We start from the raw sequence: 54350 nt of genomic DNA, 5'->3' as shown, positions 1-54350 counted from the left end.
ACGCCCCCCAAGCGCGCCCTTCACACCCGCGAGGTGAAGGCGCTGGAGTGGTTCGGCCAACCCGAGCGGATCGTCTGGCGCATGCCGCGCGGCAACGTGATCGACCTGATCAAGGCGGCACGGGCCGCAGGCAGCCGTCCGGTGGTGCGCACACTGTGCGGGCCGTATCGCGTGATGGTGCGCGCCCGACATCACGAGCGACATGACTTCATCGGCGAGGTGGAGGTACTCATGCTGCCGGGGGCGGATCGCTCCCTGCGCGACAACAACGAGGCCGACGTGTTGCTGTGCGGAACGTTCGCGGTGGTGCTTGCGTTGAATGGTTCGTGGCGGATCGACCAGGCGCCATCGCTGTTGCGATGACGCGCGTGCGCATCGCGTTGTCGTTCAATCAGTAGCGCGGCTTGATCGGCTCACTGGAATCCAGGTACCCGGCAGCGAGAGCCTTCTCGCAGGCGATATAGCCTGCGTTGACCACGCGCCCCTGCGCGTTGAAGGCCACATAGTAGGGCGAGCTGTTGCCGCGGTTGCGCAGGAGATAGTTGTAACAGACGCCGTTGATGCCGGGGAGCACCATTGCGTCCAGCGGCCGTCCCGCGGCGCTCAGGACCGACTCGCGGCTCGCCCCCTGCTGCAGCGAACTCATCACGACCGGATTGCCGCGGTCATATTGAAGGATGCTCGACATGCAGCCGGATAGACCGGCGGAGAGAGCGCACGCAAGCAGGATTGAATTTGTGATTGGCGCGAAGCTCATCGCTTTCGTGCAAGTGCTGCCGCCGGTCTGTCGACATAGATCCTTCACCTCAAACCCGACATTGCTCTACTTGGGGACCGTGGTGATCTGCGTCTCGATGAATTTTGATGTGCGCATGCAACCTCCTGGCTGGATAAAGATGCCTGAGAGCTCTAGTTATCGGGAGTCTGGCTGGCGGGGAAGCCTACAATGAGGCCGACCAGCGCGACCTGCGTATCAGCGTCTATGACGGCGCAGTAGACCTCCGAAAGCGTGGCGTCACCCCCACCCTGGCCATGGCCTAGCGGGACAACGGAATGATCCATAATGGAAACTTCGTGGTGGACGGCGTGGGACACAGCGGGGCACCGGATGTCGTCACTGTAAGCGCGCGCAGCGCGGACCTGACCGGTGCCATTTGCTCCCGTCGTGAAAGAAGCTGGCACGTCACAACCCTAAGCGTGTGCTTTCCATCATCGCCGGTGACCACTCGCCAAAGGCGACTATCGCTCCCGATCTGGCGGGCATGGCGGTGCCGCACTCGGACCGGGCCAACGAGAGCAACATCAGCATACTGACGCGGCTGGCCAAGCGCTTGGACGCCGTGGCCACCGTCAAAGCCAGCACCCTGATCTTCGCGCCCATTGGCAGCGGTCCCACGCCTAGCAGTATCGAGCTGCCGGGCGTGCAGATCACCCGGCAGTCCGGTGACCAGCACCGCTGCGCAGTCTCTGAACGCGAGAGGCTCACCGGCGCACGGTCGTGCTTGTGGGCACGTCCGACAACGAGAGGAAGCTCCAACCCACCTACGCAACCGAGACCGAGCCCCGGCACCACGCACACGCCGAGCTCCAGCGCCTAGACCGTGACGCCGACTCGCTGTCCTACACTCCGGCACTGGGCCGAGCAGATCTTTACCCACGGCGATCCATCACCGTGAGCGGATTCAAACCGCAAATCGACGGCACGGATTGGCTAATCAGCAAGGCAACCCAGACCATCTCAGGACCCGCTGTCTTTACAACGTGAGTTGATTTGGAACGGAGCGGCTAGTACCGCTTCACTTCAACGACTTTGTACTTCCCAAATAGGGAAGGGAAGTAGAAGAATATTGTTAGTCCCGGCTCAATTTCCATGTCGTCCGTATCAGAGATGAACCCCTTGAATGAAGAACGATCAAACTCCGTTGGCGGCTTGGGAGTAGAACAATAGAAGTGGATCTTCTCTCCGCCTTGGGAATGAATCTTTCGCGCCAACTCACGAAGCACCATCCCAGTGTGCATCACTCCAAGATTCTTGATGCTTGTGACAGCACCCCAGCTTCCGGGGGTTGACGTGGTCTCACCAGCCGAGTAATACGAAGAGAAAATGCTCGGCTCGACACCTAGCGCTCTTAGTCTCTCTGAATGATCGGATGAAGGCCCGGGCAACGTCATTTCACGAACATTCAACCTAATCTCCTCAGCAGCCTTCTTCCAGTATTCCGAGATCTCCGCATTCGCATACGCGACGTCACTCAGAGTGGTCTCTGACACCTTGGCACTCAGACGATCCCCGGCAGCACTTAGGAATTCCTCGAGGTCGTACATCCAGAAGCGCTCTAGCTTTCCCTCAGAGAGCATCTCCGTGCACATCTCCGGGTGAGGCCCAACCAGCCGTTCATTGTGCTTCTGCCACCAATCAGACTTTCGGTCCTGGGTCAGGATAACCAGATCAACCACCTGATCTTGATCTGCCAGATGGTCTATCACCTGCTTCCACAGCACGTAGTCGCCGTAGAGGCGATTGTAGACAATGCCCCCATGCCGAAAAGTTGGGTCCTTCTTATTAGCATCTTCGAACCCCGGACCCATTCTGTCCTTGTAGCGCTTCTCAGCCTCTGCGTACATTTCGTTCAAATGCTGCTGCGTCGGAGGCGCACCAATCCTGTCTTCATAGAGTGCAGATATCTCTTCACGCACAGAATCTGCACCGACCAAGTCAACTTGCCCGTTGAGCGCGCCCTTTGCCTCTTTGATGACAGAGCTTCCGAGCGACAGAAGTTTCTTCATGTCTCTTGACGCGCGGTCAAGGCCCCGTTTTTCAAGCTGCACGGCAGCGACGGCCTCCTCAAACTGCGCCAAGGCACCGTCGAGTGGCTCAGTTACCTTGTTCACTCGGTCTCGAGCCTGCCCGATAGCGCGCGGCCGATTTCTCTGAAACTCGACTGCAACTTGATATGGCATCCACAGTCGCTCCTTTAGCTTCCCTAACGCGCCAAGAGTTTCGGATCTTGTCCTCTCAGGCAGTCCGTACAGCTGCAGGAGCAAGTTTGCGTCAACAACGAATGTTGCCTGGCTCCAAAGCAGCTCTAGGTCGCGCTCACTGGGTGCGTAATAACCGGGAAACAGACCTTCAAGCACCCCGTTCTTGACGGTTGATTTTTTTCCGCTCATACATTGCCATCCATAGATATCGAGAATTTGCGGAGATTCCGCCCAGCCAGAACACACCAGCTTGAGCGATTGAGCTTCCATCCAAAGCCGCGCTTACTAGTAGCTTCCCTGCCCCCCCATACTGCATCGCAAACAGGGCGCTAGACAGCGGCCGGCCGGCCGAACGATGAAACCTTTTCCTACAACCAACTCGCGCTTCGCTAGGAGCTAGCGGACAGTTGATCTGTACCTTGAAAGTGAATACTTGGCCGATCGCCGCCCCCTTCGAACACGGTTTGACCGCTACATACGCACACACGTACACACGTACACACGTACAACTAACCCTGCCGCCAGCGGGGAAGTGCTGCCCATGTTCAGACGCAAGATTCATCACGACAGCCGTGCCTCTGCAATGGCTCCCACCTTCGTCACTACTTCCACCCGGGAGCTACACGTTTCCGTTGGGACGGCACCAGCCTTGGCGACGTGCAGGTGGCTCGCGTCACGATGCCCTTTGTCCAGCGTCTTGTCGAGGTATTTGCGTTGGGCCGGGCGGCCTCGGTAATCCCCCCGCAGGTTAGCCGCAGCCAGAAGTTGAATTTTCTCGTAACCTAACCCAAGGAGATCCCATGAAGAAATCACGATTCACCGACAGCCAGATCATCGCCGTACTCAAGTAGGTCGAGGCCGGCACGCCTGTCCCTGACCTTTGCCGACAGCATGACATCAGCTCAGCGACGTTCTACAAGTGGCGCAGCAAGTTCGGCGGCATGGATGCGTCCATGGTGTCCCAGCTAAAAGAACTGCAGGACGAGAACCGGCGGCTGAAGAAGATGTACGCCGATGCGCAGCTCAGTGCCGAGCTGCTGAAGGAAGCGCTCTCAAAAAAATGGTGAGGCCATCTCAGCGTCGCGAGATGGCCAGACGGGCGGTCCAGGCAGGCATCACCAGCATCGTTCATGCGTGCAGGACGTTCGAGGTGAGTCAGACCTGCTACCGCTATCAGGCAAAGGCCTGCCAAGAAAATGCGATCATCGCCGACTGGTTGCTCAGGCTGACCAGCGCCTACCGCGATTGGGGCTTTGGGCTGTGCTTCCTGCACCTGCGCAACGTGAAGGGCTTTGCTTGGAACCACAAGCGCGTGTATCGGATCTATCGCGATTTGGAGCTGAATCTGCGCGTCAAGCCGCGCAAGCGCATCGTCCGGGAAGTGCCGGAGCCTTTGGCAGTGCCTGAGGCGGTCAACCAGACATGGTCGATGGATTTCATGCACGACCAGTTGGCTGATGGACGCAGCTTCCGGATGCTCAACGTACTGGATGACTTCAACCGTCAGGGACTGGCGATTGAGGTCGACATCTCCTTGCCTGCGGCGCGCGTCATCCGCAGCTTGGAACAGGTCATTCAATGGCGCGGAAAGCCCCGCGCCATACGCTGCGACAACGGGCCCGAGTACATCAGCGGAGCGCTGCAAGCATGGGCCGAGCGGCACGACATTGCACTGCTCTACATCCAGCCAGGCAATCCTCAGCAGAACGCCTACATCGAGCGCTACAACCGGACCGTGCGTTACGCTTGGCTTGCCAGCAATCTGTTCAATGACATCGAACAGGTCCAGGACATCGCCACTCGTTGGCTATGGACTTACAACCACGAGCGCCCAAACATGGCGCCCGGCGGCATCACGCCAATGCAGAAGCTTGCACTGGCAGCGTAGTTCCACTTTTGGCGACCGCTAAAAGCGGGGGGATTACCACGAGTTGCGGGCGTGCTTTTGCTCGCGGTAGGCGGTCTGGCAGTGTGGGCCATGGCAAATGCGGGAGCACGATATGGCCGGGTAGCATGCGACGCATGCCAATTTGGCATGCCACATCCGGACCCAACGATCCAAATTTTTCTAAACACATGCGGATACAAGATGTCGATGTCGATGTCGAATTTGGGCTATGGTAGCCGCCCGCTTACTGGCGACACAGTCGTAGTCTGCACAAGTAGCGGATGTGTCGATTACACGGTGACAGACACAGACCAGTACGAGGGAACCAACTATCGTACGCAGAGCAACAATAGTCCAGGAAATGGCGGCGGCGGCACCGGAGGCACGACCAACCCTGGTGGCGGCGTAGGCAACAACGGCGGCTTAGGAGTGGGTGGGGATACCGGCGGCGGTTCCGGTTCCGGGTCTGGCACGGTTACCGTCGGGCCGCCTAAGAACGAGCAGGCTCGCTAAATTGGAGTTTTTGGCGTGGCATAGCCTTGTCTGCAGGTGCGCCGGATAGGAGCGTGCACGGGCTCTTATCCGGCGCCCACAACGCGGCAAAGGAACCGAACGACACTAGCAGCGTCATCGTTCGTACTTGCTGCTTGGGACATTTGTACCGGCCACAGCGAATAGCCCGCGTCCGAACCTACCTCCTCCCTAGGAGGTTAGACATCCGTCGCTAGTCAGTGGGTTGAACAATCCCAGCCCAAATCGCTTGACGGACGTGCCTGTACCGCCCTCTCGGCAAATGAGGGCAATTCGGTTACCAAGTGTGCTTTTTAGCACACGGGTCCGGCCGTATCCGTCGCCATTCGTATGCGCTATCGACTTAAGAAGTTCCTGACGGCGGTGACGTGGGCACAAGCACATCAGATGTAGGCTGATTCTTTCGCGTCAGCTTGAACGTGATGCTTGCCTCCGCGCCCGCCTCGGCGATGAATAGCAGCTCCCCCTTGGCGCTCATGGTCAAGCCGACCTCGATCTCATCAACAGACCAATCCTTAGAACAGGCTGCAGCGGCGGAACTCAGTTGCATCAGCTTATCAATCGTACGCGTCCACTGCTCTTGGAGCTGTCCGGTGCCAACCTTAGCTACTCGGCGAAAGCTTGGTACCCAGCCGGGAACCGAATGATGTACTACTGACGGATCGGGCGTGTGCGTAGCGACAGCTTGGCCGGGTACGAGTATGGAGATCTCGAAATCATCGTGCGCAGGATCAATCATCGAATTATTCTCTACAGATAGGGAACAACATTCAGGGCAAGAATCGCCTGCTCGAAGTTCTGAGCGAAGCCACGACTTCCAGAAGGTGCACCAGGCACCAGCAGCGCGCCGCGATAGATACCGAGGGCCTCGCCGCGATTGGTGCGGATGAGTGCACCGGAATCGCCAGGCGACTCGGGTTCATCTAGGCAAAACGTGACCCCAATCTGCCGCGTGTTCACCACGCCACAATTGAAACTTACATCTACTACAGTACGTGCGGTCGGCCCGGTTTGAACGTCAACGAAAACCTTCTGACCCACCGCAGCGAAGCTAGCAACGGGAAGCTGCGCAGGAATGTGGGCCGGCGCCGGTGCGAGTACAAAGGCGGCATCGATCGGCTGAAAGTAAGAACGAAGAAATGACCCAATGCTGCCGGACGCCAAGTTCACTACCTGCCCGGGATGAAAATTTTCGAACGCGTGACCTGCGGTGAGAACTCCCCAGCACGACGTTGTCTTACATTGAGCCCAACATGCGCTCGTGGCGCCTTTGGGATGATCCACGTGATGCTCGATCTGCGTCTGTCGAATAGCGAAAGGAAAGCTAACCTTGCCGAGACGAGGAAAGCTGAGGCTATCAACGATCGCGAACTCCGGTCCATCCCACCCCGGAACATCTAGGATGAACCCAATCCCGGGAGCTTCTAGGCGGCTGTCAAAGAGCCCAAAGGAGAGCTGAGTTGTGCCAAATCCTGGCCAGATCGGCATGTGCCACGGCGGATTCCGCCACAGGTATCCCAGGAGGCCGGATCTATACTGACGCAGACTAATCTCAGAGAAGAGCGCGTAGGTCCAGAAAGCGGACCGCGCAATCAGATCGGGGCTGTCGGTCACGTAGTCGTTACGCCGCTCGATTTCGCGCACAACAGCTCTTGGAACTCGCTCAATTGCCGGACTGAATCGCGGCAGGTACTCACGCAGATAGTCATCTGAGTATTCCATCTCCCTTCTCCTCCATCGTATCGATCAGGCATGACAGGCTTTGCGCTGACAATACACCACAACTCTCGAGGTTGGGCAGCGTCCGGGCAGGTTGCTGCGGGCGTGCTTCTTGATTGCGGCGGTCGATTTCTCTAGCAAGTGGGGTTCAACAATGCCTTCTGCCGCTAGCCACGAACAAGAGACAGCTCGCGAGAACTTTTTACCCTACCGCTATGTGCTAGCTGTTCGCGACAACACCGTTGATTTGGTCTCTAGTTCTGAGGCACGACTCTCAGTCGTGCGCCTCGATCCCCTCGCGCTTCCCGTGGCGCCCTATGGCTTGGGACTGGACGGCGACCAGCATGGCCTCTGCGCCGAGGGCTTCGCCGTGGCCGAATTGCGACTCAAGGGCTTCTTTCCATTTTACATCCCTCTACCGGAATTCCTCTACGCCCCGTGGCAGCAGCAATAGCTAAATGGTGTTGGCCGTAGGCGCCCCTTTCCTACGCCCCTAGGGCCGACAGCGCAGCGGCGTCGAACTCCACTCCCAAGCTCCCCCTCCAGCGAAAGACTAGAGCTTCAATCCCCAACCGCTCTCGCATGCTATTTCGCAACCGGATGCTCGGAGCCACGGGGAGCACCAGCACCTTCCGGACATTGACGCGTGGAAACTCGTCCTGCACAGCGAGCGAATGCAACGAGAGTTGTCCGACGGCAGTGTAGAGATCAGTTGGCGACGCCGAGGTCTTGACTTCGAAGAGCAACAGGGTCGATTGTCGCAGCACTTCGAGATCGACTTGCTGAGACTTAAGGGGATTTCCGTTGTCCTCAAAATGCGCCCTCAGTTGCTGGACAACGCGGCCGTGCCTGACCTCTACGACCACATCGTCCCTGCGTGGCAGCTCTCGCTTGCCAGAGAACTCGGCGAAGTATTCTTTTAGACGTCTGTCCATCGAGTCGGCTGAACTGAGCGCACCAGCGTTCACGCCGCCCGATCGGTCGACCGGCTGTTCCCTCACGACAGCATCAGCGGCTCTCCGTATCTCTTCTGCAAAGCCGGTGACGTCCCCCACCAACTGCGGAGAATCCAGGCTTGCTACCAACAAGAGAGACTTGCGTCCTTGAGATGTCTCGATCATCGTCGTTGTCGCGTTTGTCTCTCGCGACAGCGCCTCCTTCCTCACTCGCGCCATTCCGCGAGTCACTATGCCGCGATGCGCAGGAACAATCGCGCCTGACTCGAGATCCTGCACGAAGGATCCTCCGTGCCTTCTCCCTGAATCGCCCAGGGTTGTGTAGACAATGGGCACCCGCCCTTGGGTGACCGCTTCCGGCCAGAAGCGGACATAGAAGCGCCTGAGTCAACCCGACCCGCGAAGCGGGTTCGGCTAAATTGAATTTCTATCCCCGTACCGATACAAGACATGAAAGGTTCGATCTCCGGTACCTTCGACGTACCCCCGACCTGAGTAGTGGGTGGGTTTAGAATCCAGTGCTGATGGTATCTTTCTTCGCCGCCAACTGCGCGGCGTGCTGGGCGGGTGTTAGTCCGCCAAGCGCTCTTTTGGGCCTTTCTTCGTTGTAGTCGCGCCGCCAGCTTTCGATGCTGGTACGGGCATGAAGCAATGTCGGGAACCAGTGCTCGTTGAGGCATTCATCGCGTAAACGCCCGTTGAAAGACTCCACGTAAGCATTCTGGTTCGGTTTGCCCGGCTCGATCAGACGCAGGGCAACTCCCTTGTCGTGAGCCCAGGCCACCATCGCCTTACCGCAAAACTCCTTGCCGTTGTCTGTCCTGATCACTCGTGGCAAGCCGCGCTGCATGGCCAGTCTGTCCAGCACCCTGGACACACCTTGCCCGGAAATTGCCCGCTCCACTTCGATGGCAACAGCCTCGTGGGTGGCGTCGTCGACGATGGTCAGGCACTTGATCACCCGGCCTTCCGCGGTGCGGTCGAACACGAAGTCCATCGACCACACCTCATTGGCAGCGGACGGCCGCAGGAGGGGCTGGCGCTCGCCTACCGGCACCTTCTTACGCTTTCTGCGACGCATCTGCAGGCCCGCTTCCTGATACAAGCGCTCCACTCGCTTGTAGTTCACGACCAGCCCTTTCTGTCGCAGTTTCAAATGGATCATGCCCACCCCGTAGCGTCTGTGCCGATGCGCCAGCGCGGCGATCTGCTCGCGCAGCTCAACGTTGTGGTCGGCCCGAGGCTCATAGCGCAGCGCGCTAGCGCTCATCCGCACCACCTTCAGCGCCCGCCGCTCGCTCAACCCCTTCTCGACCATGCTCCGCACCAGCAGCCTGCGCGCCGGTGCGGTCACCACTTTTTTCGCAACGCATCCTTGATGACGTCGTTCTCGAAGACCTGTTCTGCCAGTAGCTTCTTCAGGCGTGTGTTCTCCGCCTCCAGGTCCTTGAGCCGCTTGGCGTCGGGCACGCTCATGCCGCCGAACTTGCTGCGCCACAGGTAGTACGAGGCCTCGCTGAAGCCGTGCTGGCGGCAGAGGTCCTTAATGGGCATGCCGGCCTCAGCTTCGCGTAGGAAGCCGATGATCTGCTCTTCGGAAAAGCGCTTCTTCACGTCCAATCTCCTTGTCATTGAGGATTGGACTCCAAACCGCTTCGCTACTCAATCTCGGGGGGACGTCGCTCCCGCAACCGGAACCCTATTGAATTCGTCCCAAGGCAAACGAACGCGATCTTGGATGAAATCTTTCAATTCTCTCCATGCTCCTGCTCGACCGTGCCCGATGAACACATTGGTGCCGACTCTAGAATCGCGCCCGCTTCTCCTAGACTTGCGCTCAAGATGCGAAGCGCCCTTGCGCGCTATATCCGCAGCAGCCCTACAAATTGCAAACGAATGGTCTATCGCCCGATACTGAGCCTTGATCGCAATATGCGGTGGAAGTTGTGTGCCTTGGCCGAGGACGATGGTGTCGCGCGTCATCACTTGGCCGCGCTGATTCAGTCGTTCAGCGACTTCACTAGGCGAGAGTACCTCTAATGCTTGCAGCTGCTCATTCAAGCTCTGAATGAATGCGTCAGCGCCTGCTGCAAGCTCTGTCTGGAAGATCGAAGTTATTTCAGCTTTGGCGTGGCCGAAAATCTCATCCACCGATTCTGCAGCGGCCTCTGCTTCGGAAAGATCAGGATTGCCTGCAAGGCTGAGAACATGCTGTTTTACTTCTTGGGCTGGATACTCACGCCAGCGGCCAACTGAGCCCAAGCTGGCGAGGGTATCCATGAGACCCCACTCTTGACTGAAGTGTGCGCCTGGCGGTGGTGTCTGAAAGTTCTCGTAGTAAACCCGCGAGTGGTAGCCGAGCCAAGAGCCAGAGAATGACCGCCCAACCTCTGCTACCGCTGTACGAAGCGCAGAGATCGGTTGCGATGTTTCATCACGTTCTATGCCGGCCGCAGCCGCATTGAGCGATTCGGCAAGCTGAGAAAGCTCTTCATAGGCTGTCACTACACTCTCCTGCGCCGCATGACGCCTGAATTAAGCCGAGCCACGAAGCGGTGTCGGCTTCAAAGAATCGTTACGTGGGGGACGCAAAGAACTGACTTATGCGTGCCTGGTCGCCTTGGTCTAAAGCATGATCCTCAAGAATATGTTGCAGCGATTGAGAGTCTGACGCCAGCCAATCCTCTACGAGCTGGTCAAATGCCGGCGTGCGCTCTATGTCCGGAGCCAGCCTACGGATATAAGCATCCGCGATGGCTTGGTAGTCAACGCCACGTTGCTTGGCGATCTGGCGGACTACCCGAACCCTCACCCTACGAAGTGGCTCAGGCTTGTCGGGTTGGTAGCCACTGCGGATGCCTGCGAGAACCTGAAGAACGTCCTCGATTTTCTGACTCATCGCCACGACCTCCCCAAGCCGACTGACGTCGGAGTTGACCGGCACGCGTCGAACGACTTGTTAGACCGCATTGGGCACTCCCGGCCGCTGGGCCTCCCAGCTTGCGCAGACTCGCTTTAAGAGCGCCACGTACTCCTCCACATCCTCGCGATCGACCGCCACAGGGCGAAAGTGCTCTGGGGGCGAATGCGACAACAGGTTCCGGAGGTTCGCCCACGCCAGCAACTCGGCAACATCGGCTTCGGGGGTCCGAAATCCTCCAGCTGCCACGGCCTGCAGTTTCGCCTTCAGTCCGAGCAGTGGCTTTGGCGGCCTTTCGGCCAGGTAGTGCGCGACCAAGACTGCCTCGAACATCCCCTGTAGCCGCCACAACGCGAACGACCAGAGAAGACCCTTCTCGATATGGTTGTAGTAGCGGAGATCAGCTGACACCTCAACGTGCGCGTCGGCGAACTCAGGAGAGACATCGGAGCCGGAGATCATTTGTTCTACACAGGCGTCAGCATAGTCCGAGTACTTCTGAATGAGCGCTACTACTTCATCAAACTCGTGGACACGCGGTCCATACAACCAGTAATCATTTTCGGTCAGCTCGCGCAGTGCTTCTCTCATGCGTTCAAACTACCTAATAGACGGACTAGTGGGTCCGGTCATAAGACTTATCCACAAAGCATCGTATGGCTTGCTTACCCTTGATATAGCTCGATCTTAGGTCGACTGGTTCCGGCTAACAAGCCAGCCCACACAATAGGGCTAAGGGTGCCATCGAGTCTCTCTCATCCGACGGCCACCTGCTCTTCAATGGTCTCGCTGATCAGGAGGTTTAGGCCGCGTCCGCCCGTCCGTGTACTGCCTCATCCGCCCCCAACCTCAACCTATCTAGATAGTCAGCCCAGGCTTGCATCATCTTTCGACGCTCCGGTAGGTGCGTCGCACGGTTATATGCACGTCCCAAGGGGGCCCTAACCGAGTGGGCGAGCTGATGCTCGATGTAGTCGGGCCTAAAGCCCAACACTTCGTCGAGTACGGTTCGCGCCATTGCGCGAAAGCCGTGACCGACCATAGTGTCGGAGTCGAACCCGAGATTTCTCAGTGCAGCATTAAGAGTATTTTCACTCATTGGCTTCTGGGCGCTGCGCACGCCGGGAAACACGAACTCACTTCGCCTCGAGTAAGGATGCAGGTTTCTCAGAACAGCTACCGCTTGCTTGGACAGCGGGACGACGTGAGGCGTCTTGGTCTTGCTCGTCACGTACCTCCACTCCCCGACATCAAGGTCGATGTCCTGCCACATGGCCTTCCTGAGCTCTCCAGGACGCACGAAGGTCATAGGAGCCAGCCTCAAGGCGGCCTGGGTTACCGGCGATCCCTGATACGCCCACATCGCACGAAGCAACGCGCCAATCTGCGCAGGCTCGGTAATGCTTGCGAAGTGCCTTACCTTGGGCTGTTCTAGGGCACCTATCAAGTCCTGAGCAGGATTGCGCTCCGCGCCTCCCGTAGCGATCACGTAGCGGAAGATTCGTCCCGCATGTGAGCGCGCACGATGCGCTGTCTCAATTACGCCGCGCTTCTCGAGCTTACGAAGCGCAACCAAGAGGATCGGTGCTGTGATATCGGTCACTGGCGTCTCGGCAAGAGCCGCCAGGTCCTTCTCGATGAGTCGCCGCTCGCGTGCAACGGAGCCGGGGGAGAGCCCTTCTCTAGTTCGCTTGGCAAGAAATTCCAAACCAATAGAGCCAAATGTGACAGCTGCCCGCTCTCCATTTGTAATCTTCTCAGCCCTTGCCACTTGGGCCGGGTTCGCGCCGCCGCGAAGCAGAGCCTTCAACCTGTCACGTTCCAGACGTGCGGCCTGCAGCCCCATAGCTGGGTACTCGTTCAAAGTAATGATGCTTGCCTTGCCTAAATACCGGTAGCGATAGCGCCATGCTTTGGTTCCCGCGGGACGTACTTCGATCACCAATCCGTTGGTATCGGCCACTCGATAGATGGCGTCCCTCGGCTTAAGGAAGCGAACTTTGGCGTCCGTGAGCATGTGAGTCAGATGGTTGTGAGTCGGACGAAGCAGACGCGCTTCGCGACTCGCACACTGACTCACTCTGGCGCCGGATGCAACTAGATACCGGTGGACTGAAACGAACACCAGAACTTTATTTTTACGGGCGATCAGGCCAATTCCTGAACTGTGCTGGACGCCGCTGGAGAGCGTAATGGTGGGCCCACCAGGATTCGAACCTGGAACCAAAGGATTATGAGGCAGCTACCGAATGAAGTGCGATCAATGACATAGCCCTCTCCATTGTTCCGGTGACGGCTCGTGAAACCATTGACCCATAAGGCACGGCGGCGCGGTTGTTCCGGTCGCTGGCCACCTTAGAGAACGCCCTGGGCGCTTCCCGGGCGATTGCGGAACCGCCTCACCCCTTCCTTACTCGGCACCTCTGGAAACAGCCGCGCAGCACACCAGCGTTCGGCGTATCGCCTGGCCTGGTCGACGCTGGCGGCCCGCGCGTGGATGACCTGCCAAATCTTCAATGCGCACAGCGTCATCTGTGCGGATCCGTCTGGCTGCAGCACGACCACGGCGACTGATCGGTTGCCCCAGCGTAGATCCCAGCGGCCGGCTCTGTACTCCCATCCGTCATGCATCGCAGCGTCCTCGATCGCTCAGCGAGCAATAGCTTAGCGGCCGGAGCGCCATGGCCAGCGCCGGCGATGCACCACCGGCGACGGTGGCGCTGAGCGAGCGTGATAGCCGGGCGGCAGAGAGCGTGGGCGCCTTTCCGCATCCTTAATGGCAAATATTTGGATGACCATCGGAAACAGGTAACTTAGGTAACCACCCCTCAAACAAAGCAAAATTGTTCAATGTAATCAATATGTTATATAGATATATCAAAGGTAATTTTAGGGTAACGTCCGGGTAATCTGATTACCTTTCACCGAGGTAATCAGGGGCCTGATAAAAGTGCTTATAAATCAATGACATTACTCGACACCCATGCTGGAATTACCTCAAATCACCCGCAGAGGTAACCTCCGGAGAACGTTGTGGCACAAGGCATTGCCGCCCTTTTTGGGAACCTGATTACCGCGTTACCTGGTTCCGGTGGGACTCCAAATAATTCGGGATGGCCGCACCACCGCTGGGGCTTCCTGGACGCGTACGAAAAGCACGCCATTGCCGCAGGGTTCCGCAGGGATCGGAGCGCCCCTGCGATGGCCGTCAGCAGCAGCTGCGGCGGCCTCCCGCGAGGTGCGCAGGGGTGCGGAAAAAAAGGGGAGAAAAGACCGCAGGCGTGGCGGGGCGACGACTGCGCGCGCCGGGGTGTTGAGGCACAATCGGTAGATGGCCGACATTGATTTGCTCCCCGCCCCCGAGATCCACACGTCACCTGATGGCTATCCGTTCACCACCAGCGCGGATGTGGCCGCCTTCTTCGACAAGCGCCACAGCGACGTACTGCGAGCGATTGAAAATCTCCTGGGGGACTTACGAAGCCTGTACGTAGGACAAGCGCACCTCGAGCCTGCTTCGCGGGATGATGCGGAAAAGGATATGGATGGACATCAACGCAAAATTGCGTTGATGTTCCCAAGTGAGATGTTCGCAGCCACGGTGATCGAGGTCAGGCTGGGCAACGGTGCCGTCCGCCGTGACCCCGGCTACAACCTGAGTCGGGATGGCTTTGCTCTGTTGGCAATGGGATTCACCGGGAAACACGCCCTAGCGTTCAAGCTCGCCTACATCGCCGCCTTCAATACGATGGAAGCCAAGCTCCGCCAGCCGTATGTCGCCCCGTTAGCAGACGACTTAGCCTTCGCCAAGGGCGTCCGCTTGAAAGACAAGCTCATGCTCCACGAGCACGCTTATAAGGCATCTCGCGCCCTCAGCAATGCCAGGGACGACCAGGAGAGGCGGCAAGCCTACTGGCAGCTTTACCAGATCAATACAACGCTTGGCATCCCAATGCCGACCATGCAGTCAATGGGGATTTCACCACTGGCGCTTGAGAGCAGGTAACGTCCACGTCGCCAACTTCGCCGCGCCGCCCCATCTCAGATGCACTGACTCGGCCCTTAGCCTATTTCATAGCCGTATTACCTCCGTCCCAAGCTCAAGGCCAGGGCAGCGACATCGCCTCTACAGCACTTCACAGGCTTCAACCTAGACAAGGATCGCGTCATGACAAACCAAAACGACACCATAGTGGAGACCTTCAAGGAAGAGGTAAAAGCGGCGGCGCTAAGCAGGGTAAACAGCCCCTTCCTCGGCGCTTATCTAGTGAGCTGGGTGCTTTGGAACCACCGAATGATCTTTGCCCTGTTCTCCGGCATGCCACTTGGCCAGCGGTTCCATTACATCGATGAGGTCCTGTACCCGACCGCCAAGACGTTCGCGCTTTATCACTTTTTAGGGCCCATCCTCTCCACAATCGTTTACATTTTCTTGGTGCCCTGGCCAACCGAATGGGTTCATCGCTGGAACCTTCAACGCAAGCTTCGGCTAAAACAAGCTGATCTGCGTGCGGATGGCCACCGCCTTTTGACGGAGGCTGAGAGCGTCGAACTTCAAAAGAAGGTTGGTGAGCTGAGAACGACCTTGGCAGAAATGCGTGGTGAGCTGACAGGGGAGCGCAGGAAGGTCCGAGCCCTATCTATGAAAACACTGGAGGGCCGCAGGGCTGACGAGATCGAACGAATCCTTATCAACTACGTCACTTCACAGCCTTTCAAAATTAGGGCGGGGCGAGCGGAGTTTAAAGACGGCACGACCATGCGCTTCAACCGTGATGGCGCGGTCGAAATTACTGGCTATAGAAACATGCGCTGGGCATATGTCGCGCAAGAAATACGACTTTTTGACGCTGATCAAGATCAAGGCGCTTTGGGACCCGTGAGATTTGCCAACTCCAGCAATGCTTTCGAAGGCACCTTGGAAGGTCTAGGCATGGTGCAGATTCAAGGAATTTACAGCCACGTAGATTTCGCTTAAGCGACGCTTTTTAGCTCAGCTTTCTTGCATTCATCTGGATCAGAAAAGGCCGCCGAGGGCGGCCTAACAGGTGATTTAAGAAGGCCGCTCTACTCCCAAGCTAGTTTTGCTTCGAATCGCCGATGTCGTCACGCAAAAACCCGAGGCTCAAGCCGGCAGGCAAGTCCGCTCCCGCGGCGATCAACGTCGCTGTGTTAGTGATGAGCCGTCCTTGGTCAAGGACTGCGTAGGATGGGAACCACCTGAGCTGTTCTCTATCCATTTCATACACGAGCTTGTGGGCAGGTATACCCCTTTCTATCAAAACATCAATGATCTGAGCGGCCTGTACCGCAGCTTGCGACAGGCCCTCATGTGCTGCTTGGTTCAGGGCGAGATCGTTACCACGAATCAAGAACATTACGTGGCAACCATTCTGGTGCGCTTCCAAGCTTAGCAGAGGGTCCTTGCGCGCCTTGGCGGTCTCAATGGTTCGTTTCAACCAAGCGTGGACACTGCCGTACAGAGCCTTTCCAACCTCAGCTCCAAACGATTTCGCCACTGGGTTCCATACAATGAGGGCATAGGGCAAGCCAATGCGCAGAAGCTCAACAACGGATTCAGCAGCATTGTGGGAAAGCGGTGTACGGACCACGCCCAATGGAGAGATGGCCTCGATTTCAGCCACCCATTCTTCTGAGACTTCACGAGGGTCATAGGCGATCTCGATAGATGCACCAGGGTCAGGCTCTGGCAGAACTCGGTCAGCAGCGACATGTCTGTCTAGGCCTAGATCGGCGAAGGTTAACCCTATGCCAGATTCGTAAATGCCAAGGACTACCGCGATAAACCGCTCGCCACGGGTCGTCTGGAAGAGAGCTGCGTCTAAGACATTTCCCATGGGGCGTCCCGGATCATGCCCTTTCATCAACGGGATTCGCCCTGTTTGCAGCTTCTCTAGCATCACATCAGGATCCCCTTCGACTAAAAGAGCCCCGTCTTCGGCACGCGCGTCTGTCCAAGCCACTCCGGCGATAATCTTTCCATGAATGCCGTCAGGATGCCGCTTGATTGCCTCCTGGGCCCAGGTTTGGGCCTCATAACTTTCGTTCAACAAACTGGACATACCGAGTCGTCTCCGGGAGCACTGTTAGGACTCACGTTCTACCACACGGCGTATTGGGATAAGCACCGTAGCGGGCGCGGCATGAGACTGCTGGCTCGGGCGCAAAGTAGTCTAACAAGATCACCTACTTCCTTTGGTCCAAGGCCGCCCTCGGCGGCCCCGGATCACCTAATGCTAAAGGGCCGCGATACGCTCCCTGGCTACCTGCGAGTAGTGCTCAGTGACCTCGCACCCGGTCCAAGTAAAGCCCTCAAGCTGGGCGGCGACCAGGGTGGTACCTGACCCGGCGAACGGATCCAAGATCCGCCCGCCCGCCTCGCAGATCCGCACCACCTGGCGCATCAGATCAGTGGGCTTGCCGGTCATGTGGAGCTTGTCATCGCGGCGCACCTTCGCCTTGATGACCCCCGGCAGCACCGGAGCGTTCCGGTCCAGCGGCATGGCGCCCTTGCTGCCCCACACGATGTATTCGGCCTGGTTACGGAAGCGGCCGCGCTGGGGGCGGACACCCTCGGTCTTGTCCCACACGGTCACCCCGCGCCAGGTGAACCCGGCGCACTGCAGCGCGTCTGTGGTGAGCGGCAGCTGCCGCCAGTCGGTGAAGACGCACACGGGCGCGCCTTCCTTGAGCAGGCGGGCACACTCGCTCAACCACATCACCATCCACCGCAGGTGCGAGCGCTGGTCGCGCTCATCGCCCAGGAAGTCAGCGTGCAGCTCGGAGCGGACGTACTTCTCCGATGGTGGCCGCTGGCGGGCGGCGGCGGTCAGACCACCGCTGGCGTAAGGGGGATCGGTGATCAGGGCATCGAACGAGCCGGCTTCAAGAGTCGGCAGCAGGGACAGGGCGTCGCCCTTCAACAGCAGGTTTTGCATGGCAGGAGCCTTCTTCAAGTCGCTCTGGGCGAACTGAGGGGAGGCTCTCGGCCTTCATATGGTTGAGCGTGCCGCAGCGCGGGCACTTGATCTGTAGCTCGGCGTAGCCGAGGGCGCGGGCCAGCAACTTGGCGCACTCTCCGCAACGCAGGTTCTGCATGGTGGACGGCATTACGCGCCACCACCCAGAGCTTTCGGGTCGAAGGGATCGAACGCGATCACCTCCTGACCGAGCCAATCGTTCACTCGCAACATCCGGGTCTGCAGGGCGGCGAGTTCGGTCTCGCCCCACACAGTGTACGCGTCGCGGATCGAACCGAAGCCGCCAGCGTTCTGCGGCACCACCCCCAGCAGCTGTGGCGGGATCCGAAGCGATGCCAGGACGTCGTCGCGGGTGACGCTCTTGATGCCGGTGAATTCATCCTTGGCGGCCACTTCGCTGACCGGAATCAGCTGCAGGCCATCCTTCTTGCCGTTGGGCGAGTGCAGGAACAGGTTGCGGAAGTTCCCGACGCCACGGGTGCTTTTCAGCGACTCACGCAGCGCGTCCACGTCGGCGTCATCGATCTGGTCGTCGGTCAGGTACAGGATGAAGCCTGCGTGCGAGCCGTTGTTGTAGTACTTGCGGCGGAACAGGGTGGCCGACTCGTTCAACAGGGCCGACTGCAGCGAGGGCATCCATTCCGGCAAGCCGTAGATCTCCTGGTTGACGTCGGCCTCCCTCAGCTGGAACACGCTGCCCGGCTCAAACTCGTGCTCATCCTTCCAGCCGCGGACCTGGTAGAAGGTGCCGGGCTCGACGCCACGCCGCATGTACTTGGCCAGTGCCGGTACCAGCGCCACCGCGTTGCCTATCACCGAGTTGCGGCGTTCCAGATAGCCCATGCCGAAATGCACCCAGTCCATGGCGAACTGTTCAAAGGCCTCGCGGGACAGGATCTTGTTCGGCCTAAAGGTGCGGACCAGCATGTTGGTCTTGAAGCGCAGGCCGGATCCCAGGTACACGTTGGCGCGGGTCGCCCGCGACAGGCCGTCCAGCGACACCGGTGGCTCGTAATAGCGCCCGTTCTGCCAGCAGTGGACGTAGTCGAGGATGCCGCCCGATTCCAGCACCGGTACCGGATCCCCGAAGGTGAAGCTGACCGTGCGGGCGGGGGCCGCAGGTGCGGCGACGTCGTTCATGCGTTGATCTCCAATCGGCTGCGCCGCGCCGATGCGTGCGGGCGCTCAAGCGGTTCGTTGTGCAGGGCATGGAACAGCGCCCACGCCAGATCGGCGTGGCCCGTCTCTTCGCTTCGCCCTGCCGTATAGGTGACCTGCCGCTGACTCTTGGTCAGGGTCTTCTTGATGGCCATGATCGACCTTGTCAGATCGAGCATGCCGGCGTCGTATTCCAGGCGCCCATTGCTGATCACGTCGTAAGCCTTCAACACCAGCCTGGCCTTTACCTCGGGCGAGTAGTTGAAAGTGACCAGGCTGGGGAAGAAGGTCTTCACGATCTGGGCCACGCCTGTGCCCATGCCTGTCGTGTCGATGCCGATGTAGGTGACCCAGTAGCGCTGGGTGATCTTGCGGATGATCTCGGCCTGCGCGGCGAAGTCGTTGCCCTTGAGCTGGAAGCGTTCCAGCACGCGGAACTTGCCGCCCTGCTCGCTGGGCGGCGCCACCACTACCAAGCCGGCGCTGTCGCCCGTCTCTGCCGGGTCGTAACCCACCCACACCGGGCGGTCGCCATAGGGGCGCTGAGCGAAGGGACGGTAGTCGCCTGCCCAATCGACATAGCTGTCGACGCCGCATGTCTGCAGCAGGCTCAGGGGGAACACACTGGCGCTGTCATCCACGAACCCGCACATCAGCAGGTTCTCGAAGGCGTCCGCGCTGTATTCCTCGCGCAGCTCATCGATGTCGAACAGATCGCAGCCGCGCCGCTGGGCGTCGAGGATGGTGACGATCTGCCGCCACAGCTTGTCCTGGCCAAGGTGACCGCCCGCCAACGCATCGTGCGAGGTGTCGATCTTGATGCGCTTGTCGGCTGGTTTGCCCCGGTTGCGGCGCTCGCCAGTCCAGAAGCTGTACGCCTGGTGGGCCATGGTGGATGGCGTGCTGAAGTAGGTCTTGCGCCACTTCTTGTGCATGGCCATGCCGCTGGCCACCTTGTTCAGCTCATCGAACCCGTGCGTCCAGAAGAACTCATCGAAGTAGAAGTTGCCGTGATAGCCCTGCGCGGTGCGGGCGTTGGTACCCAGGAAGAACAGCTCGGCACCGTTTGCCAGCACGATGCTGTCGCCACCCTTGAGATCCTTGTCCAGCGTCTCGCGCACGAATGACTGCATGTACCCACGGAACAGGAACGCCTGCGCCTTGGATGCGCTCAGGAAGATCTGGTTGCGGCCCGTCTTGATCGCATCGATCAGCGCCTCGCGGGCGAAGTAGTAGGTGGCGCCGATCTGGCGCGACTTGAGGATCGCGCGGGTGCGCAGGTTGCTGGCCTTGTACCAGTCCAGCTGGTAATCAAAGCACCCATCGACAAACGCGGTGGTCAGCTGCTCGACCTCTGCCTCACTGAACTCGTTCCGGCGTTCCTTCTTCTTCGGGCCGGCATTGCGGTTGGCCACGGCCGGATTCAGATCGGCCTCTGTCCCGCCGCCCTGGTAGCGCTGGATCCGCGCCTGTCGTTCCAGCTGGCGGTGCAGGAGGTCGATTTCCTTGAAGTCGCCGCCGGTCTTGCCGTCTTTGAGGATCAGCTGCACCAGGCGCTGTTCAAGCGCGCCGCCGATGCGCTCGACGTTGTCAGCGCGGTCCCACTCGTCACGCGCCTTCCAGCTGTGTATGGTTTTCTCTTTCTCGCCAATCGCCTCTGCGATCTCGGTGACACGCCAGCCCATCCAGTACAGAAACTTGGCCTGTCTGCGGCTGTCGGTTTGGAGTTGGGCGGCGACGTCGTTCACCGCACTAGGGTCGCGTCCGACGACCGATTCATACAGAAATCAATGACGTAGCGCTGAGTTTTACAACTCGGTTGCGTTGCTGCTGTTTGTCGCTCTGCCGACCATGGACCTGTTGAAGCGCGATCCGCGCACACGGCCAAAATCAGCAGAGGACACCATGTCGGATCCCAAGAAGAAGTACCGCAGCAAGTTCTTCCGCGTCGCCGTGGAAGGCGACACCACCGATGGCCGTGTGATCGAGCGTGGCTGGATCCAGCAGATGGCCGGCAGTTACAACCCGTCGCTGTATGGCGCCCGCATCAACCTGGAACACATTCGCGGCATCCTGCCGGACAGCCCGTTCAAGGCCTACGGCGATGTGGTGGCGGTGAAGGCCGAAGAGGTCGACATCGACGGCAAGAAGAAGCTGGCGCTGTTCGCCCAGCTGGAACCGACCGATGCCCTGGTGAGCATGGTCAACAACGACAAGCAGAAGATCTACACCAGCATCGAGGTGTCGCCCAACTTCGCCAAGACCGGCGGCGCCTACCTGGTCGGCCTTGCCGTCACCGACAGCCCGGCCAGCCTGGGCACCGAGAAACTGTCCTTCGCGGCCAAGCACCCCGAGGCCAAGCTGTTCGATGATCGCAAGCTCAACGCGGAGAACGTGTTCACCGCGTCGTGCGAATCCAGCATCGAGCTGGAAGAGGTCAGCGCTGACGGCGCCGACGCCACCGGCAAGCTGCTCTCCGGCATCGCCGGCCTGCTGGATCGCTTCACCGGCAAGGCGAACCCGCCTCCGGCACCGGTGACCCCGCCGGCCCCGGAAGGCGCACCTGATGCGCAGGCGTTCGCTGGCCTTGCCGATGTGCTGACCGGCATCGCCGAAAGCATCAAAGACCAAGGCGCGCAGTTCGCCGCGCTGCGCAAGGACCTGGACGAAAGCCGTGCGGAGTTCAGTGCGCTGGAGACGAAGCTGTCCAGCACCGCTTCGACCACGCAGGCCTTCCGCCCCGTCGTGAACGGCCAGAACGGCCAAACCGGCCAGACCGCCCTGACCGACTGCTGACGCGAACCCGCGCCGCAGCCCACCGCCCAATCCCCGCTTTCCGGAGACCTCCCATGCGTAATCAAACCCGCCTGCTGTACACGGCGTTCCTGAGCCAGATCGCTTCCCTCAATGGCGTCGCCGACGCCGGCCAGGTGTTCAGCGTCGACCCGACCATCCAGCAGAAGCTGGAAACCCGGATGCAGGAGTCCAGCGACTTCCTCAGCCGGATCAACATCATCGGCGTCAACGAACTGAAGGGTCAGAAGGTTGGCATCGGTGTTTCCAGCACCATCGCCGGCCGCACCGACACCACCGGCAACGGTGAGCGCTCCCCGCGTGACGTCTCCGGTCTGGACAGCCAGACCTACGAGTGCAAGCAGACCGACTTCGACACCGCGATCCGCTACGCGCTGCTGGATGCCTGGGCGAAGTTCCCCGACTTCCAGGCGAAGCTGCGCGACGCCATCGTCAAGCGCCAGGCACTCGACCGCCTGATGATCGGTTTCCATGGCACCAGCGCGGCGGCAACCACCGACCGCACCGCTCACCCGAATCTGGAAGACGTCAACATCGGCTGGCTGCAGCAGTACCGCACCAATGCCCCGGCCCGCGTGTTGGATGAAGTGAAGGCTGCCTCGGGCAAGGTGGTGGTCGGCACCGATGGTGACTACAAGAACCTGGACGCCTTGGTCTTCGACTCGGTCAGCAACCTGATCGATCCGTGGCACCGCAAGGATCCGGGGCTGGTCGCGGTGGTCGGCCGTGGCCTGCTGCACGACAAGTACTTCCCGCTGGTCAACGCCGACCAGCCCTCCACCGAGAAGCTGGCCACCGACGTCATCCTGTCCCAGCGACGCCTGGGCGGCCTGCAGGTTGCGGAGGTGCCGTACATCCCGGATGGCACCCTGCTGGTCACCTCGCTGGAGAACCTGTCGATCTACTGGCAGGAGGGCGGCCGCCGCCGCCACGTCGTGGAGAACCCGAAGAAGAACCGGATCGAGAACTACGAGTCGTCCAACGACGCCTACGTGGTCGAGGACTACGGCTTCGGCTGCGTCGTCGAAAACATCGAAATCAAGGAAGCCTGATCCGATGGCCGCCAGTCCCGCCAAGCAGCACCTCAGCCGCGTTCGCGCGGCTGAGGAATCAGCCCGGCGCCATGGTTCGGCGCCGGTGGACAACGCGTCCGAATTCGAGCTGCACATGATGAAGCTGCAGGACCATCGCCTGCGCCTCAAGCAGATCCAGTCGGGCGAGGCCAAGGGCAAGTTCAAGGCCGAGATCCTGGACGACTACGCCCCCTACCTGCAGGGCGTGCTGCAGGCCAATGCCGGCGGCGACGATGAGGTGGTTGCCACCCTGATGCTCTGGCACATCGATGCCGGCGACTTCGTAGGTGCGCTGCCGCTCGCCGCCTACGCCCTGCGCCACAACCTGGCTATGCCTGACCGCTTCGCCCGCACCACCGGCTGCCTGATCGCCGAGGAAGTGGCCGATGCTGCCCTTCGCGCCCAGATTGCAGGTGCCGACTTCGATGCGGCGGTGCTCGATGCCACCACTGCGCTGACCGCCGAGCAGGACATGCCCGACCAGGTCCGCTCCAAGCTCTACCTGGCCGCCGGCCGCAGCGTGATCCGTGCCGACGACGTCGAAGACAACCCGCCGCCCTTCGACCAGCTGGTCAAGTGCGTGGCCAACCTCAACCGCGCTCTGGAGCTGGACACGGCGTGCGGTGGGAAGAAAGACCTGGAGCGCGCAACCCGCCTCCTGAAGAAACACGTTCCACCCGCAGGCATCGCTGACGCCCCGCAGAACATCGCAGCAGACGGCAACGGCGACATCGGTACCGGCCCCGCGCCGGATGCCGGTACCGACAGCAGCGCTGGCAACACGCCGGCCGATGACGGTGCCAACGGGCAGAGCTAACCGAGCGTCCCCGCAACCCCCGCCGGCTCGGGGCTGATCCACAACGACCTCTCTCCCGTTGTGGTGACGCCCCGACCACCGGCGACTAATTCGAGGCCTTATGTCTGCATTCATCGCCCCCGGCAAGAACGCTCCCAGCGACGACATCACGTCGGGCACTTGGTGGCCGTCCGTCTCGCCGACGCAGGTGCGAGAGGACATGAGGATCACCGGTGCGATCACCGAGCCGCGCCTGCGCAGCAGCCTGATCAATGCGGTAGCCACGGTGAACACCGCGCTCGCCGAGTGGGCCCAGCGCCATGTGGCCGCCGGCCATGAATCGCTGGCCGACATGCCTGCCGACGTGATCGCCGGCGTGTCGCGTTTGGTGCTGCTGTACCGCCGTGCCGTGGCCACCTATGCCGCCGCCGAGCTGACCGAGCGCTACCGGTCCTATGACGCCACCGACAGCGCCAACCAGCGCGCCGACGACCTGACCCCGTCCATCGCTGAGATTCGCCGCGATCACCGCTGGGCCATGCGCGACTTGCAGGGCCTGCCCCGCACCACGGTGGACCTCATCTGATGCTGGTCATCGCAGCCCAAGGCGACACCCTGGACGCCATCTGCTACCGCTACCTGGGCACCACTGCCGCGTGCGTGGAGCAGGCGCTGGCACTCAATCCCGGTCTGGCCGCTCTCGGCCCGATCCTGCCCCAAGGCACCTCCGTGGTGCTGCCCGATACCACCACCCCAGCCGCCGCCACGCGCCCGCTGGTCCAGCTCTGGGATTGACGATGACCGAACCAACTTCCACCGGCACCCTCTTCGCGCTGGCCACCAGCGTCGGGCTGGCATCGCTGCTGCCCGGCGTAAACCCCGACGCCCTGATCGGCGCGTTCGCCGGCGCCACCTTGTTTGTGGTGTCGGCCAAGGATCTGCTGCTCTGGAAGCGGCTGTTCTATCTGGCAGTGAGCGTCGTGCCCGGCTACATGGGCGCCACCGACGTCATGCGCCGCTTCGGCTTGGAGTCGGCCGGGCTGGCGGCATTCCTGCTGGCCGCCTGCGTGGTGACGATCACCCTGCGGCTGATCGAGGGCAGCGGGAGCATCGACTTCAAGTCCTTCCGCCGCGGAGACCGAAATGGCTGAGATCACGACCTTCCTTGCCCTGCTGGCCAGTCTGGCCATCTGCGTCCGCCTGATTACCTACCGCGCCCATGCGGGTGCCACCCATCGCCCGGGCGCCTCCGTGGTGGCGTGGGTGCTGATCGCATCCACCGGCGGCCAGGCGCTGCAAATCCTGCTGTACGGCCCCCGCGCACACGTCAGCCCTTGGCAGCTCGGCCTGCTGCTGGTGGTGCTGCTGCTGACCCTCCAATCCAAGGGCAACGTCGCCCGCATCCTGAGGACCGACCCATGACCTTGACCGATGACATCCTCGCCCGCGCCATGCAGATGCCGGTGGCGCGCGTGCAGCGCTGGACCCAACCGCTCAACGCCGCCATGGCCGAGTTCGGGATCACCATGCGCAGGCAGGTTGCCTACTTCATGGCCCAGCTGGGCCATGAAAGCGTCAGCCTGACCCGCGTGGAGGAAAACCTCAGCTACGGCACCGCCGAGCGCGTGGTGGCAGTGTTCCGCCGCTTCGACCTCAACGGCAACCGGAAGATCGAGCCGGAGGAACTGGCGTTCGCAAAGGGCTTCCTGAACAACCCGCAGAAGCTGGCCAACTACGTCTATGCCCGGCGCGGCGGCAACGGTGACCAGGCCAGCGGCGACGGCTGGCGCTACCGTGGGCGTGGCCCGATCCAGAACACTCTCAAGAACGGCTACGCCCGCATGGGCGTGCTGCTCGGCCTGCCGCTGTTGCAGAACCCGGATCTGCTGCTGGATCCGGTCAACGGCGCGCGTGCTGCGGCCGCGTACTGGAAGGACAACGGCCTGAACCGCTGGGCAGATGCCGGCGACGTGCTGGCACTGAGCCGCGCAATCAACCTGGGCGACGCGCGATCCAAGAGCACGCCTGCTGGGTTGGAAGACCGCACCACCCGCACCAACCGCGTCATCACGCTGCTGGAGTCCGCGTGATGGCCCTGAGCATCGATCCGTTCCGTCCCTATCTGGTCATCGCCCGCTGGGCCGCAGCGCTGGTTATGGCCATCGCCTGTGCGTGGTTCTGGCATGACCAGGGCGCTGCCAAGTGGAAGGGCAAGTTCCACACGGAGCAGGCGGCCCACCAGGCCGCGCTGAAAGCCCACGCCGCTGTGCTGGACGGGTTGGCCAAGGCCACCGCCGAGACGGCCGCCAAGGCCCGCGCTGCGGCGCTGGCGCTGGCTGACGAACGAACCGACAACGATGACCGCTACAACAAGAAGGTGGACGATGCGAAACAAGCCCGTAGTGACCTTGCTGCTGCTCTGCGTCGTGGCGACGTGCAGCTGCAGCCGTGGTGGCAGTGTGGTGCTGCGCCCGGATCCGACTCCGGTGCGGCTGCAGCCCTTGCCGAAGGCGAAGATGCAGCAGCCGACCTTCGGGCAGCGGACACGGCAGCGACTGTTGAGGACGCCGACCACGCCGACGCATGGATCGGCTGGCTCCAAGACGAACTGACCAGCACGCGGCGGCAGGCTGTAGCCGCCGGCTGCGCCGTGCAGGTCGAGCCATGAAGAAGCCGGCCTCCCTGCGCGCTGCGATTGAGGCCGCTGTGCCCGAGCTGGCCACCGACAAGGATCGCCTGCTCGCCTTCATCGACAACGGCAGCATCGTGTGTACCGGGGTGGAATCGCGCTCGTTTGAGTGGCGCTACACCATGAACCTGATCATCACCGACTATGCCGGTGATCCCAACCACCTGTGGCTGGCGCTGCTGGATTGGGTGCGGGTGAACCAATCCCCCCTGCTGGCCGGCCCCAGCCTGCAGGAGCAGATCCGCTTCGAGGTGGACATCCTGGCCGATGACAAGGTCGACCTGGACATCAAGCTGCCGCTCACCGAGAACGTGGTGGTCGCCCCGGACGACCAGGGCAACGAGACCCCATCCGTCGTCGCTGAGCCGCCGCCGGCATGGATGAGCTGACCTCACTGGAAAGCTGGATCGGGCCGCTGCTGCAGCGGCTTGAGCCAGCCGGCCGCGCCCGGCTGGCCCGCCGCATCGCCCAGGATCTGCAGCGTGCCCAGAGCGAGCGCATCGGTGAGCAGCGTGCACCGGACGGTAGCCAGTACGCCCGACGCAGGAACCAGAAGCGGCAGAAGGGTGGCCGGATCCGCCGCCGCAAGATGTTTGCCCGCCTCCGACAGTCCAAGCACCTCAAGGCACGCGGCAACGCAAGCGAAGCCTCGGTGTTCTTCATTCGTCGCGCCGCCGCCATCGCCCGCGTCCATCAAGAAGGCCTGGTCGACCAGGTGCGACGCGGCGGCCCCCGCGTCCGATACGAGCGCCGCGAGCTGCTGGGCTTCGCCGATGGCGACAAGCAGCGGGTGATCGACACCCTGCTCAATCATCTGTCCGGGTTGTAACGAACACCCGTACAGCGCCAGCTCCTGTCGCGCGCGCGTGGGGCTGGCGACCATGACCGCATGACTACTTTCTCTGCCGTCGACCTGTCTCGCCTGCCTGCGCCGAGCGCGGTCGAAGTCATCGACTACGAGGTGCTGCTCGGCCAATGGCTGGACATGTATCGCGCCCAGGATCCCAGCTACAGCGCCGTGGTCGAGTCAGATCCGGTCTACAAGCTGGCCCAGGTAGGTGCGTACCGCGAGATGCTGCTGCGCCAGCGCGTGAACGAGGGCATCAAGTCCGTTCTGCTGGCCTATGCAGAAGATTCCATGCTCGACCACCTCGGTGCCTTCTATGGCGTCGAGCGCCGCGTGGTGACCGAGGCAACGCCCGCCCTGGGCACGCCGGCTGTGATGGAGTCCGACGTGGAGTTCCGCCGGCGGATCCAGATGGCACCCGAGGGCTTCTCCGTCGCCGGTCCAGCCGGTGCCTATATCTTCCATGCTCTGGCGGCCGACCCTCGGGTGCTCGACGCCTCGGCCGACAGCCCCCAGCCCGGCCACGTGGCGGTCTACGTCCTTTCACGAGAGGGTGATGGCACCGCGCCCGACGATCTGCTGGCAAAGGTGGCCACGGCGGTCAACCACGTCGACGTTCGCCCTCTCACCGACTTTGTGACCGTCCTGAGCGCGGCGGTGGTCGAGTACGAGATCGAGGCCGTGCTCGACATCTACCCCGGCCCGGATCCTGCTGTGGTGGTGCAGGCCGCCAAGGATGAAGCGGCTGCCTATGCTGAGAAGAACTCGCGGATGGCGGCCATGGTCAGCCGCTCGGCCTTGGACCGTGCGCTGCATCAGGAGGGTGTAGTCGACGTCACCCTCATCAGCCCGCCGCAGAACATCGCGGTCGGCGTGGGCGAGGCCAGCCGCTGCACCGGCATTCGGATCACCCACCGCACGGTGGGCAATGTCTAGCCTGCTGCCGCCGAACGCCACCCCACAGGAGGTGGCGGTCGCCAAGACAATGGCTCGGGTGTCGGACGTTCCAGCGCCCTTCGATAGCGCACTCGATCCCATGCGCGCATCCGAGACGATGCTGCCTTGGCTGGCGTGGTCATTCAGCGTGGACACGTGGGGACCGGAGTGGCCGGTGTACGTTCGACGTCGCACGGTGCAGCAGTCGATAAAGATCCATCGCCGCAAAGGGACGATTGGTGCGCTGCTAGATGCCGTTGATGCGGTCGGCGTTCCGGTGGAGATCGAGGAATGGCACCAGCAGTCGCCGCAGGGTGCGCCCTACACCTTCCGCGTCTTGGTCAACTCGATAGCCACGCCGTTCCTCAAGGCCGACCTGCAGCGCCTGCTGCAAGCGATCGAGGACACCAAGAACCTGCGCTCGCACCTGACTGAGCTGGTCCCGATGCTCACCAGCTTCGGCACCCCGAACGTGGCAGCCGCCACTGCCCAAGGCGTAGAGCGCCAGGTCGAATCGCGCTTCTCCGACATATCCCTGCTGCTCGTTGCCATCGAAGAAGGCGACGCAGAGGTATCAGCTGCTGCGGACGCCCTCCACTTCCACATCAACACCACACTGCCACGTCAGTTCCAAGGAGCCACCGAGTGACCACCGTCAGCAAGGTTGATCAATTCATCACCGATAGCGATCTAGCCCACCGGATCGTGAACGGCCCACGCGGCACGCTGGTTCCGACTGAGGGCGGCTTGGTTCCGTCCTTTGCCACGGTCCTCGGTGATGTGGAGACGATCAACGAGCGTATGTCAGCCATTGAAAGCGGCCAAGCTGCCGGCCGCGTAGTGGTTGAGCTGTGGGCGACACTCAACACGATTGTGGGCACGGCCAATGTTGGCGCGAGCGTACTGCTCGACGCTGGATCGCACATCGACCCGGTAAGCGGATTGTCGGTGCCCAACCAGGGCGAGTACGTGTGGGTCACACCCGCGAACAAATGGAAGTGGATCCGAGAGGACGGACTGTCTTCCAAGGCAGACAAGTCCGCCCTGGCGTTGATCGCTGAAGGCGACTTCTCCAACAAGCTGCGATTCAAGTTCACCAGAAGCACGCCGGAATCCGGGTACGTGTATGCGCTCACCGATGCACTGGGCAACATTGCCCTCGGCGTCCGTCCTGACGGCTCGGTGTGGGCGTTCGGCGTGAATGAGAAGTTGCTACCGGCCGGAATGTCGTTCGTGCACACCCCCATCGATTCCGGGTACGTCTACGCCATGCTGGACGACGAGGGGCAGATTGCCATCGGCATCAAGCAATCCGGCGAGGTGTACGCGTATGGCCTGAGCGAGCGTCTTGACCAGCTCGCGCCCTACTTCAAGCCAACCCGTGACCTGTGGCTGATCGGTGACTCCCTCACCGCTGGCGCCGGCAGCCAGATCACCTGGCGCGAACAGCTGTCCACCGCCAACCCAGACCGCACCGTCACCAGCTATGCGGTTGGCGGCCAGACGTCCAGTCACCAGGCCGTTCGCGCAGGCGCCTACTTCTCGCTGATGACGGTGGCAGGCGGAATCATCCCTGAAAGCGGCGTGGTGGCGATCAGCGCCGTGGACATCACCCCAAGTACCGATCAGGGCCAGGCGCGGCGCTACGGCTGGCTGGGCGGTGCGTATGGCTATTTTGACCGCGCAGCAGGTGGTGCCTACAGCTTCACCCGTACCGCAGTGGGTGCCGCCATCGCCTGTCCGGGGCAGACCCCGTTCATTCCTGACACCGGCAACCTGCGCAACAACGTCATCGTCATCGGCGTGGGCCGCAACAACCTGTCCGACCCGAGCAGGGTCATCTCCGATATCGACGCCTGCGTCGCGCTGCAGCGCACGCTGGGCAAGAGGTTCCTGATCATCACCCCGCCCAATGGCGGAGCGGTGGCGGCCGGGGCGGTAAATGACCGCGCGGCAAGCTCGTATGAAGGCGATGGCGCAACCAACAGCAACGTCTACACCAACATCCTGGCTATCGAAGCGCACTGCAAGCGCACATACGGCGACAAGGTTCTGTGCAGCCGTGAGCATTCCTTCCAGTTCAGCAATAGCAGCGCCGATGACGCCCGAGACGTTGCCGACAAGATCGTTCCGCGCTCGCTGCGCATCGACCCGGTGCACTGGACGTCAGCGTTCCACGAAAAAATCTTCAATTGGGTTCAGGCCCAGCTCAACAAAAATGGATGGTGACTTATGGATACCGGTATCGCACAGCAGCTGGAAGGTGTTGTTTTCAGTGGCAGCAACATGCCCAAGCTACGCAAGGACGCCATCCTCTCTGATGGCTCGCTGCTGCTTGTCGACTTCGGTCACAGCCTTGGCAAAGTGACCGCCGTACCCGGCCAGGGAAGCGTCATCACGAACATCGCTGACGACACCGCCATGCGGATCATCGGCAGCAGCGCATCGACCGGTCTGGTGGTCGAGGCAGCGCTTGCCGCCAATCAGTGCCGCGCAGAGCTGACGTCCAAGGGTGGCATACACGTGATCAGCGCCCACACCGGCCAGACGGCGGACGGCTATTGGCGTGCGGCGTTCAATGCCCAGCTGCTCGCTTACATGGCCAGCAATCCGAACCACCACTACTTCGTCTCGCTCTGGCACCGTCCGACGCGAGCCGCGCTGGAGGCCGCCGCCCCTCAGTCGTACTTCCACGTGGGTTCTTCCAGCGGCACCTCTGCCAGCAGCATCTTCCACTTCCAAGGCGGTCTACCCAACCCGGTCGACGTTGCCAACTTCGATCTGCGGTATGCCTCTGATCCCAACAACGACTCGGTCGCCTCTGTCGTGGGTAAGGCGCGCCTGGGCATTGTGTCGCCCACGTCCCGGCGTGGATCCGCGGCGATCAACAACGGCTACCTCGGTGCCGGATCGTGGGGTGCTTGGGGTTCGGCAAATCGAAACAAGGCGGCATCGGTAGTGCTCTACCGGGCATACGTGGAAGACCTCACCGTCTCCGGCCGCAGCGCCGAATTGGTTGCCGCTATCGACAAGGCTCTGTGGGCAGCAGCCTTTGCCGCTGGCGGGAAGTTCTACGGCGACACCTACACCGACCCTAACTCGATCTCCTAAGCCATGGCCAACTTCCGATTCCTCCATACGCCGGCAGGCCTGCGAAAGCTCAACTTCGCGCGCCTGGGCGGTGATCCTGTCAGCATGGCCTTCATGGCCTTTGGCGACGGCAATGGCAACCCGGTGGAGTTGCCAAGCGAGCCATCCGGGCTGGTACGAGAGCGTCTGCGCGTGCCCATTAACCGGGTGTATCAGGATCCGGACAATCAGCTGCTTTTCTATGTCGAGGGAATCTTGCCCTCGACCGAGGGTGGCTTCGTGGTCCGCGAGCTGGCCGTCATCGACTCTGACGGTGACGTCATTGGCGTAGCCAACACTCCGGACAACTACCAGCCGCTGGCCAGCGAGGGCGCGGTCGGCGATGGCATCTACCGTGCCGCATTCGTCGCGATGAATGCTAGCAACGTTACGTTGGTGATTGACCCCAACACCGCTGTCGCATCGCAGAAGTGGGTGTTCAACACCGTCAATGCCAAGTTGGTAATCCCTGGTGGCACAACGGGGCAGATCCTCACCAAAGCCAGTAACGCCGATGGGGATATTGAGTGGGACGATGCCGATGGTGTGAGCGTCAACGTCAACAGCATCGAAGAGAAACAGACGCTCGCTGCTGGGCAGACCCTGGTGGACCTGGTCGTGACCACGACAGTCGGACTTGCCGTCTACATCGATGGCGAGCGCATCGCGCGTGGTGCGTCTGCAGACGAATGGATGCCCGACAGCCAGGACGCCACCCGTGTGATCCTGGGGAGGAGCTACCCCGCCGGTACCCGGTTGATCGCAGCGCAGAACGAGCCAGCAGGCACCTTGGGTGCCCCACTGCAGAGATCGGAGAACCTTGCCGACGTCCCGAACAAGGCCGAGGCACGCAACAACCTCGGGGTGGCCAGCCGAGCCGAGATGCGGCAGATGGCACCTGCAGGCATGATCGGCACCTTCGCTGGGAGCAACGCCCCTACGGGCTGGTTGAGGGCGAACGGCGCCCAGGTCTCCCAAGATGCATACCCGGATCTGTTCGCAGCAATCGGTCACGTGTACACGCCGGCCGGTCAGGCAGCGAGCGTCGGATCTTTCTTCCTGCCGGATCTGCGCGGCATGTTCCCCCGCTTCTGGGACGACGGGCGCGGCAACGACGCAGGCCGGACCATCGGCTCCAACCAGGGCGACCAACTTGCAGCCCACGCGCACGGCGGCCGCACCAGCGAGGCCGGTGACCATGCCCACGATTCCTCCTTCGGCGAGGGAAACAAGCACACCGCTGCAGCGCCCTACGGCATGAGTCCCCACCGCCCCGGCAACCGCAACGCCGGCTCCAGCGGCGGCGTCGATTACGACAACTACGCCTGGCAAACCTCCACCGATGGCAGGCACGCGCACGACTTCACCACCGGCGTAAGCGGCGGCAATGAAACCCGTCCGAAGAACGTCGCCCTGCTCGCCTGCATCAAGTACTGACCATGGCCACCAAGACGGTCTACCTTGTCGACACCGCCGGCCTGCTGGCCGGCACCGCGCAGGCCGATGAGTCGCCGCTGCAGTCAGGCATCTGGCTGCTGCCGGCCGGCGCCGTGGAGACGCCTCCGCCGGCACAGTACCCGGCAGAACGCTGGCCGCGCTGGATCGGCAGCGGCTGGGTGCTAGCCACTGCACCCCGATCCCGCCGTGCTGGGCTGTAGCGGCGACCGTTACACCACAGCTGCAGTGCGCCCTCCCGCGCGCACGAGCAGCATGGGGATATGGCTCTCGACCTCGCCCGCCTCATCTCCAATCTGATCCGCAACGGCACCATCGTTGCGGTAGACATCGATGCTGGCCTGTGCCGCGTCGCATCTGGCGATCTGACCACCAACTGGATTCAGTGGCTGACCCTGCGCGCCGGCACTACGGTCACCTGGTCGGCCCCCTCGCTGGGCGAGCAGGTGGTGCTGCTGTCGCCCGAGGGCGAAACCGGCAATGCCATCGCGCTGTGCGGCCTGTACTCGGGCCAGGTGCCCGCCCCAGCCGCCAGCGCGGCCGTCACCCTGCTTCGGTTCGCCGATGGCGCCCAGCTGCGCTACGACGCCGCCGCACACGCGCTCGATGCCCTGCTGCCGGCGGGCGGCACCTTCACCGTCACCGCACCTGGCGGCACCACCATCAACGGCCCCCTGACCGTCAACGGCGAAACCACGCTCAACGGCAACGCCTCGGTGGTGGGGGACACCTCGATCACCGGTACGGCCACGGCCGACGTCGACGTGATCGCTGCCGGCATCAGCCTCAAGGGCCACAAGCACCCCGGTGTGCAGCGCGGCAGCGGCCTGACGGATCCGCCGCAGTGAGGGGCATGTCTGCCACCACCGGCCGCACCATCGAAGGTGCCCAGCACCTGGCGCAATCCATCGGCGACGTGCTGACCACCCCACTCAACACCCGCGTGATGCGCCGTGACTACGGCTCGCTGCTGCCCGAGCTGATCGACCAGCCCTTCAACGGCCAGACCCGCACGCTGCTGTATGGCGCGGTGGCCACGGCGCTGATGCGCTGGGAGCCGCGGATCCGCATCAGCAAGCTCTCGATCTCGCAGGGGGATGCCCCCGGCGCGTTTGTCCTGGACGTGGAGGGCACCCGAACCGACGTCACCCAGGGCAGTGGCTACACCCGCCTGACCATCCCCCTCCGCTTCCGCTAACTGGAGATACCCCATGGACTACCATCACGGCGTCCGCGTCATCGAAGTAAACACCGGCGTCCGCCCCATCCGCACCGTGGCCACCGCTGTGATCGGTCTGGTAGCCACCGGCGATGCCGCCGACGCCACCCTGTTCCCGCTGAACAAGCCGGTGCTGATCACCGACATCGACGGCGCCATCACCAAGGCCGGTGCCACCGGCACGCTCAAGGCATCGCTGGAAGCCATCGCCGACCAGACCAAGCCGGTGATGGTGGTCGTGCGCGTCAAGGAAGAAGACAACGACGGCGAGCAGTCCATCGCCGTGATCGGCAACAAGACCGGGGGCGAGTACTCGGGCCTGCAAGCACTGCTGGCCGCCGAAGCGAAGGTGGGCGTCAAGCCCCGCATCATCGGTGCGCCCGGCTTGGACACTCAGGTGGTGGCCGCCGAGCTGGCCGTGGTGGCCAAGCGCCTGCGCGCGATGGCCTACATCAGCGCCGGTACCGCCAAGACCGTGACCGAAGCCACCGCGTACCGCGAGGAATTCGGTGCGCGCGAGCTGATGATCATCTGGCCGGACTTCACCGCCCTGGACAGCACCACCGGTCAGATCGGCTTGGCCTACGCGGTCGCCCGGGCCATGGGCCTGCGCGCCCTGATCGACAAGGAACAGGGCTGGCACAAGAACCTGTCCAACGTCGCGGTCAACGGTGTCACCGGCATCTCGCGCGACGTCTACTTTGACCTGCAGGATCCGGCCAGCGATGCCGGCGTGCTCAATGCCGGCGACGTCACCACCCTGATCCAGATGAACGGCTACCGCTTCTGGGGTTCGCGGACCTGCAGCGACGATGTGCTGTTCGCCTTCGAGACCGCCACGCGCACCGCGCAGATCCTCGCCGACACCATCGCCGATGCCATGGCCGTCTATGTCGACAAGCCGATGCACGCCTCGCTGATCAAGGACATCATCGAGAGCATCAACGCCAAGTTCCGCGAGCTGAAAGGCAGCGGCTACCTGATCGACGCTAAGGCCTGGTACGACCCGGACGTCAACACGCAGACCACGCTGGCCTCCGGCGGCCTGGTCATCGACTACGACTTCACCCCGGTCCCGCCGCTGGAAAACCTGCAGCTGCGCCAGCGCATCACCGACAAGTACCTGGCCGGCTTCGCCTCGGCCATCGCCAACTGATCCCACCCTGCCTACGGCGGTCAGCTGCTGACCGCCTTGGCTCCGCATCGGAGAAAACCCCATGGGCCTGCCCCGCAAACTGAAAGGCTTCAACACGTTCACCGCCGGCGAGAGCTTCCTCGGCGAGGCCAAGACCATCACGCTGCCCGAGCTGAAACGCATCATGGAGGCCTACCGTGGCGGCGGCATGAGCGGCCCGGTGAAGATCGACCTCGGTCAGGATGAGATCCAGATCAAGGTGGTCTACGGCGGTTTGATGCGCCCGATCCTGCGCCAGTACGCCGAGACCAGCCACGATGCCGTGCAGCTGCGCTTTGCCGGCGGCTACCAGCGCGATGACAACGGCCAGGTCGACGCGGTGGAAGTGGTCATCCGCGGCCGCCACGAAGGGCTGGAGTTCGGCGACGCCGAAGCTGGTTCGGACACCGAGTTCACCGTCACCACTGCGTGCAGCTACTACAAGCTGACCTGGAACGGCGAGGTTCTGATCGAACTGGACCTGGTGAACATGATCGAGAACGTCGGCGGCATCGACCGCCTGCTCTCCCTGCGCACTGCCATCGGCGCGTAACCCCACCACACCCCGCGACGGGCGCCACGCGCCCGCTCGCTTCCCCCTGCATCCCCGAAGGAGATATCCATGACCGCCACCACCGTCCCCAACACGCAGAAGGCCGCGCGCAAAGCCACCATCACGCTGGAAGAGCCGCTGCAGCGCGGCGACACGCAGATCACCTCGGTTGACGTCCGTCGCCCCGGTGCCGGCGAGCTGCGTGGCCTGAAACTGGTTGAGGTGCTGAACATGGATGTCAGCGCGCTGGCCACGCTGCTGCCGCGCATCACCAGCCCGACGCTGACCAGCGCCGACGTCGCTGCGCTGGATCCGGCCGATCTGCTGCAGTTCGGCATCGAGACGGCCGGTTTTTTCATGACGCGGGAACAGGCGAGTGCCCAGGGCTACCCGACCGCGTAGAAGACGCCATGGCCGACGTGGCCACCATCTTCCACTGGTCGCCCACCGAAATGGATCGTTGGTCGGTAGAGGAACTGATGGAGTGGCGCGAGCGCGCCCGGAAACGCAGCGGCGCCCCCGATTGAGGGCGCCGTTTTCACATACGGAGACCAGGTAGATGAGCGAGAACATGCGGCTGCGCGTCCTGCTGGACGCGATTGACAGGGCGACCGGGCCGATGCGCCGCGTCCTGGGCGGCAGCCAAACACTGACCGCGTCGCTGCGCTCGCAGCGAGAGGCACTGCGCGGCCTGAACGCACAGCAGCGCGACGTGTCCGCGTTCCGCGAGCTGGCGGAGAAATCCAAGACCTCTGCAGCAGCATTGAAGGACCAGCGCGCCAAGGTGCGGCAGCTGGCAGCGGAGATGCGGGCGGCCGAGCAGCCCAGCGAAGAGCTGGCGCAGAAGTTCGCCGCCGCCACGCGCACGGCCGGACGGATGAAGTACGAGGTGGGCCGCAACGCCGAACGCCTGCAGGCGCTGCGTACCAAGCTGGCCGCTGCCGGCATCAGCACCAGCGAGCTGGGCAACCATGAGCGCCGCCTGCGCACCGACATCGTCCGGGCCAACGAGGCCATCGAGCAGCAGCAGAAGCGGCTCACCGCGCTCAATGCCGCCCAGAAGCGTTCCCAGGCGCTGCAGAGCGCGGGCCTGAAAGCCACCGCCCTCGGCGCAGGCATGGCCTTCGGCGGCCGCAGGGCGTTCGATGCAGCCATCCTGCCGGTGGGGGAAGCGGTCGGGTTTGAGTCGGCGATGGCCGAGGTGCGCAAGGTGGTCGACTTCGACACCCCGCGCCAGTTCGCCCAGATGGGCCTGGACATCGAGGATCTGTCCCGCCGCCTGCCGATGGTGCCCAACGAGATCGCCAAGATCGTTGCCGCCGCCGGTCAAGCATCGATCCCGCGCAAGGAGCTGCTGAAGTTCGCAGAGGACGCCACCAAGCTGGGCGTCGCCTTCGACACCACGGCCGAGGATGCTGGCCAGACCATGGCCACGTGGCGTACCGCCTTCCGCATGGGCCAGGCCGAGGTGGTCACCCTGGCCGACAAGATCAATTACCTGGGCAACACCGGCCCGGCCAGCGTCCAGAAGATCAGCGCCGTGGTGAACCGCATCGGCGCGCTGGGCGAAGTGGCCGGCCTGCAGAGCGGCCCGCTGGCCGCCCTGGGCGCCACCGTGGCAGGCATGGGTATCGAGTCTGAGGTGTCGGCCACCGGCATCAAGAACATGCTGCTCACCCTGTCCTCGGGCGAAGCGGCCACCAAGCGCCAGCTCGCCGCGTTCGAAAAGCTGGGCCTGAGCTCCACCGAGATGGCCGAGGCCATGCAGAAGGATGCCGGCGGCGCCATCCTCAATGTGCTGGAGCGGCTGAAGAAGCTGCCGGCGGCGTCGCAGGCCGCCACCATGACCACCCTGTTCGGCCGCGAGTCCATCGGTGCGATCGCTCCCCTGCTGACCAACCTCGACCTGCTGAAAACCAACTTCGACAAGGTCACCGACGCCCAGAAGTACGCCGGATCCATGGAGCAGGAGTACGCCTCGCGTGTGGCCACCTCCGAGAACGCCATGCAGCTTGCCAAGAACACCATGCTGGTGATGGCAGGCACCCTCGGCCGCACCCTGCTGCCCGACATCAAGGCCGCCTCCGAAGCCGTGGGCCGCGTGGTGGGCGGCTTCATCACCTGGACGCGGGAGAACCCGCAGCTGGCACGCGCGCTCACCGTGAGCGCCGTGGCAGGCGCTGCCTTGGTAACCGTCCTGGGCGGCCTGCTCACCGTGGGCGGTCTGGCAGCAATGGCGCTGGGCCAGATCAGCGGCGCTGTGGCCCTTCTCTCCGGCGGCGGTGGTGTCGGGGCGCTTATCGCACGCTTCGGCACGCTGGCCAGCCAGGTGCTGCCGACCCTGCTCAACGTCGGCCGCGCCCTGATGGTGCTGTTGGGCGGCGTCAGCTGGCCAGTGCTGGCCATCGCCGCGGCCGTCGCTGTCGTCGCGGCGGTGGTGTGGAAGTACTGGGGACCGATCAAGGCTTTCATGATCGGTGTCTGGCAGGGCCTGCAGGATGCATTCGCACCGGTGCTGGCCGAGCTGCGCACGGCACTGGCGCCGCTGGCACCGCTTTGGGATCAGCTGTCCTCGGCCATCGGCAAGGTGTGGGATTGGGTCAAACAGCTGTTCGCTCCATTTGAAGCCACCACCGAACAGCTGGAAGGGGCCACCAGCGCCGGCCGCACCTTCGGCCAGTTCCTGGGCGTGGCGCTGACGGTGCAGCTGCGCATGGCCGTCAAGGCCATTGGCTGGCTGGTCACCGCCGCGACCACCATGCAGGCGGTTGTCATGCGTGTGGTCGGTGGGCTGAGCCAGTACCTGGGCGGCGCGTGGTCGGTGATCGTCGGCCTGTTCACCGGCAACGGTCAGCGCATCACCCAAGGCTTGCAGAGCATGTGGACCGGCATCAACACCCTGATGGCCAGCTGGCCATCGCGGATGATGCAGGCGGGCATGGGCATGGTCATGGGCCTGGTCAATGGCATCCGGTCGAAGATTTCCGCCGCGACCTCGGCCGTATCCGGTGTCGGCCGGGGCGTGATCGATCAGTTCAAGGGCATGCTCGGGATCCACAGCCCGTCCCGCGTGTTCGCCGAGCTGGGCGGCTTCACCATGCAGGGCTTGGCCAACGGCCTGCAAGCGGGCCAGAACGGCCCGCTCGCAGCGCTGCAGGGCATCACCCGCCGCATCCAACAGGCGGGCGCTGGCGCGGCGCTAGCAGCCCTTGCGGGGCCAGTGGGGGCCGTAGACAGCCGCCCGCCCATGTCGGCCGGCCAGAGCGCGCCTGCGGCTTCCTTCGGGAAGATCGAGATCCACATCCACACGCAGGCCGGCCAGGACGCGGGCGATATCGCCCGGATGGTCCGCGCCGAGTTCGAAGCCCTGCAGCGACAGCAACAGGCCCGCGCGCGCTCCGCGCTGGGCGATAGGGAGTAGCCACCGATGATGATGTGCCTTGGAACCTTTGTTTTCTCCCTGCGGGATGGCGCCTACGAGCAGCTGACCCGCGACCTGTCATGGCGCCACGCACGCACCGAGCGTGTGGGCGCACGTGCCGCGTCGCAGTTCGTCGGTCCCGGCGAGGACACCGTGCAACTGAGCGGCCTGATCGCGCCGCCGCTGACCGGCCAGTACTCGTCGCTGGCCACCCTGCACGAGATGGCCGATACCGGCCAGCCGTGGGCGCTGGTAGCCGGCGACGGCACCGTGCATGGCGCTTACGCGATCACCAGTCTGAAAGAGACCCATAGCGTCTTCTTCCCCGATGGCACGCCGCGCAAGGTCGAGTTCCAGCTCAGCCTGGACCGGGTGCCGGATGAGGCCATGGCCGAGGACCAAGCATGAGCAGCCGCACCGGCTACCCGGTTCCCGCCTGGCGCGTCACCCTGGACGGCAAGGATCTGACCGACCGCATCGCACCCCGCCTGATCGAGCTGACCCTCAAGGAATGCCGCAGCGGCGAGGCGGACCAGCTGGATCTGCGGATCCACGATCATGACGGCCGCATGGCGCTGCCGCGCAAGGGTGTCAGGCTCACCGTGGCGCTGGGCTGGCGTGACGCCGGCCTGATCGACAAGGGCACTTTCGTGGTCGATGAGGTCGAGCACAGCGGCCCGCCCGATGTCATCACCATCCGCGCTCGCAGCGCGGAGCTGACAAAGACCATGCGCACGCGTCGTGATCGCAGCTGGCATGACACTACGGTCGGCGCGGTGATCGGCGCCATTGCCGGCGAACACAGCCTGCGCGCGAGAGTAGCGCCGGCTCTTGCCAGCTTGGCACTGGACCATCTGGACCAGTCCAACGAAAGCGACGTGGCACTGCTGACGCGGCTGGGAACGCGGTTCGACGCGGTGGCCACCGTCAAGGCTGGCAACCTGGTGTTCTCCCCCATCGACAGCGGCACCACGCCTGCCGGCATCGAACTGCCCCGCGCATCGATCACCCGCGCCGATGGCGACAGCCATCGTTTCAGCGAGGCCGAGCGCGACACCTACAGCGGCGTACGCGCGTACTGGAACGACAAGAAGGGTGCGCGCCGCAAAGCGGTGCTGGTTGGCACGGCGACCAACGCCAAGAACCTGCGCGAGACCTACGACAGCGAGAAGACCGCGCGGGAGCACGCTGACGCCGAGTGGAAGCGCGTGCAGCGCGGCGCGGCCAAGATGGACTACTCGCTCGCCCTGGGGCGAGCGGATCTGTACCCGGAGCAGCGAATCGACGTGTCCGGGTTCAAAGCCGACATCGACGGGCGCACTTGGTTGATCGCCGAGACGACCCACAGCATCACCGGCAACAGCGGCTTCACCACCTCGCTGGTGCTTGAGACTTCGATCGCGCAGTCCGCACCTTGATACACATAAGAGCCGCTTGGGTGGTAGAAGCCAAGCGGCACTATGCCCGTACACATGAGCCGCAGCTCAATGAAAAAGGTCACGGAATCGCTAGGCGTCTTTCTCAGTAGAAGTAGCCGCAGCCGCAGCCTCAGCCTCAGCCTCATGGGCTTGAACCTTGTACAGAGAATCAAGCAATCTGCTGCCAGCCCCTACAATCTTAGAAAGCACTTTTATTTGCTCCTTGCAGGAAACACTTTCAGTTGGCTTGGGGTAGTTGATCTTATGATCAACCTCCCCCCAAATCTCTTCAAACAGTGTTCTAACCTGTAGCTCGCAGCAGATGGGCGAATCACCACGAGGCCTGATAAGGTAATGGACGCTCGTGTAGCTAGTAGGCTTCTGGACAACGTCCAAGTCAAATGCACCGAAGAACTCCGCTGCTTCTGGATCCCAGGTGTATGCCTTTGGCCTTTCAGACAGCACCCAGTCACCACCCGCAACGCGCGCTCGTATCACCTTGTCAACGTCTGAAAAGTGCGCTTGGAAGATGTGCATGATGCGCACGCCGGCGAGATCAGTGATCTCATCGAATACATTGTCGACCGTGATCGCTCGACCTTCTTCTTCCTTCCGCTTGAGCTTATCCCGCAAGTGCTCGCGATCCTTCAGTCTCGACTTGTAAGAGTGAACCACCTCCGCGCCGGCCTTGGTCAACCCTGGGTGTCGGCCAATGTAGTCAACGATGTGGTTCATAAAGACTGAAAAGTCGTGGCGCTGCTCATCGAACCTGCACAGGATGTCCTCATATTTTTCTGTGCTCACAGGAGATCCAGCCTCTGCGAAAAATCTTTCGCAAAATCCACGTACCTATTGAGCGTTTCGAAATATCCTGCTTGATTCGCTCGAATCGTATTGACGTCATCCGCATCGAGGTGACCAACGGTAGGCAGCAGCCACATCGGCACATGATACTTCTGAGACATGCTCGGATAAGTATTGTGACTATGAATGACAGCATTGCCACCCATCGACCCCTCAATCAAACCGGGCACATCGATACGGTTCTCCGGATCTATTGCCTTGCTGATGGTCTCGGGAATTTTCTTTGCATAGTCATGATGAGCCTTCGCCAGATTAAGATCACTCTCGAATTTGCTGTACCGCTTAGCGTTGTAGATCGTGTATCCCATAAAGCGAACGAACTTCGGAGGGAAGCTGGACCGCTTCTGATCTGACAAGAAATGAAAGATGCTTTCAAACTGGGAACGCCATCCACGCAGCGCGTCACCGATGTTCTTGATTCCATAAACGGAGAACAGATCCGGTGAGCACGGAATCATAAATCCGTCTGCGAGCGAGAGAAGGTTTCGGTTCAAAGCACCGAGGCTTGGCGAAGTGTCAAAGATGACAACGTCGTATCCATAGATCCGCGCGTACTCGTGTGCGATAGTTCTCACGCGAGTTGAAGTGCGGATGGCCAGAGGGTCTCCTTGGTACACACCTGAGAAGCGCTCACCGACCTTCGCCTCAAACTTATGCAGAGTGAGCCGACCAGGAATTAGGTGGACGTCTTTGGCAAGGGCCACTGGAGGAGGACTGTTAGTGAGCTCAGCCGTGCCGTCTTCCGTAGGCTTCAGAAGGAAATGGATGCTTCGCGGCTGCTGAACAAGAACAGCAAACTCCGATGGATCTCTTTCTCTGGCTTGCTGGAAATCCTCAATGTAAGAATTTTCTGCATCCCACATCCCCTCAATCTGGTTCACCTGAAGCGCATTTATTGTGAGATTACACTGTGGATCCAAGTCAATGAGCAGAACTTTCTTACCCAGATGCCCAAGTGCGTGCGCAAGATGATAGGTCAACGTCGTTTTTCCGACGCCCCCCTTGTTGTTGAAAACTGTGACTATCTTTACTGCCATAACACCCCCTTGAAATAACTTGAAATTCCCTTTAATAACTTAGATGCTGCGTAAAGCCCGAGCACATCGCCGGACCCTAAGTCGCACGTATGGGAAAGCATGCTTACGACGACGAATGCAATTGTTACGCTACAAACTCTTTCCAGCAAACCGCTCTCTTGCGGAGAAGTCGGACAACGAAACACCACGTGCCCCGTGAACACCTGTCCGATGGTTGCACCCTCAAACACCGTGGTACTGCCGCATCGGCAACCTGCCGACATGCCTTCATCCGTACTGCCACAACGCATAGTCCTTAACACTCCATGGCGCATCGAGCGCCCCCTGTTGGAGTGCAGTTAACCGGGTTGTGGCCAGAAAAAAAGTTAGCGGGCGGGCTTCTTGGTTGCGCCGCTGCCCTTGACGGTCAGCTTCTGATTGCGCAGATCCACATCGCCGCTGAACTGCTGGCCGATACTGGTGTCAGTAAAGGTCGTGCGTGGGGCGGCGCCAAGGGCGCTGGCGTGAGACACGCTGCCGGTCAATGCCGACAACGCGGCAGCACGGGCCGGAGCGGGCGCAGCGCGCCAGGCGTCCAGCAGCTCCACGTCGGCCGGTGCCAGGCGCTCGCGGTTGCCGGTCAATACGTATGCAACATCTGTGCCTAATTCATGGGCCGCAGCGAGGTAGGACGCACTCGCGCCGACACTGTCCTGCTCGTAAAAGATCTGGGTGCGCTTGGTCACTCCGCACGCCACAGCCATCACCTCCTGGGTAAGGCCCAGTCGCTTCCTTTCTTCCTTCAGCCTTGTGCCCACACTCACGCTCAAATCTCCTTGACAGGTGAATGATCTTTCACCAACATTGGTGAAAGAAGTTTCACTAACACATCACCTAGCTTTTACACAGGGGAAACGGAATGGCTGCAAAACGGACTGGTGTAAAGAAGCTACGCACACCAGAGCAAGCCCGTCAGCATCTCCGCGACAACGGCATCACCGTCGTTGAGTTCGCTCGGCAGAACGGCTTGGATCGCCACGCGGTCAACGACGCGCTTCGGGGCGTGGGCAAGGGGAACTTCGGCAAGTCGCACGAAGCAGCCGTTGCGTTGGGCATCAAGCGCGACCCCAATTCTTGCACAAATCCCCCCACTTCCCGCCAGACCCCCACGCGTGGCGCCAAGGCTGGTAAAGCTGGCGGGGCGAGGGCCGGGAGCGCGAAGAAGAAATGAGCGCTCCAACCAGCGGCCGCGCGACCTTCTGCTGCGAAGCCTGCGACACGGCCTTGATCAAGCGCACCAGCCGACTGCAGCACCGCCATCTGCGTTCGGATGTGTGGGTGTGTCCGAACCCGCTGTGCGGGGCAAGCTATGCCGGTATCTCCGAGCTGACCAGCATCGCAAGCCCCAGCGGCATTCCGGATGCACCGTCGTGCGAGCTGCCGCCTACGCCGGCCTACCAGCGGGCGATGCTGCAGATGGCCTGGAAGCTTGAGCATGGCTCCAGGCAACTGGACATGCTCGATGCAATCGCGGTTGTTGAAAGCACCCGGCAAGAATCCATGAGCATCAACGACCAACGGGCGCATCAACCCGCCGCGCCCTAGCGGTCAGATCCAACGTTTCCCTATTGCTGGTCTGTCGGCCGTGCCGACGGTGACGGAGTACTGCGCTTGAACGTTCTGCCCCTTGAAAACCGTTCCCACACTTTCCCTCATTCCCCCTTGACTTCCTTGGGCATGGAGAGCAGAGTTTGCCGCAAGGAGCTTAAGAACTCCGAGTCAACAGCGGTACCCGCACCCGTCAGCTTTGCGGTTTTTTTGCGCCTGCAAAACGAGTGCACCGACGTCTTCTACGTCGGGAGGCGGCAGCGATACAACACCCGCAAGGGGAAAGCTGCTGGCCGGACTGTTGACCGGTTCTTAACCTCCCGACACCTCGGTGCGGCGCGTAAGAACGTCTCCCCGAGATTTACGATCTCGTCAACAGGAGACGTCTCAATGGCGCATGACGCCCATCCCACGCCCGGCTCCAGCCCGGCGCGTCAGATCTCGCTTGTCTTCGGCTTCATCGCCGACACCCTTGAATGGCCCCATGCCGACTACCAGGCGCTGATCGTGCGCTTGGAGGCCAGCGGGAAGAGCCCCATGGCGCTCACCTTGGCCGACGTGCTGGCCGCGTACACGGCGCAGCAGCAAGCCCGTAGTGGCGATGTCAGCGGCGCCCGGGGGAAACACTGATGGCTACACCATCTGTGCACGTCGCGCCTGCGCTGCGCCCGGTGATTGAACTGGATACGCCTGTTCCCGGCGTCGCCCTGCGCTGCTCCTTCGACCAGCGCGGCATGCTGTATCTGGCCCTCGTACACCTCGCCAGCGATGCAGCCTTGACCGTTTCGGCGCACACCACCAGCAGTATCCGCGCTGCAGCCACCCATAGCCTGCAATGCGGCTCGATGGTGTACCTGCTCGCCGCCGGCGAGGCGGAGCGATTCCTTACGTGGCTCCGCAACGGCGGCAGCACCCCGACCGGAGTGAATTGATGGACAAGCGCAACCACCTCCCTCCCCTGCGTAATCCCGGCCCGGTTCCGGCAGACCACGCTCAGGTTGTCACGAGCGACGACTACGACCGGCTCTGGCGCATTGCCTACGCAGTGGAGCTGCTCGCTGCGCTCCCGGCCGAGGCCGCGAAGGTGCTGGGCATCACAGCCGACCATACGTCGGCCGTCGCTGAGTACATCTCCGACGACCTGCGCGGAATCCTCAGCCGTTCCACCCCCGTAGACGAATAAGTCAGTACCGCCTTGGTCCAGCGGCGCGCCAACGCCGCTGGCACCAGGACACCCCGCTCAGGAGAGAGCCATGCACCACCCCAACACCACCGCTTCATCCGCGGCGAAAGGCTGACCTGGCCATGCAAGAAGACATCCGCCAGCAAGTCCTGCAGCGCGTGGAGCGGGACTACGGCCTGAAGCACCGCAGCAGCACCGACTACATGCGCGGGGGCAAGTGCCCCCACTGCGGAAAGAAGGAGCTCTACACGAGCTATTCCAAGCCGTGGGTGCTGCGCTGTGGTCGTCAGGCCAAGTGCGGCCAGGAAGTGTTCGTCAAAGATCTCTATGACGACCTGTTCGATGATTATTCCAAGCGCCATGTCCAGACCGAGGCCAAGCCCAACGCGGCGGCCGATGCCTACCTGCTGACGGCGCGCGGCTTCGATCTTCGGCCCCTGCAGGGCCTTTACACGCAGGACAACTACTACGACCGGCGGATCACCGCCGGTACCGCCACCGTGCGCTTCCCGCTGGCCAAGGGCGGCTGGTGGGAGCGGCTGATCGACCGCCCCCACCGCTTCGGCAAGCAGAAGGCCCGCTTCGCGCCTGGACAGAGCTACGCCGGTGTGTGGTGGGCTGCGCCTGCCGCCATCACCGCTATGCGTGACGCACGCGAAGTGTGGATCGTGGAGGGCATCTTCGACGCGATCTCGCACCTGCAGCGCGGGAACTGCGCCGTGTCGGCCATGTCCAGCAACGCCTACCCGGAGGCTTCGCTCCGTGAGCTGGCCGACTCTCGCCCAGGCAACCTGCCAACCCTGATCTGGGCCTTGGACAATGAGCCAGGCGCACGCGCGTACATCCAGCGCCACGCCAAGCGCGCCGAGAAGCTCGGCTTCAAGTGCAAGGCAGCGCAGATCGTTCAGCGGGATGGCAAGAAGACCGACTGGAATGACCTGCACCTGCGTGCCTTGGCCGCCGATGACCAGCAGGCACAGTGGGACGCCGACCTGGTCGAGGCTCGCTACCAAGGCGACCTGCTCATGGCGCGCACGGCCATGGACAAGGGTCTGATCGTCTACGGCCACGACAAGCAGACCGAGTTCCACCTGGAGCACCACTCGCGCCTGTACTGGTTCGAGTTCGACCCGCAGCGGTTCGAGAAGCTGTGCCGTGATCGCGCCGTTGATCGTGACCTGAGCGACGACGACGAACTGGAGGCCGAAGAAGTCGCCAAGATCCAGCGCGCCGCTGCATCTGTGCGCCAGATCGCCAACTGCTACCCGGAAGCGCTGTACTTCCAGCGCCATGAGGCCACCGATGAAAGCTGGTACTTCTTCCGCGTGGACTTCCCCCACGACGCGCCCTCGGTCAAGGGCACCTTCACCGGCCCCCAGGTGGCCAGCTCCACGGAGTTCAAGAAGCGGATCATCAGCTTGGCTCAGGGTGCTGTGTTCAGTGGCTCGGGCCACCAGCTGGACCGCATGATGGAAGACCAGCTGTTCAACATCAAAACGGTCGATACGGTCGACTTCGTTGGGTACAGCCCGGACCACGGCGCCTACATCTTCGGCGACATCGCGGTGCGCAATGGCGAGATCAGCCTGGCAAATGCAGAGGACTACTTTGAGTTCAACAAGCTGCGGCTGAAGACCACCCAGAAGTCCATCCGCATGGACATCCAGCGTGATGCCGAAGCGTTCCGGACCGAGTGGCTGGAATGGCTGTGGTTGTGCTTCGGCACACACGGCATGATCGCCCTGACGTTCTGGTTCGGCTCGCTGTTCGCCAACCAGATCCGCAGCGCCCACAAATCCTTCCCCTTCCTCGAAGCCACCGGCGAGGCGGGCGCGGGCAAGACCACGCTGCTGACCTTCCTGTGGAAGCTGCTCGCCCGCAGCGACTATGAGGGCTTCGACCCGGCCAAGTCCTCGAAGGCGGGCCGCGCACGTGCCATGGGCCAGATCTCCGGAATGCCGGTAGTGCTGCTCGAGGCCGACCGCGATACGCCCGACAAGGCGCATTCCAAGTCGTTCGAGTGGGATGAGCTGAAGGACTACTTCGGCGGCGGCACCCTGGCCACGCGCGGCGTGCGCAATGGTGGCAATGACACCTACGAGCCGCCGTTCCGGGGCACCATCGTCATCAGCCAGAACGCTGCGGTCGATGCCAGCGAAGCGATCCTGACCCGTATCGTCAAGCTGCACTTCCGCAAGCCGACCGTCACCGCAGAGAGCCGCATCGCGGCCGACAACCTCAATGCGCTGCAGGTGGAAGACCTCAGCCACTTCCTGATCAAGGCGGTGCGCTCCGAGGGCCAAGTGCTCAAGAAGTTCAAGGAACGCGTGACCTACTTCGAGGCCCGGCTACGCGAGAAGACCGATCTGCGGCTGGAGCGCGTGATCAAGAACCACGCGCAGATGCTCTCGCTGCTGGACTGCCTGCGCGATGTGATCGATATCCCCGAGCACATGGTTGTGGCTACGCGTGATGCCCTGGTGGCAGCCGCCATGGAACGCCAGATGGCCATCAGCGCCGACCACAAGATCGTCAACGAGTTCTGGGAGACCTACGAGTACCTCGAAGGTCTTGGCGACGGCAAGGAAGCGAAACTCAACCACTCGCGCGACCCGCACAAGATCGCCATCAACCTCAACGAGTTCGTGGCCAAGGCCAGTAGGCATGGTCAGGCAGTACCTGATCTGGTTGACCTGCGTAAGCACCTGGTCGATTCACGGCGCTACAAGCTGATCAGCGTCAACACCGCAGTGAACAGCAACATCCGCAACACCATTCTCGGCAACAGCATCACAGTGAAGTGCTGGGTATTCAAAGCGAAGTAAGGCGACGTGTAACAAAGCGGTCCGGCGGGCGGTGCGCCAACACCACCCCGAAGGCCATCTACCAACAGAAGCTCAGGAGAGAGCAATGCAAAAGATGAACGGCGAAGCCGCAGCCACCCCCACATCTCCGCTGGATTCCAGCACCGGACCAAGGGCGGAGGCTATCACGGGTGCGGGGAATGAGGGGATTGAGAGGGGGAACGGGGAAGAGTGCAGCGCCACCCTGGTGCTGCACGTGACCCACAACCAGGTGATCGCCACGGCGACCCTGAACATGGGTACGACCAAGATCGCGCAGCGGGTGCTGGAGCGCCGCAAGGGCAACAGGAGCGGCTGGGTGGTCACGAAGGGCAGCGAGGAATTCGCCCAGGACGCCGACTGGATCTCGGCCGAGTTGGCCAAGCTCGCCGACCGCCTCCCCTTCCCATTCGAGGTGGCCAATATGCTGCCCGGGCGCAAGGCCACGCAGGCAGCTGTGGCCCAGACCGCCCAGGAGGTGGCCAATGGCTAAGTCCGTCGTGCTGTACGGCCCCCAGGGCAGCGGCAAGAGCCTCCACGGTGCTGCCATTGCGGAGAACCTGGGCCTGCGGCAGGTGATCGACCTCGAAGACGTCCAGCTGATGGGAGAGCGCCTGCAGCGGCAGGGCTTCCTGTACCTGTCGTGCAGCCAGCCGTACGCCCAGCGGGCGGCGAACCTGCTCGGCACCAAAGTCGTCCACGTCAGCCATGCACTGGCCGCCATCGGCGTGAACACCAAGGAGGTGGCCCATGGCTGAGCTGCTGCTGATCCTGATCGGTCCCGCCGCCGGCGGCGCACTGCTCCACCACCTCTGGTCGACCCGGCCGGCCCGCCGCCGTCACAGCGGGTTGGCTGTTGGCCAGATCCCGCAGCGGCTTCGTCGTCGCCCGCAGATGGCTGTGCGCCGCGCAGGGAGTGCAGCATGAACCTTGATCGCGTGATTCAGGTGGCTCTGTACGCCATGCGCAACGACGGCACCGGCCCGCTTTCCACTGGTGAGGCGCTCACCGCTGCTCTGGTGCTGAACCGGCACGACTGGCTGACCGAGATGGACTACACCATCGCCCAGGCGCTTGATCGCATCGACGAGGAAACGATCCCGCACTTGGCCGATGCCGCGCGCAGCGTCGCGGAGGGTTTCGCCAATGAGTAAGCGTCCGATGATCGCAGTGTGGTTCTCCTGCGGCGCTGCGAGTGCCGTAGCGGCCAAACTGACCCTGCAGCGCTATGCGGCGACCCATGATGTTCGCGTGGTGAACAACCCGGTTGTGAACGAAGACCCCGACAATCTGCGCTTCGCCCGCGATGTTGCCGCATGGCTGGGAGTTGAGGTCGAGCATGCCATCAATCCGAAATTCCCCAGCTGCGATGCCGTGGACGTGTGGGAGCGCGAGCGTTGCATGGCCGGAGTTGCGGGCGCACCTTGTACCCGCGCTCTCAAGAAGCGGGCTAGGCAGGCGTGGGAACTGGTAAACAAGCCAGACTTCCACGTCCTGGGCTTCACCGTGGAAGAACGCGGCCGCCATGAGCGGTTTGTACAAGGCGAGCGCGAGAACGTTCTGCCGGTGCTGATCGACGCCGGCTTGACGAAGCCCGACTGCGCGGCGCTGCTTATGGCCGCGGGCCTGTCCTTGCCGGCCATCTATCGGCGCGGATACCCCAACGCAAACTGCATAGGCTGCGTTAAATCTCAGTCGCCGACCTACTGGAATCATGTGCGAAAGCACGATCCCGCCGTGTTCGCTGAACGCGCCGAGCAGTCGCGGCGGCTCGGCGCTCGCGTGGTCAAGGTCAAAGGCAAGCGGGTTTTCCTCGACGAACTGAAGGTCACCGACAAGGGGGGGGCGATGAAGTCAATGAACTTCGATTGCGGAATTTTCTGCGAGGAACCCCTACAAAGTGAGTCGGATCAACGAGGGCTGCGCGGATGAAAATCACGCTTCGCGAACACTCCCCCGCGCGTTCGCTGCCGAGGTGTCCGAATGACCACAAAGCCCGCTACATGGTCGACGCGCGACGGTCGGAATCGAAGGGTGGCCACTTCATCGAATGCCGCTGCAGCGCCACCGCGAGGTGCCCAAGCTTTGACCTCGCCTGGGCGCACTGGCACAAGATGCACGGGTTCCGGCCGGGCGACGCGTCAACGCCGGCCGAGGCAAGCAATGTGGTGCAGCTGGGGCTGCGGCTGACGGGAGGTCCGGCGTAATGCAGCAGGTTGTGCCCTTCTCCGCCCTGCAGCGGCTGTGCCGCCCTGCAGGGCCGGCGCCAAGGATCTCCACGGTCTGTCGTTGGGCAGACCGTGAGGGAATCCGGTACAAGTACGACGCACAAGGCGGCATATGGACCACCGGGGCGGCGCTCAACGCCGCCCTTGGGCTGGGAAGTGCTGGCCCTGAGATGGAACGCGAAGAGGATTTGATCTGATGGGTGTCGGCAGGAAGCGCAAGTTCAACCCGGATATTCCGGCACATATCGACCAGCTCGCGCTGCCGCGCGGGATTTACTGGCACGACGGGCGCTGGTTCATCTACACCCCGCACGCTGAAGGTGGGCGACGTGTCCGAAAGACCGTTGCCTATCGAAGCGCGAGGCTTTCGGATCTGCACGCCATCGTTGAGGCCCAGGTCAACGGGCATCAGCGAGGCACCTTGCGCTACCTGTTCGACCGCTTCCACGAATCCATGGAATTCAAAGAGCTGACCATCGGCACCCAGGCTGACTACCGGCGCTACGCTGACGCGTTGTCAGCCTACGTTCGCCGAGATGGCAGCAGTCTGGGCGACGTGCAGGTCGAACGGATCACTACGCCGGTGGTGCAACGTCTGGTCGAGGTGTTCGCGATGGGGCGGCCGGCCAATCGCCAGCAGCCGTCGCTGCCCGCGACACCCAGCAAGGCCAATCACCTGTTTCGCTATCTGCGCCGCACGCTCGCGTGGGGCGTCCGCAACGGACACTGCACCCACAACCCCGCCGCCGGCGTTCGACAGGCCAAAGAGGCCAAGCAACACCGCATGCCAACGCCAGACGCCTACGACGTTGTCCTGGCGTTCGCACGAGAGCGCGGCGCGTTTCCATCGCACACGAAGGGCAGCTGCCCTGCGTACATCGCCCCGGTCATGGTGCTGGCCTACAGTGCGCGACTGCGTGGCATCGAGGTATGCACACTGACGGACGCCCACCGGCTACAAGAGGGCGTCCATGGCCAACGCAGAAAGGGATCCCGCGATTCCGTGACCGAGTGGGATGACGCGATGACTGCCGCCTGGGAAGAACTGGCCGCGCGCCGCAGCGCGATATGGAATCGCGAGGGCCGGAACTTCGCTGTGCCGCTGAGGCCCGAGCATCGCGTTCTACTGGTCGAGCAGACGGGCAACCCGATGGCAAAGTCGTCGCTGGAAAGCGCCTGGCAGCGCTTCATCACCATGGCCATGCGCGAGGGTGTCATCGAGAAACTGGATCGCTTCTCGCTGCATGGCCTGAAGCACCGAGGTGTCACAGATACCGTAGGCAACCGTGGCGACAAGCAGGATGCGGCGGGCCATCAGTCGCCCACGACGACAGGGCGCTACGACCACGCTCTGCCCGTCGTGAAACCTCCACGACGCCGCTAATTTTTCCGGTCATTGTTCCGCTAGCTCTTATCAGGCACTTCGGGGAAACCCTAAGTGCCTGATTTCTTTGGTGGGCCCAGAAGGATTCGAACCTTCAACCAAAGGATTATGAGTCCTCTGCTCTAACCGTTGAGCTATAGGCCCTTGCGGCCGCACAGTGTAGTGGAGGCCCGCAGGCGCTTTCCACTGCAGACCGTCACATCAGCCGAAACGCTGCCCCATCGCCTGCACCCGACGCGCATTCTCCGCCGCCAGGTCACGCAGCACGCCCGAGCGCAGCAGCGCCGAACCGGCCACACGTTGCCAGTAGTCCACTGCCAGCGGCGCTGCCCAGTGCAGGTGTGCGAGCTGGCCGCTGCGCTCCGGCGCGATGGAGTCAAGCGGCGCAGCCGCACGCAGCACCCCTGTGCGCGAGGGTGCCAGTGACATCGGCAGCATGTCATACGCGGGCGCCAACGGCAGCGGGCCGCGGTCGACCAGGTGGAAACCCAGATTGCCCTGATGCATGTCGCTGTTGCCGATGAGTCGGCCGAACGCGTGCAGCCTTCCCATCGCGGCCTGCGCGTCGCGATCGACCCAGCCCTGCGTCAGCAGCGCGTCGGCGGCGGTCCCCCAGTCCACGGTCACGTCACCGACGAAGGCCGAGGACAGCGCCAGCAGCGAGACGAAGCCGCGCCGGCCCAGCACGTCGAGGGTGCGGTCGAAGCGCTGCACCTCCAGGAACGTATGCGTGTCGGTCTGGAGTATCTCGGACACCGCTGCCGGCACGCCGGCGTCGCGCAGGCACTGCAGGGCGAGGTGCTCGCAGACCAGCAGGTCTGCCCAGCGTTCTGCGGCCTCGCCTGCGGTGGGCTGCCCGAACTTCACCAGCGCCGCATAGCGCCCTCCCTCATGCTCCACCGTGGCAGTGAACTTCGGTTGCTCGCCCCCCGGCGACGATCCGACGTCTTCGCCTTCCAGTGCCGCCGCCGCGCGCTCGGGATAACGACGTGCGCGCTGCGCGGCCAGGACGTGATCGCCAGGCGCGTCGAGCGCGCGCAACGCCATCTGCACGGCATCGCCGCCCAGCAGGAGATCACCGATCTCGGTGCCGCCTGCACGCACAAGCGCCTGCAGGGTGTCACCCAATTGCCATCGATTGAGGTCGTCGGGGACGCCCAGGTCACGCCCGCGACGATGCGCGAAGGTGCGACCGAGGAAGCCCTGCGGGCGCAGGTCGTCCAGGTACCACGGCAGCTCCGGGAAGTGGCCGTCGACGGTCTCGTCTGGCGAACGGGTCAGATTGGGGCGTGCGGCGGTGGTCGCCACGTGGAAGGTCTCGCCCGTGAGTGCCACGACCGTGCCCAGTTCTTCAAGGGTGGCGTCCGGCCCCAGCCGGAACAGCGGCCACTCGCTGCCCGCGGCGGTCTGCTGGCGGACGGCATAGGCCGTGGCGCGGGCGCGGCCAAGTCGCACCAGGCGGTCCCCGGCCTCGGCGGCAAGACGACTCAAGGTTGTCCGGGTAACCCCCAGGCGATCGACGAGATCGGCAGCTGATACGACCTCGCCGGCAGGCAGGTTGTCGAACAGCGTCTGGAGCTGGACGGTACGGGGACGGGCCATGGCCTGAGTTTCGGGACGAGTTAAGTTACAAATCTATACGCCAATCTTCGGCGAACCGCAACCCAATTAAACATATAAGCCATTGATTGAAATAACATCATCCCGGATAACACCGAGAAAAAATCCGTAATTAAGTTACGAAACACGCAACGAAATTACCAAATCAGCCTAGCGATCCCGACCCCTTCGAACACCCCTCCATCCGCTGCGCCGCCGCTAGGCTCGAGTACACCACGCGCCGCCACCCGCCCCAAAAAACAAACCCCGCTTGCGCGGGGTTTGTCGGGTTTCAACGCGATGCGCCGGTATCGATCAATCGATATCCAGGAAGCTGCGCAGCTGCTCGGACCGGCTCGGGTGACGCAGCTTGCGCAGCGCCTTGGCTTCGATCTGGCGGATGCGCTCACGGGTGACATCGAACTGCTTGCCGACTTCCTCGAGGGTGTGGTCGGTGTTCATGTCGATGCCGAAGCGCATGCGCAGCACCTTGGCTTCCCTCGGGGTGAGGCCGGCCAGCACGTCACGCACGGTTTCAGACAAGTTGATGTTGGTGGTGTTCTCGATCGGGGACTCCACGTTGGTGTCCTCGATGAAGTCGCCCAGATGGGAATCCTCGTCGTCGCCGATCGGGGTTTCCATCGAGATCGGCTCCTTGGCGATCTTCATCACCTTGCGGATCTTGTCTTCCGGCATGTCCATTTCCTTGGCCAGCTCCTCCGGCGTAGCCTCGCGGCCATACTGCTGGAGCATCTGACGGGAAATGCGGTTCAACTTGTTGATCGTTTCGATCATGTGCACCGGGATACGGATGGTGCGCGCCTGATCGGCGATCGAACGGGTGATGGCCTGGCGGATCCACCAGGTCGCATACGTGGAGAACTTGTAACCACGGCGGTATTCGAACTTGTCCACGGCCTTCATCAGGCCGATGTTGCCTTCCTGG

63 protein-coding genes, 1 tRNA gene and 1 pseudogene (2 of these 65 only partly in view) are annotated in these 54350 nt (G+C 62.3%); 44 read left to right on the top strand and 21 right to left on the bottom strand.

Annotation, left to right across the window (positions count from 1 at the left end):
• On the top strand, positions 1-363 hold the 3' portion of the coding sequence (locus tag ABE571_RS04500; RefSeq protein WP_346493290.1) for a hypothetical protein. The gene continues 159 nt to the left of window position 1, outside the view; only the last 363 of its 522 coding nucleotides appear in the window; the start codon falls outside the window, past its left edge; its stop codon occupies positions 361-363.
• Positions 364-391: 28 nt separating this feature from the next.
• Here the strand turns inward: ABE571_RS04500 and ABE571_RS04495 are convergent, their stop codons facing one another.
• Both ABE571_RS04495 and ABE571_RS04490 read right to left on the bottom strand, forming a co-directional pair.
• The gene (locus ABE571_RS04495) at positions 392-688 is read right to left on the bottom strand and encodes a hypothetical protein (RefSeq protein ID WP_346493289.1); all 297 of its coding nucleotides are present in this window, start codon (positions 686-688) and stop codon (positions 392-394) included.
• A 1097-nt stretch (positions 689-1785) separates the two neighbouring features.
• A complete protein-coding gene (locus ABE571_RS04490; protein WP_346493288.1) occupies positions 1786-3171 on the bottom strand; it encodes a PIN-like domain-containing protein in 1386 nt (461 codons plus the stop codon).
• A gap of 611 nt (positions 3172-3782) precedes the next feature.
• Between ABE571_RS04490 and ABE571_RS04485 the strand changes: the two are divergent.
• Positions 3783-4870: pseudogene (locus tag ABE571_RS04485) on the top strand (IS3 family transposase).
• Between the two features lie 874 nt (positions 4871-5744).
• Here the strand turns inward: ABE571_RS04485 and ABE571_RS04480 are convergent.
• Together ABE571_RS04480 and ABE571_RS04475 are read right to left on the bottom strand one after the other, a co-directional pair.
• Complete coding sequence (locus ABE571_RS04480; protein ID WP_346493287.1) at positions 5745-6140, bottom strand: hypothetical protein; 396 nt, start codon at positions 6138-6140, stop codon at positions 5745-5747.
• An 11-nt stretch (positions 6141-6151) separates the two neighbouring features.
• Entirely contained in the window at positions 6152-7123 is a 972-nt protein-coding gene (locus ABE571_RS04475; RefSeq protein WP_346493286.1) for a hypothetical protein, read from the bottom strand.
• 277 nt (positions 7124-7400) lie between these two features.
• Between ABE571_RS04475 and ABE571_RS04470 the strand changes: the two genes are divergently transcribed.
• Positions 7401-7574, top strand: a complete 174-nt coding sequence (locus tag ABE571_RS04470) for a hypothetical protein (RefSeq protein ID WP_346493285.1) — start codon at positions 7401-7403, stop codon at positions 7572-7574.
• Between the two features lie 31 nt (positions 7575-7605).
• Here ABE571_RS04470 and ABE571_RS04465 read toward each other — a convergent pair whose 3' ends face one another.
• The 6 genes from ABE571_RS04465 to ABE571_RS04440 all read right to left on the bottom strand — a co-directional run bounded on the left by ABE571_RS04465 (position 7606) and on the right by ABE571_RS04440 (position 13013).
• Positions 7606-8355 (bottom strand): hypothetical protein, encoded by a 750-nt coding sequence (locus ABE571_RS04465; protein WP_346493284.1) that lies wholly within the window; start codon positions 8353-8355, stop codon positions 7606-7608.
• Positions 8356-8584: 229 nt separating this feature from the next.
• Positions 8585-9708 (bottom strand): IS3 family transposase gene (locus ABE571_RS04460; RefSeq protein ID WP_346493283.1). Its coding sequence is split into 2 segments (ribosomal slippage): positions 8585-9432 and positions 9432-9708, totalling 1125 coding nucleotides; the frame shifts between segments, so codons are not numbered across the junction.
• 30 nt (positions 9709-9738) lie between these two features.
• Entirely contained in the window at positions 9739-10581 is an 843-nt protein-coding gene (locus tag ABE571_RS04455; protein ID WP_346493282.1) for a hypothetical protein, read from the bottom strand.
• Between the two features lie 70 nt (positions 10582-10651).
• Positions 10652-10975 carry a hypothetical protein gene (locus ABE571_RS04450; protein WP_346493281.1) on the bottom strand — a complete coding sequence of 108 codons (324 nt, stop codon included), beginning with the start codon at positions 10973-10975 and terminating at the stop codon, positions 10652-10654.
• 60 nt (positions 10976-11035) lie between these two features.
• Complete coding sequence (locus tag ABE571_RS04445) at positions 11036-11587, bottom strand: hypothetical protein (protein ID WP_346493280.1); 552 nt, start codon at positions 11585-11587, stop codon at positions 11036-11038.
• 211 nt (positions 11588-11798) lie between these two features.
• Entirely contained in the window at positions 11799-13013 is a 1215-nt protein-coding gene (locus tag ABE571_RS04440; protein WP_346493279.1) for an integrase arm-type DNA-binding domain-containing protein, read from the bottom strand.
• 1314 nt (positions 13014-14327) lie between these two features.
• Between ABE571_RS04440 and ABE571_RS04435 the strand changes: the two genes are divergently transcribed.
• Positions 14328-15002, top strand: coding sequence for a Rha family transcriptional regulator (locus ABE571_RS04435; RefSeq protein WP_346493278.1), 675 nt, complete (start codon positions 14328-14330; stop codon positions 15000-15002).
• Between the two features lie 162 nt (positions 15003-15164).
• Positions 15165-15974, top strand: a complete 810-nt coding sequence (locus ABE571_RS04430) for a hypothetical protein (protein WP_346493277.1) — start codon at positions 15165-15167, stop codon at positions 15972-15974.
• A gap of 100 nt (positions 15975-16074) precedes the next feature.
• Here the strand turns inward: ABE571_RS04430 and ABE571_RS04425 are convergent, their stop codons facing one another.
• The 5 genes from ABE571_RS04425 to ABE571_RS04405 form a co-directional block, all read right to left on the bottom strand.
• Positions 16075-17079: a hypothetical protein gene (locus ABE571_RS04425; RefSeq protein ID WP_346493276.1), complete on the bottom strand. Its 1005-nt coding sequence runs from the start codon at positions 17077-17079 to the stop codon at positions 16075-16077.
• Positions 17080-17253: 174 nt separating this feature from the next.
• Positions 17254-17955 (bottom strand): site-specific DNA-methyltransferase, encoded by a 702-nt coding sequence (locus tag ABE571_RS04420; RefSeq protein ID WP_346493275.1) that lies wholly within the window; start codon positions 17953-17955, stop codon positions 17254-17256.
• On the bottom strand, positions 17903-18115 hold the full coding sequence (locus tag ABE571_RS04415) for a Com family DNA-binding transcriptional regulator (RefSeq protein WP_080341456.1): 213 nt from the start codon (positions 18113-18115) through the stop codon (positions 17903-17905). Before ABE571_RS04415 ends, ABE571_RS04420 begins: the two co-directional genes overlap by 53 nt.
• Positions 18116-18126: 11 nt before the next feature.
• Complete coding sequence (locus ABE571_RS04410; protein ID WP_346493274.1) at positions 18127-19137, bottom strand: phage portal protein; 1011 nt, start codon at positions 19135-19137, stop codon at positions 18127-18129.
• Positions 19134-20903, bottom strand: coding sequence for a terminase family protein (locus ABE571_RS04405; protein ID WP_346493273.1), 1770 nt, complete (start codon positions 20901-20903; stop codon positions 19134-19136). Before ABE571_RS04405 ends, ABE571_RS04410 begins: the two co-directional genes overlap by 4 nt.
• Before the next feature lie 157 nt (positions 20904-21060).
• On the opposite strand from ABE571_RS04405, the gene ABE571_RS04400 reads away from it, so the two are divergent.
• The 26 genes from ABE571_RS04400 (at position 21061) to ABE571_RS04275 (ending at position 40679) form a co-directional block, all read left to right on the top strand.
• Positions 21061-21951: a GPO family capsid scaffolding protein gene (locus ABE571_RS04400; protein ID WP_346493272.1), complete on the top strand. Its 891-nt coding sequence runs from the start codon at positions 21061-21063 to the stop codon at positions 21949-21951.
• 53 nt (positions 21952-22004) lie between these two features.
• Positions 22005-23021 carry a phage major capsid protein, P2 family gene (locus ABE571_RS04395; RefSeq protein ID WP_346493271.1) on the top strand — a complete coding sequence of 339 codons (1017 nt, stop codon included), beginning with the start codon at positions 22005-22007 and terminating at the stop codon, positions 23019-23021.
• A gap of 4 nt (positions 23022-23025) precedes the next feature.
• Positions 23026-23859: a phage terminase small subunit gene (gene gpM / locus ABE571_RS04390; RefSeq protein ID WP_346493270.1), complete on the top strand. Its 834-nt coding sequence runs from the start codon at positions 23026-23028 to the stop codon at positions 23857-23859.
• A gap of 100 nt (positions 23860-23959) precedes the next feature.
• Complete coding sequence (locus ABE571_RS04385; protein WP_046272349.1) at positions 23960-24424, top strand: head completion/stabilization protein; 465 nt, start codon at positions 23960-23962, stop codon at positions 24422-24424.
• On the top strand, positions 24424-24633 hold the full coding sequence (locus ABE571_RS04380) for a tail protein X (protein ID WP_046272348.1): 210 nt from the start codon (positions 24424-24426) through the stop codon (positions 24631-24633). Before ABE571_RS04385 ends, ABE571_RS04380 begins: the two co-directional genes overlap by 1 nt.
• Before the next feature lie 2 nt (positions 24634-24635).
• Positions 24636-24989, top strand: a complete 354-nt coding sequence (locus ABE571_RS04375; RefSeq protein ID WP_046272347.1) for a putative holin — start codon at positions 24636-24638, stop codon at positions 24987-24989.
• Positions 24982-25260 (top strand): phage holin family protein, encoded by a 279-nt coding sequence (locus tag ABE571_RS04370; RefSeq protein WP_346493269.1) that lies wholly within the window; start codon positions 24982-24984, stop codon positions 25258-25260. Before ABE571_RS04375 ends, ABE571_RS04370 begins: the two co-directional genes overlap by 8 nt.
• Entirely contained in the window at positions 25257-25928 is a 672-nt protein-coding gene (locus ABE571_RS04365; RefSeq protein WP_346493268.1) for a glycoside hydrolase family 19 protein, read from the top strand. The genes ABE571_RS04370 and ABE571_RS04365 overlap by 4 nt, the downstream gene beginning before the upstream one ends.
• Positions 25928-26506 (top strand): hypothetical protein, encoded by a 579-nt coding sequence (locus ABE571_RS04360; RefSeq protein WP_346493267.1) that lies wholly within the window; start codon positions 25928-25930, stop codon positions 26504-26506. The genes ABE571_RS04365 and ABE571_RS04360 overlap by 1 nt, the downstream gene beginning before the upstream one ends.
• A complete protein-coding gene (locus ABE571_RS04355; protein WP_346493266.1) occupies positions 26503-26916 on the top strand; it encodes a phage tail protein in 414 nt (137 codons plus the stop codon). The genes ABE571_RS04360 and ABE571_RS04355 overlap by 4 nt, the downstream gene beginning before the upstream one ends.
• Positions 26904-27356 (top strand): phage virion morphogenesis protein, encoded by a 453-nt coding sequence (locus ABE571_RS04350; protein WP_346493265.1) that lies wholly within the window; start codon positions 26904-26906, stop codon positions 27354-27356. The genes ABE571_RS04355 and ABE571_RS04350 overlap by 13 nt, the downstream gene beginning before the upstream one ends.
• Positions 27357-27416: 60 nt before the next feature.
• Entirely contained in the window at positions 27417-28310 is an 894-nt protein-coding gene (locus ABE571_RS04345; protein WP_346493264.1) for a baseplate J/gp47 family protein, read from the top strand.
• Entirely contained in the window at positions 28303-28959 is a 657-nt protein-coding gene (locus tag ABE571_RS04340; protein ID WP_346493263.1) for a phage tail protein I, read from the top strand. The genes ABE571_RS04345 and ABE571_RS04340 overlap by 8 nt, the downstream gene beginning before the upstream one ends.
• On the top strand, positions 28956-30539 hold the full coding sequence (locus ABE571_RS04335) for a hypothetical protein (RefSeq protein ID WP_346493262.1): 1584 nt from the start codon (positions 28956-28958) through the stop codon (positions 30537-30539). The genes ABE571_RS04340 and ABE571_RS04335 overlap by 4 nt, the downstream gene beginning before the upstream one ends.
• Before the next feature lie 3 nt (positions 30540-30542).
• Positions 30543-31421: a hypothetical protein gene (locus ABE571_RS04330; RefSeq protein ID WP_346493261.1), complete on the top strand. Its 879-nt coding sequence runs from the start codon at positions 30543-30545 to the stop codon at positions 31419-31421.
• A 3-nt stretch (positions 31422-31424) separates the two neighbouring features.
• A complete protein-coding gene (locus tag ABE571_RS04325; RefSeq protein ID WP_346493260.1) occupies positions 31425-32876 on the top strand; it encodes a phage tail protein in 1452 nt (483 codons plus the stop codon).
• A 2-nt stretch (positions 32877-32878) separates the two neighbouring features.
• Complete coding sequence (locus ABE571_RS04320) at positions 32879-33097, top strand: hypothetical protein (protein ID WP_346493259.1); 219 nt, start codon at positions 32879-32881, stop codon at positions 33095-33097.
• A gap of 60 nt (positions 33098-33157) precedes the next feature.
• Positions 33158-33742: a phage baseplate assembly protein V gene (locus ABE571_RS04315; RefSeq protein WP_346493258.1), complete on the top strand. Its 585-nt coding sequence runs from the start codon at positions 33158-33160 to the stop codon at positions 33740-33742.
• The gene (locus tag ABE571_RS04310; protein ID WP_346493257.1) at positions 33739-34092 is read left to right on the top strand and encodes a GPW/gp25 family protein; all 354 of its coding nucleotides are present in this window, start codon (positions 33739-33741) and stop codon (positions 34090-34092) included. The genes ABE571_RS04315 and ABE571_RS04310 overlap by 4 nt, the downstream gene beginning before the upstream one ends.
• A gap of 13 nt (positions 34093-34105) precedes the next feature.
• Complete coding sequence (locus ABE571_RS04305; RefSeq protein WP_346493256.1) at positions 34106-35269, top strand: phage tail sheath protein; 1164 nt, start codon at positions 34106-34108, stop codon at positions 35267-35269.
• Between the two features lie 61 nt (positions 35270-35330).
• A complete protein-coding gene (locus tag ABE571_RS04300; protein WP_046272334.1) occupies positions 35331-35840 on the top strand; it encodes a phage major tail tube protein in 510 nt (169 codons plus the stop codon).
• A gap of 69 nt (positions 35841-35909) precedes the next feature.
• Positions 35910-36242: a phage tail assembly protein gene (locus ABE571_RS04295; protein ID WP_346493255.1), complete on the top strand. Its 333-nt coding sequence runs from the start codon at positions 35910-35912 to the stop codon at positions 36240-36242.
• An 8-nt stretch (positions 36243-36250) separates the two neighbouring features.
• Positions 36251-36367: a GpE family phage tail protein gene (locus tag ABE571_RS04290; protein ID WP_346493254.1), complete on the top strand. Its 117-nt coding sequence runs from the start codon at positions 36251-36253 to the stop codon at positions 36365-36367.
• Between the two features lie 32 nt (positions 36368-36399).
• On the top strand, positions 36400-39261 hold the full coding sequence (locus ABE571_RS04285) for a phage tail tape measure protein (protein ID WP_346493253.1): 2862 nt from the start codon (positions 36400-36402) through the stop codon (positions 39259-39261).
• Positions 39262-39267: 6 nt separating this feature from the next.
• Positions 39268-39669, top strand: a complete 402-nt coding sequence (locus ABE571_RS04280) for a phage tail protein (RefSeq protein ID WP_346493252.1) — start codon at positions 39268-39270, stop codon at positions 39667-39669.
• Entirely contained in the window at positions 39666-40679 is a 1014-nt protein-coding gene (locus ABE571_RS04275; protein WP_346493251.1) for a phage late control D family protein, read from the top strand. The genes ABE571_RS04280 and ABE571_RS04275 overlap by 4 nt, the downstream gene beginning before the upstream one ends.
• A 90-nt stretch (positions 40680-40769) precedes the next feature.
• On the opposite strand, the gene ABE571_RS04270 is transcribed toward ABE571_RS04275, so the two are convergent.
• From ABE571_RS04270 to ABE571_RS04260, 3 genes are all read right to left on the bottom strand, one after another.
• Positions 40770-41483 carry a hypothetical protein gene (locus ABE571_RS04270; protein ID WP_346493250.1) on the bottom strand — a complete coding sequence of 238 codons (714 nt, stop codon included), beginning with the start codon at positions 41481-41483 and terminating at the stop codon, positions 40770-40772.
• Positions 41480-42580, bottom strand: a complete 1101-nt coding sequence (locus ABE571_RS04265) for a ParA family protein (protein ID WP_346493249.1) — start codon at positions 42578-42580, stop codon at positions 41480-41482. The genes ABE571_RS04270 and ABE571_RS04265 overlap by 4 nt, the downstream gene beginning before the upstream one ends.
• Before the next feature lie 365 nt (positions 42581-42945).
• Entirely contained in the window at positions 42946-43383 is a 438-nt protein-coding gene (locus ABE571_RS04260; protein ID WP_346493248.1) for a helix-turn-helix domain-containing protein, read from the bottom strand.
• Between the two features lie 95 nt (positions 43384-43478).
• On the opposite strand from ABE571_RS04260, the gene ABE571_RS04255 reads away from it, so the two are divergent.
• From ABE571_RS04255 to ABE571_RS04195, 13 genes are all read left to right on the top strand, one after another.
• Entirely contained in the window at positions 43479-43790 is a 312-nt protein-coding gene (locus tag ABE571_RS04255; protein WP_080341452.1) for a DNA-binding protein, read from the top strand.
• The gene (locus tag ABE571_RS04250; protein ID WP_346493247.1) at positions 43787-44164 is read left to right on the top strand and encodes a hypothetical protein; all 378 of its coding nucleotides are present in this window, start codon (positions 43787-43789) and stop codon (positions 44162-44164) included. Before ABE571_RS04255 ends, ABE571_RS04250 begins: the two co-directional genes overlap by 4 nt.
• 393 nt (positions 44165-44557) lie before the next feature.
• Positions 44558-44797, top strand: a complete 240-nt coding sequence (locus tag ABE571_RS04245) for a hypothetical protein (RefSeq protein WP_346493246.1) — start codon at positions 44558-44560, stop codon at positions 44795-44797.
• Entirely contained in the window at positions 44797-45099 is a 303-nt protein-coding gene (locus ABE571_RS04240) for a hypothetical protein (protein WP_346493245.1), read from the top strand. The genes ABE571_RS04245 and ABE571_RS04240 overlap by 1 nt, the downstream gene beginning before the upstream one ends.
• On the top strand, positions 45099-45350 hold the full coding sequence (locus ABE571_RS04235; RefSeq protein ID WP_346493244.1) for a hypothetical protein: 252 nt from the start codon (positions 45099-45101) through the stop codon (positions 45348-45350). The genes ABE571_RS04240 and ABE571_RS04235 overlap by 1 nt, the downstream gene beginning before the upstream one ends.
• Before the next feature lie 122 nt (positions 45351-45472).
• Positions 45473-48175: a toprim domain-containing protein gene (locus ABE571_RS04230; RefSeq protein WP_346493243.1), complete on the top strand. Its 2703-nt coding sequence runs from the start codon at positions 45473-45475 to the stop codon at positions 48173-48175.
• 85 nt (positions 48176-48260) lie between these two features.
• Positions 48261-48686, top strand: coding sequence for a hypothetical protein (locus ABE571_RS04225; RefSeq protein WP_346493242.1), 426 nt, complete (start codon positions 48261-48263; stop codon positions 48684-48686).
• Complete coding sequence (locus tag ABE571_RS04220) at positions 48679-48951, top strand: hypothetical protein (protein ID WP_346493241.1); 273 nt, start codon at positions 48679-48681, stop codon at positions 48949-48951. The genes ABE571_RS04225 and ABE571_RS04220 overlap by 8 nt, the downstream gene beginning before the upstream one ends.
• On the top strand, positions 48944-49120 hold the full coding sequence (locus tag ABE571_RS04215; protein WP_346493240.1) for a hypothetical protein: 177 nt from the start codon (positions 48944-48946) through the stop codon (positions 49118-49120). The genes ABE571_RS04220 and ABE571_RS04215 overlap by 8 nt, the downstream gene beginning before the upstream one ends.
• Complete coding sequence (locus ABE571_RS04210) at positions 49117-49347, top strand: hypothetical protein (RefSeq protein WP_346493239.1); 231 nt, start codon at positions 49117-49119, stop codon at positions 49345-49347. Before ABE571_RS04215 ends, ABE571_RS04210 begins: the two co-directional genes overlap by 4 nt.
• Positions 49340-50125, top strand: coding sequence for a hypothetical protein (locus tag ABE571_RS04205; protein WP_346493238.1), 786 nt, complete (start codon positions 49340-49342; stop codon positions 50123-50125). The genes ABE571_RS04210 and ABE571_RS04205 overlap by 8 nt, the downstream gene beginning before the upstream one ends.
• 274 nt (positions 50126-50399) lie before the next feature.
• Entirely contained in the window at positions 50400-50618 is a 219-nt protein-coding gene (locus tag ABE571_RS04200) for a hypothetical protein (protein ID WP_346493237.1), read from the top strand.
• On the top strand, positions 50618-51805 hold the full coding sequence (locus ABE571_RS04195; protein ID WP_346493236.1) for an integrase: 1188 nt from the start codon (positions 50618-50620) through the stop codon (positions 51803-51805). The genes ABE571_RS04200 and ABE571_RS04195 overlap by 1 nt, the downstream gene beginning before the upstream one ends.
• 68 nt (positions 51806-51873) lie before the next feature.
• On the opposite strand, the gene ABE571_RS04190 is transcribed toward ABE571_RS04195, so the two are convergent.
• From ABE571_RS04190 to rpoD, 3 genes are all read right to left on the bottom strand, one after another.
• Positions 51874-51949: transfer RNA gene (locus tag ABE571_RS04190), tRNA-Ile, on the bottom strand.
• 57 nt (positions 51950-52006) lie between these two features.
• Complete coding sequence (gene yjjJ / locus ABE571_RS04185; RefSeq protein WP_346493235.1) at positions 52007-53407, bottom strand: type II toxin-antitoxin system HipA family toxin YjjJ; 1401 nt, start codon at positions 53405-53407, stop codon at positions 52007-52009.
• A gap of 312 nt (positions 53408-53719) precedes the next feature.
• A protein-coding gene (gene rpoD, locus ABE571_RS04180; protein WP_121040252.1) for an RNA polymerase sigma factor RpoD crosses the window boundary here: on the bottom strand, positions 53720-54350 show its 3' end. The gene runs 1217 nt beyond the window's last position; only the last 631 of its 1848 coding nucleotides appear in the window; its start codon lies off the right edge, out of view — the gene reads right to left on this strand; the stop codon is at positions 53720-53722.

The organism is Stenotrophomonas sp. TWI273 (assembly GCF_039674765.1).
GTDB lineage: Bacteria > Pseudomonadota > Gammaproteobacteria > Xanthomonadales > Xanthomonadaceae > Stenotrophomonas.
Note: the sequence above shows the minus strand (reverse complement) of the source record. Positions and strands in the feature narration are given on the sequence as shown.

Bases quoted from the DNA above. Each gene is read 5' to 3' on its own strand.
- ABE571_RS04225 (WP_346493242.1), top strand. From the start codon at position 48,261: ATGCAAAAGATGAACGGCGAAGCCGCAGCCACCCCCACATCTCCGCTG.
- ABE571_RS04365 (WP_346493268.1), top strand. From the start codon at position 25,257: ATGACCTTGACCGATGACATCCTCGCCCGCGCCATGCAGATGCCGGTG.
- ABE571_RS04350 (WP_346493265.1), top strand. From the start codon at position 26,904: ATGGATGAGCTGACCTCACTGGAAAGCTGGATCGGGCCGCTGCTGCAG.
- ABE571_RS04300 (WP_046272334.1), top strand. From the start codon at position 35,331: ATGGGCCTGCCCCGCAAACTGAAAGGCTTCAACACGTTCACCGCCGGC.
- ABE571_RS04230 (WP_346493243.1), top strand. From the start codon at position 45,473: ATGCAAGAAGACATCCGCCAGCAAGTCCTGCAGCGCGTGGAGCGGGAC.
- ABE571_RS04430 (WP_346493277.1), top strand. From the start codon at position 15,165: ATGACAAACCAAAACGACACCATAGTGGAGACCTTCAAGGAAGAGGTA.
- ABE571_RS04315 (WP_346493258.1), top strand. From the start codon at position 33,158: ATGGCTCTCGACCTCGCCCGCCTCATCTCCAATCTGATCCGCAACGGC.
- ABE571_RS04480 (WP_346493287.1), bottom strand. From the start codon at position 6,140: ATGATTGATCCTGCGCACGATGATTTCGAGATCTCCATACTCGTACCC.
- ABE571_RS04295 (WP_346493255.1), top strand. From the start codon at position 35,910: ATGACCGCCACCACCGTCCCCAACACGCAGAAGGCCGCGCGCAAAGCC.
- ABE571_RS04240 (WP_346493245.1), top strand. From the start codon at position 44,797: ATGGCTACACCATCTGTGCACGTCGCGCCTGCGCTGCGCCCGGTGATT.
- ABE571_RS04375 (WP_046272347.1), top strand. From the start codon at position 24,636: ATGACCGAACCAACTTCCACCGGCACCCTCTTCGCGCTGGCCACCAGC.
- ABE571_RS04420 (WP_346493275.1), bottom strand. From the start codon at position 17,955: ATGCAAAACCTGCTGTTGAAGGGCGACGCCCTGTCCCTGCTGCCGACT.
- ABE571_RS04215 (WP_346493240.1), top strand. From the start codon at position 48,944: ATGGCTGAGCTGCTGCTGATCCTGATCGGTCCCGCCGCCGGCGGCGCA.
- ABE571_RS04290 (WP_346493254.1), top strand. From the start codon at position 36,251: ATGGCCGACGTGGCCACCATCTTCCACTGGTCGCCCACCGAAATGGAT.
- ABE571_RS04380 (WP_046272348.1), top strand. From the start codon at position 24,424: ATGCTGGTCATCGCAGCCCAAGGCGACACCCTGGACGCCATCTGCTAC.
- ABE571_RS04245 (WP_346493246.1), top strand. From the start codon at position 44,558: ATGGCGCATGACGCCCATCCCACGCCCGGCTCCAGCCCGGCGCGTCAG.
- ABE571_RS04490 (WP_346493288.1), bottom strand. From the start codon at position 3,171: ATGAGCGGAAAAAAATCAACCGTCAAGAACGGGGTGCTTGAAGGTCTG.
- ABE571_RS04475 (WP_346493286.1), bottom strand. From the start codon at position 7,123: ATGGAATACTCAGATGACTATCTGCGTGAGTACCTGCCGCGATTCAGT.
- ABE571_RS04435 (WP_346493278.1), top strand. From the start codon at position 14,328: ATGGCCGACATTGATTTGCTCCCCGCCCCCGAGATCCACACGTCACCT.
- ABE571_RS04425 (WP_346493276.1), bottom strand. From the start codon at position 17,079: ATGTCCAGTTTGTTGAACGAAAGTTATGAGGCCCAAACCTGGGCCCAG.
- ABE571_RS04200 (WP_346493237.1), top strand. From the start codon at position 50,400: ATGCAGCAGGTTGTGCCCTTCTCCGCCCTGCAGCGGCTGTGCCGCCCT.
- ABE571_RS04330 (WP_346493261.1), top strand. From the start codon at position 30,543: ATGGATACCGGTATCGCACAGCAGCTGGAAGGTGTTGTTTTCAGTGGC.
- ABE571_RS04255 (WP_080341452.1), top strand. From the start codon at position 43,479: ATGGCTGCAAAACGGACTGGTGTAAAGAAGCTACGCACACCAGAGCAA.
- ABE571_RS04355 (WP_346493266.1), top strand. From the start codon at position 26,503: ATGAAGAAGCCGGCCTCCCTGCGCGCTGCGATTGAGGCCGCTGTGCCC.
- ABE571_RS04275 (WP_346493251.1), top strand. From the start codon at position 39,666: ATGAGCAGCCGCACCGGCTACCCGGTTCCCGCCTGGCGCGTCACCCTG.
- ABE571_RS04195 (WP_346493236.1), top strand. From the start codon at position 50,618: ATGGGTGTCGGCAGGAAGCGCAAGTTCAACCCGGATATTCCGGCACAT.
- ABE571_RS04385 (WP_046272349.1), top strand. From the start codon at position 23,960: ATGTCTGCATTCATCGCCCCCGGCAAGAACGCTCCCAGCGACGACATC.
- ABE571_RS04265 (WP_346493249.1), bottom strand. From the start codon at position 42,580: ATGGCAGTAAAGATAGTCACAGTTTTCAACAACAAGGGGGGCGTCGGA.
- ABE571_RS04415 (WP_080341456.1), bottom strand. From the start codon at position 18,115: ATGCAGAACCTGCGTTGCGGAGAGTGCGCCAAGTTGCTGGCCCGCGCC.
- ABE571_RS04220 (WP_346493241.1), top strand. From the start codon at position 48,679: ATGGCTAAGTCCGTCGTGCTGTACGGCCCCCAGGGCAGCGGCAAGAGC.
- ABE571_RS04400 (WP_346493272.1), top strand. From the start codon at position 21,061: ATGTCGGATCCCAAGAAGAAGTACCGCAGCAAGTTCTTCCGCGTCGCC.
- ABE571_RS04340 (WP_346493263.1), top strand. From the start codon at position 28,303: ATGTCTAGCCTGCTGCCGCCGAACGCCACCCCACAGGAGGTGGCGGTC.
- ABE571_RS04360 (WP_346493267.1), top strand. From the start codon at position 25,928: ATGGCCCTGAGCATCGATCCGTTCCGTCCCTATCTGGTCATCGCCCGC.
- ABE571_RS04345 (WP_346493264.1), top strand. From the start codon at position 27,417: ATGACTACTTTCTCTGCCGTCGACCTGTCTCGCCTGCCTGCGCCGAGC.
- ABE571_RS04410 (WP_346493274.1), bottom strand. From the start codon at position 19,137: ATGAACGACGTCGCCGCACCTGCGGCCCCCGCCCGCACGGTCAGCTTC.
- ABE571_RS04440 (WP_346493279.1), bottom strand. From the start codon at position 13,013: ATGCTCACGGACGCCAAAGTTCGCTTCCTTAAGCCGAGGGACGCCATC.
- ABE571_RS04445 (WP_346493280.1), bottom strand. From the start codon at position 11,587: ATGAGAGAAGCACTGCGCGAGCTGACCGAAAATGATTACTGGTTGTAT.
- ABE571_RS04285 (WP_346493253.1), top strand. From the start codon at position 36,400: ATGAGCGAGAACATGCGGCTGCGCGTCCTGCTGGACGCGATTGACAGG.
- gpM (WP_346493270.1), top strand. From the start codon at position 23,026: ATGGCCGCCAGTCCCGCCAAGCAGCACCTCAGCCGCGTTCGCGCGGCT.
- ABE571_RS04210 (WP_346493239.1), top strand. From the start codon at position 49,117: ATGAACCTTGATCGCGTGATTCAGGTGGCTCTGTACGCCATGCGCAAC.
- ABE571_RS04235 (WP_346493244.1), top strand. From the start codon at position 45,099: ATGGACAAGCGCAACCACCTCCCTCCCCTGCGTAATCCCGGCCCGGTT.
- ABE571_RS04450 (WP_346493281.1), bottom strand. From the start codon at position 10,975: ATGAGTCAGAAAATCGAGGACGTTCTTCAGGTTCTCGCAGGCATCCGC.
- ABE571_RS04320 (WP_346493259.1), top strand. From the start codon at position 32,879: ATGGCCACCAAGACGGTCTACCTTGTCGACACCGCCGGCCTGCTGGCC.
- ABE571_RS04495 (WP_346493289.1), bottom strand. From the start codon at position 688: ATGTCGAGCATCCTTCAATATGACCGCGGCAATCCGGTCGTGATGAGT.
- ABE571_RS04370 (WP_346493269.1), top strand. From the start codon at position 24,982: ATGGCTGAGATCACGACCTTCCTTGCCCTGCTGGCCAGTCTGGCCATC.
- ABE571_RS04395 (WP_346493271.1), top strand. From the start codon at position 22,005: ATGCGTAATCAAACCCGCCTGCTGTACACGGCGTTCCTGAGCCAGATC.
- ABE571_RS04205 (WP_346493238.1), top strand. From the start codon at position 49,340: ATGAGTAAGCGTCCGATGATCGCAGTGTGGTTCTCCTGCGGCGCTGCG.
- ABE571_RS04305 (WP_346493256.1), top strand. From the start codon at position 34,106: ATGGACTACCATCACGGCGTCCGCGTCATCGAAGTAAACACCGGCGTC.
- ABE571_RS04325 (WP_346493260.1), top strand. From the start codon at position 31,425: ATGGCCAACTTCCGATTCCTCCATACGCCGGCAGGCCTGCGAAAGCTC.
- ABE571_RS04250 (WP_346493247.1), top strand. From the start codon at position 43,787: ATGAGCGCTCCAACCAGCGGCCGCGCGACCTTCTGCTGCGAAGCCTGC.
- yjjJ (WP_346493235.1), bottom strand. From the start codon at position 53,407: ATGGCCCGTCCCCGTACCGTCCAGCTCCAGACGCTGTTCGACAACCTG.
- ABE571_RS04280 (WP_346493252.1), top strand. From the start codon at position 39,268: ATGATGATGTGCCTTGGAACCTTTGTTTTCTCCCTGCGGGATGGCGCC.